General features: G+C 73.4%; 45 protein-coding genes (1 of these 45 cut by a window edge). 18 read left to right on the top strand and 27 right to left on the bottom strand.

Going from position 1 to position 57,368, the window contains the following annotated elements; genetic code table 11:
• Window positions 1–468, bottom strand: the 5' end (the start) of a protein-coding gene (locus ACIQGZ_RS13285; protein ID WP_402601556.1) for a glycosyltransferase family 39 protein. The gene continues 1,041 nt to the left of window position 1, outside the view; only the first 468 of its 1,509 coding nucleotides appear in the window; it begins with the start codon at window positions 466–468; the stop codon falls past the left edge of the window.
• Between the two features lie 283 nt (window positions 469–751).
• Between ACIQGZ_RS13285 and ACIQGZ_RS13280 the strand changes: the two genes are divergently transcribed.
• Window positions 752–2,125, top strand: a complete 1,374-nt coding sequence (locus tag ACIQGZ_RS13280) for an endonuclease/exonuclease/phosphatase family protein (protein WP_402601554.1) — start codon at window positions 752–754, stop codon at window positions 2,123–2,125.
• A 152-nt stretch (window positions 2,126–2,277) separates the two neighbouring features.
• A complete protein-coding gene (locus ACIQGZ_RS13275) occupies window positions 2,278–3,582 on the top strand; it encodes a hypothetical protein (protein WP_402601553.1) in 1,305 nt (434 codons plus the stop codon).
• 81 nt (window positions 3,583–3,663) lie between these two features.
• Here ACIQGZ_RS13275 and ACIQGZ_RS13270 read toward each other — a convergent pair whose 3' ends face one another.
• The 3 genes from ACIQGZ_RS13270 to ACIQGZ_RS13260 form a co-directional block, all read right to left on the bottom strand.
• A complete protein-coding gene (locus ACIQGZ_RS13270) occupies window positions 3,664–6,420 on the bottom strand; it encodes a CDP-glycerol glycerophosphotransferase family protein (RefSeq protein WP_402601552.1) in 2,757 nt (918 codons plus the stop codon).
• Between the two features lie 118 nt (window positions 6,421–6,538).
• Window positions 6,539–8,296, bottom strand: a complete 1,758-nt coding sequence (locus ACIQGZ_RS13265) for a stealth conserved region 3 domain-containing protein (protein ID WP_402601551.1) — start codon at window positions 8,294–8,296, stop codon at window positions 6,539–6,541.
• The gene (locus ACIQGZ_RS13260) at window positions 8,293–10,047 is read right to left on the bottom strand and encodes a stealth conserved region 3 domain-containing protein (protein ID WP_402601549.1); all 1,755 of its coding nucleotides are present in this window, start codon (window positions 10,045–10,047) and stop codon (window positions 8,293–8,295) included. Before ACIQGZ_RS13260 ends, ACIQGZ_RS13265 begins: the two co-directional genes overlap by 4 nt.
• A 635-nt stretch (window positions 10,048–10,682) precedes the next feature.
• Between ACIQGZ_RS13260 and ACIQGZ_RS13255 the strand changes: the two genes are divergently transcribed.
• Together ACIQGZ_RS13255 and ACIQGZ_RS13250 are read left to right on the top strand one after the other, a co-directional pair.
• Complete coding sequence (locus ACIQGZ_RS13255) at window positions 10,683–12,434, top strand: hypothetical protein (RefSeq protein WP_402601547.1); 1,752 nt, start codon at window positions 10,683–10,685, stop codon at window positions 12,432–12,434.
• Complete coding sequence (locus ACIQGZ_RS13250) at window positions 12,392–13,150, top strand: calcium-binding protein (protein ID WP_402601545.1); 759 nt, start codon at window positions 12,392–12,394, stop codon at window positions 13,148–13,150. The genes ACIQGZ_RS13255 and ACIQGZ_RS13250 overlap by 43 nt, the downstream gene beginning before the upstream one ends.
• 9 nt (window positions 13,151–13,159) lie before the next feature.
• Here ACIQGZ_RS13250 and ACIQGZ_RS13245 read toward each other — a convergent pair whose 3' ends face one another.
• The 3 genes from ACIQGZ_RS13245 to ACIQGZ_RS13235 form a co-directional block, all read right to left on the bottom strand.
• Window positions 13,160–14,356 (bottom strand): glycosyltransferase, encoded by a 1,197-nt coding sequence (locus tag ACIQGZ_RS13245; protein WP_402601544.1) that lies wholly within the window; start codon window positions 14,354–14,356, stop codon window positions 13,160–13,162.
• Window positions 14,353–17,259, bottom strand: a complete 2,907-nt coding sequence (locus ACIQGZ_RS13240; RefSeq protein WP_402601542.1) for a CDP-glycerol glycerophosphotransferase family protein — start codon at window positions 17,257–17,259, stop codon at window positions 14,353–14,355. Before ACIQGZ_RS13240 ends, ACIQGZ_RS13245 begins: the two co-directional genes overlap by 4 nt.
• Window positions 17,260–17,411: 152 nt before the next feature.
• Window positions 17,412–19,043: a glycosyltransferase gene (locus ACIQGZ_RS13235; RefSeq protein WP_402601540.1), complete on the bottom strand. Its 1,632-nt coding sequence runs from the start codon at window positions 19,041–19,043 to the stop codon at window positions 17,412–17,414.
• Window positions 19,044–19,286: 243 nt separating this feature from the next.
• Here ACIQGZ_RS13235 and galE point away from each other — a divergent pair, with 243 nt between their 5' ends.
• Complete coding sequence (gene galE, locus ACIQGZ_RS13230) at window positions 19,287–20,276, top strand: UDP-glucose 4-epimerase GalE (protein WP_402601538.1); 990 nt, start codon at window positions 19,287–19,289, stop codon at window positions 20,274–20,276.
• Window positions 20,277–20,366: 90 nt separating this feature from the next.
• Here galE and ACIQGZ_RS13225 read toward each other — a convergent pair whose 3' ends face one another.
• On the bottom strand, window positions 20,367–22,964 hold the full coding sequence (locus ACIQGZ_RS13225; protein WP_402601536.1) for a PQQ-binding-like beta-propeller repeat protein: 2,598 nt from the start codon (window positions 22,962–22,964) through the stop codon (window positions 20,367–20,369).
• Between the two features lie 642 nt (window positions 22,965–23,606).
• Between ACIQGZ_RS13225 and ACIQGZ_RS13220 the strand changes: the two genes are divergently transcribed.
• Window positions 23,607–24,254, top strand: coding sequence for a TetR family transcriptional regulator (locus ACIQGZ_RS13220; RefSeq protein ID WP_402601534.1), 648 nt, complete (start codon window positions 23,607–23,609; stop codon window positions 24,252–24,254).
• 220 nt (window positions 24,255–24,474) lie between these two features.
• Here ACIQGZ_RS13220 and ACIQGZ_RS13215 read toward each other — a convergent pair whose 3' ends face one another.
• The 3 genes from ACIQGZ_RS13215 to ACIQGZ_RS13205 all read right to left on the bottom strand — a co-directional run bounded on the left by ACIQGZ_RS13215 (window position 24,475) and on the right by ACIQGZ_RS13205 (window position 29,031).
• The gene (locus ACIQGZ_RS13215) at window positions 24,475–25,419 is read right to left on the bottom strand and encodes a beta-ketoacyl-ACP synthase III (RefSeq protein ID WP_402601533.1); all 945 of its coding nucleotides are present in this window, start codon (window positions 25,417–25,419) and stop codon (window positions 24,475–24,477) included.
• Window positions 25,420–25,514: 95 nt separating this feature from the next.
• Entirely contained in the window at window positions 25,515–26,480 is a 966-nt protein-coding gene (locus tag ACIQGZ_RS13210; protein ID WP_402601531.1) for a hypothetical protein, read from the bottom strand.
• 1,135 nt (window positions 26,481–27,615) lie between these two features.
• Entirely contained in the window at window positions 27,616–29,031 is a 1,416-nt protein-coding gene (locus tag ACIQGZ_RS13205; RefSeq protein WP_402601529.1) for an MFS transporter, read from the bottom strand.
• A 49-nt stretch (window positions 29,032–29,080) separates the two neighbouring features.
• Between ACIQGZ_RS13205 and ACIQGZ_RS13200 the strand changes: the two genes are divergently transcribed.
• Window positions 29,081–30,073 carry a GlxA family transcriptional regulator gene (locus tag ACIQGZ_RS13200; RefSeq protein ID WP_402601527.1) on the top strand — a complete coding sequence of 331 codons (993 nt, stop codon included), beginning with the start codon at window positions 29,081–29,083 and terminating at the stop codon, window positions 30,071–30,073.
• A 331-nt stretch (window positions 30,074–30,404) separates the two neighbouring features.
• On the opposite strand, the gene ACIQGZ_RS13195 is transcribed toward ACIQGZ_RS13200, so the two are convergent.
• The 3 genes from ACIQGZ_RS13195 to ACIQGZ_RS13185 form a co-directional block, all read right to left on the bottom strand.
• Window positions 30,405–31,487 (bottom strand): GDSL-type esterase/lipase family protein, encoded by a 1,083-nt coding sequence (locus ACIQGZ_RS13195; RefSeq protein ID WP_402601526.1) that lies wholly within the window; start codon window positions 31,485–31,487, stop codon window positions 30,405–30,407.
• Window positions 31,488–31,520: 33 nt separating this feature from the next.
• Window positions 31,521–31,976, bottom strand: a complete 456-nt coding sequence (locus tag ACIQGZ_RS13190; RefSeq protein ID WP_402601525.1) for an ATP-binding protein — start codon at window positions 31,974–31,976, stop codon at window positions 31,521–31,523.
• Between the two features lie 356 nt (window positions 31,977–32,332).
• On the bottom strand, window positions 32,333–32,746 hold the full coding sequence (locus tag ACIQGZ_RS13185; RefSeq protein ID WP_402601524.1) for an STAS domain-containing protein: 414 nt from the start codon (window positions 32,744–32,746) through the stop codon (window positions 32,333–32,335).
• A 481-nt stretch (window positions 32,747–33,227) separates the two neighbouring features.
• Between ACIQGZ_RS13185 and ACIQGZ_RS13180 the strand changes: the two genes are divergently transcribed.
• Both ACIQGZ_RS13180 and ACIQGZ_RS13175 read left to right on the top strand, forming a co-directional pair.
• Window positions 33,228–33,881, top strand: a complete 654-nt coding sequence (locus tag ACIQGZ_RS13180; RefSeq protein WP_402601523.1) for an RNA polymerase sigma factor — start codon at window positions 33,228–33,230, stop codon at window positions 33,879–33,881.
• Window positions 33,878–35,011 (top strand): maleylpyruvate isomerase N-terminal domain-containing protein, encoded by a 1,134-nt coding sequence (locus ACIQGZ_RS13175; RefSeq protein WP_402601522.1) that lies wholly within the window; start codon window positions 33,878–33,880, stop codon window positions 35,009–35,011. Before ACIQGZ_RS13180 ends, ACIQGZ_RS13175 begins: the two co-directional genes overlap by 4 nt.
• A 22-nt stretch (window positions 35,012–35,033) precedes the next feature.
• Here the strand turns inward: ACIQGZ_RS13175 and purU are convergent, their stop codons facing one another.
• The 6 genes from purU to ACIQGZ_RS13145 form a co-directional block, all read right to left on the bottom strand.
• Entirely contained in the window at window positions 35,034–35,924 is an 891-nt protein-coding gene (purU, locus tag ACIQGZ_RS13170; RefSeq protein WP_402601520.1) for a formyltetrahydrofolate deformylase, read from the bottom strand.
• A 200-nt stretch (window positions 35,925–36,124) separates the two neighbouring features.
• Window positions 36,125–36,571: a hypothetical protein gene (locus ACIQGZ_RS13165; RefSeq protein ID WP_402601961.1), complete on the bottom strand. Its 447-nt coding sequence runs from the start codon at window positions 36,569–36,571 to the stop codon at window positions 36,125–36,127.
• A 134-nt stretch (window positions 36,572–36,705) separates the two neighbouring features.
• A complete protein-coding gene (locus ACIQGZ_RS13160; RefSeq protein ID WP_402601518.1) occupies window positions 36,706–37,593 on the bottom strand; it encodes a uroporphyrinogen-III synthase in 888 nt (295 codons plus the stop codon).
• A gap of 240 nt (window positions 37,594–37,833) precedes the next feature.
• Window positions 37,834–39,018, bottom strand: a complete 1,185-nt coding sequence (locus ACIQGZ_RS13155) for a hypothetical protein (RefSeq protein WP_402601516.1) — start codon at window positions 39,016–39,018, stop codon at window positions 37,834–37,836.
• 148 nt (window positions 39,019–39,166) lie between these two features.
• Window positions 39,167–40,552: a transcriptional regulator gene (locus tag ACIQGZ_RS13150; protein ID WP_402601515.1), complete on the bottom strand. Its 1,386-nt coding sequence runs from the start codon at window positions 40,550–40,552 to the stop codon at window positions 39,167–39,169.
• A gap of 758 nt (window positions 40,553–41,310) precedes the next feature.
• Window positions 41,311–42,003 (bottom strand): metal-dependent transcriptional regulator, encoded by a 693-nt coding sequence (locus tag ACIQGZ_RS13145; RefSeq protein ID WP_402601514.1) that lies wholly within the window; start codon window positions 42,001–42,003, stop codon window positions 41,311–41,313.
• Between the two features lie 171 nt (window positions 42,004–42,174).
• Between ACIQGZ_RS13145 and ACIQGZ_RS13140 the strand changes: the two genes are divergently transcribed.
• Entirely contained in the window at window positions 42,175–42,924 is a 750-nt protein-coding gene (locus tag ACIQGZ_RS13140; RefSeq protein WP_402601513.1) for a sugar isomerase domain-containing protein, read from the top strand.
• A gap of 51 nt (window positions 42,925–42,975) precedes the next feature.
• Here the strand turns inward: ACIQGZ_RS13140 and ACIQGZ_RS13135 are convergent, their stop codons facing one another.
• Both ACIQGZ_RS13135 and pdxH read right to left on the bottom strand, forming a co-directional pair.
• The gene (locus ACIQGZ_RS13135; RefSeq protein ID WP_402601511.1) at window positions 42,976–44,346 is read right to left on the bottom strand and encodes a PAS domain-containing protein; all 1,371 of its coding nucleotides are present in this window, start codon (window positions 44,344–44,346) and stop codon (window positions 42,976–42,978) included.
• Window positions 44,347–44,798: 452 nt separating this feature from the next.
• Window positions 44,799–45,431: a pyridoxamine 5'-phosphate oxidase gene (gene pdxH, locus ACIQGZ_RS13130; protein ID WP_402601959.1), complete on the bottom strand. Its 633-nt coding sequence runs from the start codon at window positions 45,429–45,431 to the stop codon at window positions 44,799–44,801.
• Between the two features lie 509 nt (window positions 45,432–45,940).
• Here pdxH and ACIQGZ_RS13125 point away from each other — a divergent pair.
• The 3 genes from ACIQGZ_RS13125 (at window position 45,941) to ACIQGZ_RS13115 (ending at window position 49,764) form a co-directional block, all read left to right on the top strand.
• Complete coding sequence (locus ACIQGZ_RS13125; protein WP_402601509.1) at window positions 45,941–47,041, top strand: citrate synthase 2; 1,101 nt, start codon at window positions 45,941–45,943, stop codon at window positions 47,039–47,041.
• Between the two features lie 136 nt (window positions 47,042–47,177).
• Window positions 47,178–48,296, top strand: a complete 1,119-nt coding sequence (gene serC / locus ACIQGZ_RS13120) for a phosphoserine transaminase (protein WP_402601507.1) — start codon at window positions 47,178–47,180, stop codon at window positions 48,294–48,296.
• A gap of 262 nt (window positions 48,297–48,558) precedes the next feature.
• Window positions 48,559–49,764, top strand: coding sequence for a S8 family peptidase (locus ACIQGZ_RS13115; protein ID WP_402601505.1), 1,206 nt, complete (start codon window positions 48,559–48,561; stop codon window positions 49,762–49,764).
• A 16-nt stretch (window positions 49,765–49,780) separates the two neighbouring features.
• Here the strand turns inward: ACIQGZ_RS13115 and ACIQGZ_RS13110 are convergent, their stop codons facing one another.
• Complete coding sequence (locus tag ACIQGZ_RS13110; protein ID WP_402601504.1) at window positions 49,781–50,830, bottom strand: hypothetical protein; 1,050 nt, start codon at window positions 50,828–50,830, stop codon at window positions 49,781–49,783.
• A 154-nt stretch (window positions 50,831–50,984) separates the two neighbouring features.
• Complete coding sequence (gene thpR, locus ACIQGZ_RS13105) at window positions 50,985–51,578, bottom strand: RNA 2',3'-cyclic phosphodiesterase (RefSeq protein ID WP_402601503.1); 594 nt, start codon at window positions 51,576–51,578, stop codon at window positions 50,985–50,987.
• A gap of 84 nt (window positions 51,579–51,662) precedes the next feature.
• Between thpR and ACIQGZ_RS13100 the strand changes: the two genes are divergently transcribed.
• A complete protein-coding gene (locus tag ACIQGZ_RS13100; RefSeq protein WP_402601502.1) occupies window positions 51,663–52,190 on the top strand; it encodes a GNAT family N-acetyltransferase in 528 nt (175 codons plus the stop codon).
• An 86-nt stretch (window positions 52,191–52,276) separates the two neighbouring features.
• Here ACIQGZ_RS13100 and ACIQGZ_RS13095 read toward each other — a convergent pair whose 3' ends face one another.
• The 3 genes from ACIQGZ_RS13095 to pip all read right to left on the bottom strand — a co-directional run bounded on the left by ACIQGZ_RS13095 (window position 52,277) and on the right by pip (window position 55,443).
• On the bottom strand, window positions 52,277–53,686 hold the full coding sequence (locus ACIQGZ_RS13095) for an MFS transporter (protein ID WP_402601957.1): 1,410 nt from the start codon (window positions 53,684–53,686) through the stop codon (window positions 52,277–52,279).
• A 232-nt stretch (window positions 53,687–53,918) separates the two neighbouring features.
• On the bottom strand, window positions 53,919–54,353 hold the full coding sequence (locus ACIQGZ_RS13090; protein WP_402601500.1) for a MarR family winged helix-turn-helix transcriptional regulator: 435 nt from the start codon (window positions 54,351–54,353) through the stop codon (window positions 53,919–53,921).
• 127 nt (window positions 54,354–54,480) lie between these two features.
• A complete protein-coding gene (gene pip, locus ACIQGZ_RS13085; protein ID WP_402601498.1) occupies window positions 54,481–55,443 on the bottom strand; it encodes a prolyl aminopeptidase in 963 nt (320 codons plus the stop codon).
• 178 nt (window positions 55,444–55,621) lie between these two features.
• On the opposite strand from pip, the gene ACIQGZ_RS13080 reads away from it, so the two are divergent.
• From ACIQGZ_RS13080 to ACIQGZ_RS13065, 4 genes are all read left to right on the top strand, one after another.
• Window positions 55,622–55,996 (top strand): VOC family protein, encoded by a 375-nt coding sequence (locus ACIQGZ_RS13080; RefSeq protein WP_402601496.1) that lies wholly within the window; start codon window positions 55,622–55,624, stop codon window positions 55,994–55,996.
• 138 nt (window positions 55,997–56,134) lie between these two features.
• The gene (locus tag ACIQGZ_RS13075; protein ID WP_402601494.1) at window positions 56,135–56,956 is read left to right on the top strand and encodes a Scr1 family TA system antitoxin-like transcriptional regulator; all 822 of its coding nucleotides are present in this window, start codon (window positions 56,135–56,137) and stop codon (window positions 56,954–56,956) included.
• A complete protein-coding gene (locus ACIQGZ_RS13070; RefSeq protein ID WP_402601493.1) occupies window positions 56,953–57,168 on the top strand; it encodes a DUF397 domain-containing protein in 216 nt (71 codons plus the stop codon). Before ACIQGZ_RS13075 ends, ACIQGZ_RS13070 begins: the two co-directional genes overlap by 4 nt.
• A gap of 13 nt (window positions 57,169–57,181) precedes the next feature.
• Window positions 57,182–57,368, top strand: a 187-nt coding sequence (locus tag ACIQGZ_RS13065; protein WP_402601491.1) for a DUF397 domain-containing protein, incomplete at its 3' end; no start/stop codon positions are given.

Below are 57,368 nucleotides of genomic sequence, written 5' to 3'. Positions count from 1 at the left end.
CGCGCACACCATCGCGTACGAGCGGCCCTCCTGGGCGTAGAAGGTCACCAGCGGCGTCGCGGCGAACAGCAGCCCGGCCACCAGGCCCACCCTCGGCCGCCACAGCCGCGCCCCCAGCGCCGCGACCAGCCCGGCGGCGGCAGCCATCCCCAGCACCGACGGGACCCGCATCCACACCTCGCCGCCGCCCGGCAGCAGCCACAGATGCATGAAGAGGTAGTAGACGGCGTGTACGGCGTCCACATGACGCACCATCGCCAGGATCTGCCGGACACTGCGGTGCGCCACGTCATAGGTGGCGGACTCGTCCCGCCACATCGACCCCCGGTCCAGCCCCCAGAACCCGGCGGCCAGCATCACCGCCACCACGACGGCCACCACCGCCCACGCCCGGCCCCGCCCCCGACCGCCGTCACCGGACCCCACGGCCTCACCCACGGGTCGGCCGAGTACGGCATGCGATGTCATGAGCGTCCTGAGGCTTGGGAGAGCCGACTGGTGTTCAGCAGGTCCGGCGGGGCACCTCGGAGACCGTGTCCCGCCCCGTTGGACAGCCGACCTGGGCGGATGGATGTACCCGGAGCGCGGTGACGCCCGCCACACGACGACCGGCGGCGGATACCTGGCCCAGCAAAATCCGGTCGGTCGAATCGAACGTCCGTGCCTATGATGCCCCGTCAGCCATCGACTCCACCGAGTCGCGGGCCCGGCCGGCCCCACCCACGCCGGCACACCGACAGAGAGGCATCAGATGATCCACTCCCCAATCCGCCGAGCTCCCGTGGTGGTGGCCTTCCTGGCCCTGCTCCTGCTCTTCTCCTTCGGACCGACCGGCGCGGCGGGCACCGCCTCCGCCGCCACGGCCCCCGAGTCACTGCGGGTCATGACCTGGAACATCTGTGGCGAGGCCGGCGGCGCCACCCCGCTCGACCAGGGGTACTGCCCGTACCGCAACGACCCGCAGCACAAGGCGGACACCATCAGCCAGGCCGTGGCGCAGAAGCACATCAACGCGCTGCTGCTGCAGGAGGTCTGCTTCGACGCCGCCCAGCACGACAGCCATCTGGACCTGCTCGCCCAGCAACTGCACGCCGCGAGCCCGCTGTGGGAGTTCGCCTGGACGCCCATGGAGCGCCCCGGCGGCCGTACCGACTGCCGGGGCACCCTGCACGGCACACTCGGGATCGCGGTGGCGGTCAAGGGGCACATCACCGAACAGGTGGCGACCGAACTCGCCCCCTGGACGGCCGACTCCGCGCAGTCGAAGCTGCTCTGCGTCCGGGTCGACGGCTGGCGCAGCCGGGTCTGCGGGCTGCACATGCCCGCGAAGAAGGCCGACCTCAGCGCCGAGGTCTCCAAGGTGCTGACCGTGATCGCGGGCGACTCCGACGTGGTGGTCGGCGGCGACTTCAACTCTTCCTATCCGGCGAGCTCGACGGGCAACCTCAAGCCGCTGTATGCCAGGTTCTCCGAGTGCGACGCCACCTCGTACGCCTCGGGCGACGCCGCCAACGAGCCCACCCACTTCACCCCCAAGCCCACCGGTGCCAACGGCGTCGTCACCTCCATGACCTACGACCCGGGCAAGCTGGACTACATCTTCGGCACCGCCGGCTTCACCCAGTGCGACTCCTGGACGCAGCTGGCCGACCAGGCCAACTACGCGAGCACCACGCAGCCCGCCGGGATCTCCGACCACGCGCCGCTGTACGGCACCACGGCGGGCAGGGCGGTGCCGATGCCCCCGGCCCTGCAGACCACCGTGCCCGCCGCCACCGGCCCCGCCGACCCCGGCTGCGGCTCCAACGGCCCCTACGGCACGGTGAACACCCTGCGGCCGCGGCTCCAGGCCCGGGTGAGCGACACGGACGACCAGAAGCAGGTGGCCGGCCAGTTCTCGATCTGGGACGACACCGACCCCTCGCAGCCCCAGCCCATCGTGCTGGGCGACGCCAACTCCACCAGCGCCCTGGTGACCGGTGACGGCACGGTCTCGGTGCCCATGCCGTCGGCACTCCTCCCGGGCCACCTCTACGGCTGGCGGACCAGGACCATCGACAGCAGCGGCACCACCTCGGCCATCACCGCCAACTGCCACTTCCGCGTGGCGGCCAACGCCTCCTGACCCCCGCCGCCCTCGGACCCGGGCCCGGGTCCGAGGGCGGACCGGGCCTGCGGAGACCCCGGCCCGGTCGCGGCTCAGCGCAGACGCACCATGGGGAACGGGATTTCGGGCTGTGTACGATCCCACGAGTCTCCCGAGCGAAGGATTCCCCTGTGCCGATGTCCACCGTGCCGCCGCGCGAGACGGCCGCCCGTGAGCCCGCCCCCGCAGCCGGTGCCCCCGGAGCGGGCCGGGCCCGGTCACGGGCGCTGCTCCTGGCGCCCTGCCTGGTGGCAGTGCTGTTCAGCCTGCTCCAGGTGGCCGGGTACTCCGGGATGAACTACAGCAATGACTCCTACCGCTACGCACGCGGCGCGCTCCAGATCCTGGGGCACTCCAGGGCGGACGCGCAGGCGGAGTCGGTCAAGGCGTACTGCGCCAACCGGACCGCCCGTGGCCAGCAGACCCTGGACCTGGACCCTGCCACCTACGGCCGGCCGTCGCAGCGGCAGGAGCAGTACCAGGCTTGCGTGCAGCAGCTTCCGAACGGTCTGAGCCCGTCGTCGCCGAGGTTCGACCGGATCTTCGACACCAGGCCCGGCTATCCGCTGGTGGTCGCACCCGCCGTCGCACTGCTGGGCGTGCTGCCCGGAATGTGGGTCACCAATCTGCTGATCACACTGGCGGGTTCGCTGCTGGCGCTGTTCCTGCTACGGGCGATCGGCGCCTCCCCGGCAGCGGCCCTGGGCGGACAGATCTTCTACCTGGCGAGCCCGATCACCTACTGGAGTATGCGGCCGCTCTCCGAGGGGCTGGTCAGCGTGTGCGCGCTCGGGGCGGTGCTGGGCGCCTGGTGGGTGGTCAACGGGCGGCTCCGGGCCGGTGTCGCCACGCTGGTCGGCTCCTTCGCGGTGCTCTCGCTGACCAAGTACTCGACAGCGATGATGCTCGCGGCCGGATTCACCGCAGCCGGGCTCGCCCTGATCGTGCTCCACCGGCGGCGCAGCCGGAACGTCCTGCTCTTCGCCGTGATCTCACTTGGCGTCACCGCTGCCAACGCGGCCGCGATCGCCCTGTGGTCGCTCCCCGGCACCGCTGAGACACTGCAGGACACCTTCACCGACCACTTCGACGGCCCGGCCGTCTCCGATCCATGGCACCGGCTCCTGGAGCTCAACCTCCGGTACTGGCCGCACTGGGTCGTGACGCAGGCACTGAACCCGCTCTTCCTCGCCTGCACCGCGCTGGCCGGCTGGGCGCTGGTCCGCCGGACGGCGCCGGTCGTCGGCTGGCTCTGCCTGGCCATGACGCTGGTGGGCCTGGCCTCCGCCGCGGCGCACCCGGTCGCCTCCGAGGTGGAGCGCCTCTGGCTGCTCGCCTGGATTCCGCCGGTGCTCGGCACCGTGCTCTGGGTCGACGGACTGCGGCGGACCGCCAAGGAGCCGCCGACGGCCGCCGTCTCGCCGACGGCCGGCTGAACGGGCGCTGCCCACGCCACGCGAAGGGGCCGGGAGTCGCCGTTCCGATTCCCGGTCCCTTCGCTGCGCGCGGCTACCGGCTCACGTCCTGGGCGGCTTGGTCTTCCCGCTGGTCAGATCGTTGATCGCCTGGATGACGCGAGCGGAGTTGTTCTGGTCCCGGTGCGGGAAGAACGCCTCCGCACGGGCCGTGTACTCCGCTTCCCGGACGCACCCGCCGTCCAGATAGCGGGCGATGGCGTCGGCGGTCTCCTCCACCGTGGCCGCGACGGGACCGAAGCCCTGCTCCCGGGCGTCGAAGTATCCCTTGCGGTAGTGCCGACCGGACCAGAACTCCTCCGCGTCGAACTGGGCGTAGACCATCGGCGTACCGAGATAGGCGACATCGAACGCCACCGAGGACCAGTCGGTCACAAACAGGTCGCACTGCCGGAGCGCGTCCTGCACGGCAGTGGTGGTCTGGTCCACGAAGCGGAAGCGGCTGTCGCCCTCGGGCAGCATATGCCGGGTGAGCTCGTGCATCTCATAGTGCGGCAGGAACTCGAAGGTGTACCCGTTGCGGGTCAGCGCGTCCCGCAATGTCTCGCTGGCGAACAGCTCCGCCATGAAGGTGTGGAAGGCCGAGCCCTCGAACCGCGCGGCAGCCGCGATCGCCCCCTGGGCGGACGAGGGCGAGGCCAGCCAGGTCCGCCACGTCGGCATGAAGAGCACCTTGCGGTGGCCCCGGTCGGGCACCAGCGCGTCATAGCGGGGCAGTCCGACGGTCTTGACGCCATCCCCGTACTGCAGGTCGTCCGCGATGTAGGCGCGCTCCGGCTCCGCACTGGCCACGAAGAGGTCGTGGTTGGTCCGGGCCCGGTGCAGCACCCCGGACACATCGGTGTGGATCACACCGTGCTGGAGGAAGATGCGGCGCGGCGCGGTACGCCACTTCAGGTGCCGCAGGTACTCCATCCGGTCCCAGCCGCGCGGCAGCATATAGGCATCGATGTCGTACGAGTTGATCAGGGCCGATGCGTGCAGCATCAGGAACTTGTGCCGCAGCGAGCCGTGGTTCACCACATTGCCCAAGCCGTTGAGGCGGGAGCGCTGCTTGCTGCCCTTCTCGATGATGTAGTAGGCGTCCCGCTTGTGGACCACCTTGCGCAGGTGGCGGAACAGGTGCAGCGAGTTGTCCTGTGCGGTGTCGCGCCGCTCACCGACGATCCAGATGTCCTTGTTCCGGACCAGTGGGCGGGTGGCCAGCCGGACCAGCCGGGCCAGCGCGAACGGCTTGCGCTGCAAGGCGTGCTTGAGGTCCTTGCGGGCCAGCTCCCGCTGCCAGCGCTTGGCCGCCTCCGCGCCGCCCGAGCCCTGCCGAACCATCAGCGACGCGCCGCCGCCCTCTCCCCAGAGCACCACCATCCGGCGGTTTCCGGCGGACAGGGTCTTGGCACCGCGCAGCGCGCCGACCGAGATCCGGCACATCCGGGACGTCTGGCCGCTGGGGGTGTCGAAGACCAGGCGGAGGTCGTGTGTACCCTCGCGCAGCTTCTTCAGCGGGACCAGACCGGAGAAGCCGGACCACTGCGGCTCGCCCTCGACCAGCGTCTTGCGGTCGTGCCGCAGCACGCACTCCGCCCGCTCGGTGATGCCGCTGCCGCGCACCCGGACCGAGAGCTGGGTGCCCAGCGGCTTCAGCAGTCGCAGGCCGTTGATCTGGAAGTGGCCCGCGATCTCCACGGCCTTGAGCTCCGGGCGCAGCAGTACCTGCTCGACCGTCGCGGAGGTCCAGTCGACCTTCATCAGCGGACGGATCTCGTCGGGGACCGGGTACTCCAGGTACAACTGGCCGTCGTCCGCGTAGACGGAGCTGATCAGGTCGCCGGGTCGCGCGTACAGCTCGAAGTCGTCCATCAGGATGGCGGCGAAGCCGATCCGGTGCAGGGTGTCCTTCGCCGCCGCCAGGATGTTCTCCACCGCCACATCGCGGTAGGTCTCCCGGCAGATCGCGAACAGCCGCCGCAGCTCCTCCTCCTCGAACCGGGCGCCGGCCCGCATGACGAAGCCCTGGTAGCTGCGGACCATGTAGCGCTCAAGCGCCTCGCGGTTCACCTCGTCCAGCTGGGGCAGCAGCTTGGAGAGCTCCTGCTCCAGGGTGAGGTGGTCCCAGTAGTTCTGGTCCCGGGTGAAGAAGGCGTCCATGATGGAGCCGCCGCCTTCACGCTTGCGGTACAGGTAGACGGTCTTGTCGACCAGCGCCAGCCCGGACGCCTCCAGCAGCGCGGGGATGACGAAGAAGGCGTCCTCGAAGTGCACCCCTTCAGCGAAGCGCAGCCCCTTCTCCCGCACGAAGGCCAGGTCGAACAGCTTGTTGCAGGCGCTGGTGTTGAGGATGAGCTCGGGTACCTCGCCCAGCCCGCTCAGCAGCTTGTCGCCGTCACCGAAGTACTGCCGCCAGCTGCGCGGGGTCTTCCGGGGGAAGGTCTCCATGTAGCCGAAGGAGATCGGCGCGCCGAACTCGACGATGGCCCGCCACAGGCTCTCGATCGCGTCCTCGGGAAGGATGTCGTCCGAGTCGCAGAAGGTGATGTAGCGGCCCTGGGCGAGCCCCATGCCGATATTGCGGGTCGCCCCGAGCCCGTGGTTCTCCTGGACGTGCAGCAGCACATTGCCGTGCTGCTCAGCGAACTGCTTGGCGATCACGCCGGAGCTGTCGGTGCTCCCGTCGTCGACGAGGACGATCTGGCACTTGTCGAAGACGGTCTGTGCGGCAAGGGAGTCCAGACATTCCTGGAGGTAGTCCTCAACGTTGTACACCGGTACAACGATCGTCACTTCGTAGGCGTCGGCGGCCATGGGTGCTCCGAAGGTCAGGATGGTCTCAGCGGCATGGCGATGTCCGCATCGAGTGTCGTTGGCGCAGGCCGTCGCGGGCTGCGGCCCCGGCTGCACGTGTCAAGGAGTGGGCGGGCCGTCAGTGCTTCTCGTACCGCGTCGGAATCGGGAAGTACGCCTGGAGGAAGGGCTCCAGCCGACCGAGCTGGCCTTCGAGGTCCTGCTCGGTCGAGACGGTGTCGTTGAGGCAGAAGGTGTGCCGGTCACGACTGCCCAGCATCTCCGCCAGCCGCTCGCCGGTGTCGACGGCGGAGAGGTCCACATAGGCGTACCGCAGCCGGCCGGGCACGGCGCGGCCGGTGTGGAAGGCGTAGTAGTGGTGCAGCGAGGAGGCGACCGACAGGTCGTCCAGACTGCGGAAGCGGTTGCCCATGGTGGCGCTGTGCCGCTCCGCGAACTCCGACTCGATCTCGTACAGCACGCTGCGCCGCAACGCGTGGGGCACATGCCGCATCTTCTGGGTGAGCACGGTGCCGAACCGGTCCTGGATCAGCGACCGGTTGTTCTTGGCCGCCACCGACACCGGGACATCGTCACCGCCCGGCTCGCCCATCGGCACCAGTGCCGAGGACAGGAAGAACTTGGTCACCCCGTTGGCGTGGAAGAAGTCGCCGGGGACGGTCTCCCGGCCGAGGAAGACATCGTCGTTGAAGTAGAGGAAGTGCTCGGCCAGGCCGTCGATGTGGTGCAGCTGGCTCTCGATGGCGTGCGAGTTGAAGGTCGGCAGCACACTGGGATCGCTGAAGATCTCCTTGTGGCTGACCACCTTCAACCCCGGCACCGAGGTGTCCAGCCAGTGCGGCACCTGGTCGTCCGTCACCAGGTAGATGTTCCGGACCCACGGCGCGTTCATCCGCAGCGAGCGCAGCGAGTACTTCAGCTCGTCACGGTTGAGGTAGCGGGCCGCGTTGGCGGCCTCGGCGTGGTACGCCTCGCCGGCCGCCTGGGCGCGGCGGCGCAGCCACTCGGGATCGGAGCCGTCCACCCAGGTGTAGACCACGTCGATCGGGAAGTCCACATCATCGGGACGGGGACCGGTGAACTCCGCCCGGGTCCGCACCGGCGGCAGCGGGTCCCGCCCCACCGGCGCCAGCCGGGTGAACAGGCTGTCGGACACCTCGACCGCCGGGGCCTCGGCCGGGACCACGTCGGTGACGCGGTTGCGGCGGGGGGCCTTGAGCCGCCCGTCCTGTTCGGCCCAGAACTCGACGTCGCAACCGTAGGGGAGGCCCAGCACCAGCTGCTCACCAGGCTCGGTGTGGTACCAGGTCATCCGCAACGCGACGGCCTGCACCGCCCGGCGCCACACTCCCGGCTCATAGCCGGGCTCGTCATAGCGGGGCTCGCGAGCACTGTTGGAGAGCGCGACCGCGACATAACCGGGCTTCCGGCGGCAGAGCCGCGCCAGGGCACGGATCGCCTGCGGGCGGTCCTTGACCGCTACCGCGACCACGCTGGCGCGATCCGACAGGCCCCGGACGCAGAAGTAGTCGATGCCCTCCTGCTCGAAGGCCCCGGTCACGGCGGCAAGGTTCTCGGCGCGGGCCAGCAGCGGAGTGAGGTCGGCGTGCAGGAAGGCCACTCGCGGGTGGTGCCGGATGGAGAGGGCCGTCCGGTCCGGGCCGGTGAACAGCTCCGGGCGGCGGCGCATGGCGTGCTGCACCCGCATCCGGTCGACCTGCGGGGGGACCGCCGCGATCCCGGCGATCCGCTTCTTGACCTGGTCACGCATTTCCGGCGTGATCCGCTGCGCTATCCGGTAGCGCGTCCGCTGCGGCAGCACCTTGCGGTAGGCCGCGACGACTCGGGAGGCATCGGCATTCCCGGCGGGGCTCATCGTCTGGCCTCTCGCTCGAAGGGGCTGGGCACGGGGAAGTAGGAGTCGAGGAACGGTCCCAGCAGTTCGAGCTGGCTCTCCAGGTCGAACTCCGTGGAGACCGTGTCATTGAGGCAGAAGGTATGCCGGTCGCGGTTGGCCAGCAGTCGGCCGAGCCGCGCCGGGGTGTCGGGCAGCGCCAGATCCACGTACATGTAGCGGACGCTGCCCGGGACCGCCCGGCCGGTGTGGAAGGCGTAGTAGTGGTGCAGCGAGGAGGCGATGGAGAGGTCGTTCAGGCTGCGGAAGCGGTTGCCCATGGTGGCGCTGTGCCGCTCCGCGAACTCCGACTCGATCTCGTACAGCACGCTGCGCCGCAGCGGGTACGGTACATGCTTCATCTTCTGGGTGAGCACGGTGCCGAACCGGTTCTCGATCAGCTCCCGGTTGTTCTTGCCCGCCACCGACACCGGCACATCGTCTTCGGAGATCTCGCCCTGCGGGACGTTCGCCGGGCTGGGGAAGAACTTGGTGAGCCCGCTGGCGTGGAAGAAGTCCTGCGGGGTCACCTCGCGGCCCAGGAACATGTCGTCGTTGAAGTAGAGGAAGTGCTCGGCCAGGCCGTCGATGTGGTGCAGCTGGCTCTCGATGGCGTGCGAGTTGAAGGTCGGCAGCACACTGGGATCGCTGAAGATCTCCTTGTGGCTGACCACCTTCAGCCCCGGCACCGAGGTGTCCAGCCAGCGTGGCACCTGGTCGTCCGTCACCAGGTAGATGTTCCGGACCCACGGCGCGTTCATCCGCAGCGAGCGCAGCGAGTACTTCAGCTCGTCACGGCTGAGGTAGCGGGCCGCGTTGGCGGCCTCGGCGTGGTACGCCTCGCCGGCCGCCTGGGCGCGGCGGCGCAGCCACTCGGGATCGGAGCCGTCCACCCAGGTGTAGACCACGTCGATCGGGAAGTCCACATCATCGGGACGGGGACCGGTGAACTCCGCCCGGGTCCGCACCGGCGGCAGCGGGTCCCGCCCCACCGGCGCCAGCCGGGTGAACAGGCTGTCGGACACCTCGACCGCCGGGGCGTCACCGGCCAGCAGATCGGTGACCCGGTTCGCGCGGGGGGCCTGGAGCCAGCCGTCCTGCTCGGCCCAGAACTCGACGTCGCAACCGTAGGGGAGACCCAGCACCAGGCGCCTGCTCGGATCGGTGTGGTACCAGCTGAGCCGCAGCACGGGCGCTTCGGCGGCCTTCCGCCAGACGGCCGACTCAAAGCCGGGCTCGTCGAACAGCGTCTCCTGACTGTCGCGGGGGAACAGTCCGACATAGCCGGCCGTTCGCTCACAGAGCTCGATCAGCGCGCGGATCGCCTCCCGGCGGTCGCTCTCAGCGATCGCAACCGTGCTGGCACGGTCGTGGAGGCCGCGGACGCAGAAGTAGTCGACACCAGCGTCTTCCAGTGCCTGGACCACCGCGTCGAGGTTCTCCCGGCGGGCGAGCAGCGGGGTGAGGTCGTCGTGGACGACGGCTGCGCGCGCCTGGTGACGGTAGGTGACGGCCACCCGGTCACCGGTGAAGAGGGCCGGATGGCGGCGCACGGCCCGCTGCACGCGTATCCGATCCATCTGCTGCGGGACCACCGCGACCTTGGCGATCTTCTTCTTCACCTGATCGCGGACTTCGGGTGCGACACGCTGCGATATCCGGTAGCGGGTACGCTCGGGCAGCACCTTGCGGTAGACAGCGACGATCCGCGACGCCTCAGGGTTGCCGATCATGACTTCGCCCACCTTCCGGCAGCCGAGCCGTCGAAGTCGTCAGCCTTCAATCCGACTTCAGCGGCCTCAGCACACATGTTCCACCGTCTCCAACGCCCCTAAGACAACGGCCTCTGGGAAAAGGTTGCCCCGATCCGCGCTCCGGTTTCGCATCCAGTTGCCCGCCGGAGGCGCACGCGGGCGCCCCTCAGCCCACACGCCGGGTTTACCTAGTCTTCATACTAATGGCCGTTGCAGACCCGTCCAGATCGTTCTCCCGCCGGTCCGGGTCGCCTTCCGGCGCATCCGAACTTCCTCTTGTATCACAAGGGATCGCCCTCGAACGAAGGCCGCCGGAGGCCCGCTGCGGTCGGCGGTGGCGGCACGGCCGGCGGGTCGGGGCCGGCCCGGCGTGCCGCGGGCTTCGGGGCACAGCGTGGTGGGGCACCTCCAGCGGCTGACCGAATCAGAACGGTATCGCCCGCTTTTGACGTCTCCTGCGATCCTCCACAGCATCCACACCGACTCACTGCGGTCAGTCATCGCCAAGCGGCGAGGCACCGGGGGACACCTGGGTAGCCTGCTGCCAGGCCGGGTGGATAAGTCGGACCTGGCCTGATGAAACGGGGCATCATGACCAGTCAGACGGCCGACGCATGAAACGGACGGCCCCCACCCACCCGGCGTCAACCCACCCGGCGCCCACCCACCCGGCGCCCACCCAGCCGACGCCCACACAGCCGCCGTCCGCCTCGGGCACACCCGCCGCGCCCGCCGCACCCGGACCGAGGCGGCCGACGGCCGTCCGGCCACCCGGACCGCAGACCGCGCTGGCCGTGCTGTTCCTGCTGGCCCTGGTGCCGCTCTGCCTGCGGCTGCCCTGGGCCGGGGACCAGGGTCTGCACACCGCCGTCATCGGGCGATTAGCCGCCCACCTCACCGACCCGGGCAACCCGCTGGTCCGCGAGAACACCCCCAGCCCGTACTACTCCCCCTGGATGCTGCTGCTCGCGGCGGTCCGGCGGCTGACCGGGCTGCCCCCGCGCGGCGTGCTGTCGCTGGCGGCGATCACCGGCTGCACGCTGCTGGTCAGCGGCGTGTACCGGTTCGTCCGTACGCTCACCGAGCAGCGCTGGGCGCCGGTGCTGGCCCTGCCGCTGGTGGTGCTGCTCTGGGGCTGGCAGGTGTTCACCTGGAGCGGCTGGGTCGAGCTGACCTCGCTGACCCTCACCCTCTGCTACCCCAGCACCCTGGCGCTCGGCCTGGCCCTCCACCTGTGGGCCTGGCTGCAACGCGAGGCCCGCGCCGGCTGGCGGCCGCTGCCCACCCTGGCACTGGGCGCGCTGGGCGCGCTGGTGCTGCTGGTGCACCAGTTCACCGGGGCGGTCGGGCTGCTCGGCGCCGCCGCCGTGGTCATGGCGGCACCGAGCAGCCGGTCGGCCCGCGCGCTGCTCCGGCTGGCGGTCGCGGTGGCCGTCCTGGCGGCGCTGCTCGCCGCCTGGCCGTACTACGACTTCTGGAAGCTGCTCTCCGTCGGCGACCTGGAGTCCATCCACCGCAACCTCTACCGCGACCTGCTGCCCCGCTACGGCCTGGCGCTGCTGGCGCTGCCCGCCCTGGTCGCGCGGGCCCGCCGCCACCGGCTGCGCGACCCGCTGGTGCTGCTGCCACTGCTCGGCGCCGCCGTGTTCACGGCGGGCGGCCTCACCGGCCACTGGTCATGGGGCCGGGTCTGGCCCGCGGTGATGCTGCCAGCCCAGCTGGCCCTGGCGGTCGAGGTCACCGGCCTGGCGGCCGGCCGGTGGCGGCGGGCGGCCGGTGCCGTCGTGGCCACCGCGCTCGCGGTCGGTGCCTGGACCCAGCTGGGGGTGGCGGGCTATCTGCTGCCCGGCCATGAGGCCGCGTTCGCCCGAGCGGAGGTGGACCGCATCCCGGCCTGGGGCGACGACTCCTGGGCCGCCCCGTACGTCCACCCCGGCGAGACCGTGCTCACCCGGGACTACTACGCACTGCGGATGATCCCCGCGCTGGGCGCGTACACGGTGGCCCCGGCCTACCCGGACCCCTTCCTGCCGGACGAGCAGCAGCGCCGGCGGGACACCTACGCCTTCTTCGACCGCGACACCCCGGCCGGCTGCGGCAAGGCGATCCTGCTCCGCTACCACGTCGGCTGGATCATCAAGTCCCCCGACGAGGGACCCGTCCCGGCCGACCCGCTGTACGCCACCGTGGCCACCGGTCCGCACGGCGAGCGGCTGGTCCGGGTCCGGCTGCCGGCCCCGCTGGCGGCACCCGACCCGCAACACGACGCCCCCTCCCCCCGGGAGACACCGGGCCCTTCCCTCCGGGAGATACTGAGAAGACCATGCGCAGAAGACCAGCCGTCATCCTCGTCGTCGCCGGACTAGCCACCGCTGCCGCCGCACTGCCGTCGATCGCCACCAGCGCCTCGCAGGGCGACACCCGGATCACCTCGGTGGTGGTGAACGACGGCAGGACGGTGGTGCTCGGCGTCGGCGGCCCGGTGACCTTCCCGGTGGCGATCACCGCCACCGACGACTCCGGGATCAGGTCGGTCGGCCCGATCGGGGTGTGGGGACCCAAGTACGGCATCCTCAAGGTCTCCCCGGCGACCTGCGAGAAGCTCTCCGCCACCACCTCCACCTGCACCGGCGTCGCCACGGTGGACACCTCGCGGCACCAGGTGTGGAACGACGAGGCGGGCAGCTGGTACGTGGACGCCCAGGTCACCGCGAACGACGGCGACCACCTCCGCAACGCCGACCTCGGCGGCTTCTCGCTCAAGCGGGAGAGCCGGCTGCGGGGCTACAACGTGCCCACGCACGGCAAGGCCGGGGCGCGGGCCGAGATCCAGGGCTGGCTCTCCCGGGCCTGGTGGGACAACGGGGAGTACCACGGCAGCCCGGACGACCAGGTACGGCTGATGTTCCGGCCGGACGGCGGCGACACCTGGACGGCCGTCAGCACCCGGGTCACCAACAGCCTGGGCCAGGTGACCGCCACCGTCGAGCTGACCCGGTCCGGCTGGTACCAGTGGACCTTCGCCGGCAGCAAGTGGACCGGCCCGGCGCGCTCCGAGCCACGCCACGTCGACGTCGGCTGACCGCCGACCTCACCGCTCCAGCAGCGTGAACAGGTCCTCCCAGCGGCCCAGCACCGCCTCCGGCGCGTACCGGGCGATGTTCGCCCTGGCCCGCTCCCCCATGGCGTCCCGCAGCTCCTGATCGTCCATCAGCCTGCCGAGCTGCCGGGCCAGCGCGCTGGTGTGGCCCACCGGCGCCAGCAGCCCGTCCTCGCCGTGCCGCACGATCTCCCGCACCCCCGGCGCGCAGTCGAACGCCACACAGGGGACGCCGCACTCCATCGCCTCCATCAGCGACAGCGGGAAGCCCTCCCCCCGGGAGGCCAGCGCGAACACCGACGCACGGGCCAGCGCCCCGGGCACATCGTCGGTCGGCCCGGCGAACTCCACCGAGCCGTCCAACCCCAGTGCGGTGCACTGCCGGCGCAGCTGCTCCTCGTCCGGACCGCCGCCGTGGATGCGCAGCGTCCACTCCGCGCGGCCCTGGGACGCCTCGGCCCAGGCGTCGAGCAGCAGGTCGTAGCCCTTCTCCTCGGACAGCCGGCCGATGCTCAGCACAGTCTTCGCGGTACGCGGCGAGGGCTGCGCGGTCTCGAAGGGCAGCGGGTTGGGGATGCTGGAGGTGCTGTTGAGCCCCTCCCTGATCCAGCGGTCGGCGTCCTCCGGGGTCAGCACGACCAGCCGGTCCACGCCCCCGTAGTAGCGCTTCACCCGGGCGAACCGGGAGGACGCCTGGCAGGTGCCGAAGGACTCATGGCTCATCCCGATCACCCGCAGCCCGGTCAGATCGGCCCTGGCCACCCACTCCATCGCCCACACCTGGGTGACGATCACCACGGCGCCCGGCCCGGCCGCCCGGAACAGCTCGGTCAGCCGGTCGGCGGCCGCCTGCGCCGCCGCCTCCCTGGCGGCCTGCCGCAGCCTGGCCGCCACATTGAGCCGCTGCCAGGGGCGGCGCGGCGTCCACGGCTGCGGCGGGTGCTCCCGGTAGAGGGTGGTGGTGTCGTACGGCGCCTGCGCGTCGCGGGCCTGCCGGATGTCCTCCGGCACCGGTACCACGCCGATCAGGTGCAGCCGGTGGCCGCGCTCCGCGAGCAGCCCGCCCATCCGGTGCGCCCAGCTGGACACCCCGCCCATCTCGTCCACGCTGTTGGAGACGATGAAGATGTCGCGGGTGCGCACGGCGGTCGCCCGCTCGGCCGCCGGGGCGGTGGCAACGTGGGTCATCGACTGCTCCCGTTCGGTCCGAAGAACCTGTCGGCGATCTTCGCGGCGGCGTCGCCCTGGTCGTACTCGCCGAACTCCTTGACGAAGCGGCGCCGGTCGTCCGCGAAGCGCGCGCCCACGCCCTCCAGGTCGTCCAGGGCCGCGTACAGCGACTCGGCGTCCCGGAGCACCGGGCCGGGCGCCTTCAGCTCCAGGTCGAAGTAGGTGCCCCGGGCGTCCTGGCTGTACTCCTCCAGGTCGTGGGCGAAGAACAGCATCGGCCGGTCCAGCAGCGCATAGTCGAACATCACCGAGGAGTAGTCGGTGATCAGCGCGTCCGCCAGCACATAGAGCGGCGTCACATCGGGCACGGCCGAGACGTCGATGACCTTGCCGGCCACCGACGGCGGCAGCACCACCGAGTTGAGGTAGTGGCAGCGCACCAGCAGGGTGTAGCGGTCCCCGAAGCGCGCCACGAAGTCCTCAAGGTCGAAGGGCGGCTCGAAGCCGCGCACCTGCCCGGCGGCGTTGGCCCGGAAGGTCGGCGCGTACAGCAGCACCGGCCGGTCCGGGTCGATGCCCAGCCGCTTCATCAGCGCCTCGTCACGGACCGGGGCGTTCAGCAGGACGTCATTGCGGGGGTAGCCGATCCGCAGCAGCCGCTCCTCCCCGATCCGGTAGGCCCGCGCCAGGGTGCGGACGTCGTGCTCCCCCCGGATCAGGAAGTGGTCGAAGCGGTCCAGCGCCCGCTGGTAGTCCTGCTGCGCCGCCCGGCCCATCTTCTTGTAGACGGGCAGGTCGAAGCCCATCTTCTTCAGCGCCGAGCCGTGCCAGGTCTGGATGTAGGTGGTCTCCGGGCGCTTGCTCAGCCTCAGCGGGAAGCCCTGGTTGTCGATCCAGAACTCCGCCTGGGCCAGCGCCCGCAGATACGGCCAGGACCAGCGCTTGACCAGCTGCGCGTCGGCGGGAAAGCCCGCCGGGCTGTCGGCGTACACCCAGACCGGCTTGATCGGGACGCCCCGGCGGCGCAGCTCCTCGTAGATCGCCCGGGGGCTGTCGCTGTACTGCTTGCCGAGGTGGCTCTCGAAGACGACCTGGCCCTTGATCACCGGGAGCTTCAGCAGCAGCCGGTGGTAGGCCCTGGTCTTCACCCGGCCGTCGTCCAGGCTGCGGCGCAGCTTGCGGGCCTTGCGCAGGCCCGACTTGGCGCGGCGGGCGGCGCTCCGGGCGAGGGTGCCGGTGTCGCCGCGCAGGGTGCGGTCCAGCAGTTCGGCGGTGCGGCGGGTGGCCGGGCTCTCGGCGGCCAGTTGGAAGGCCAGGTGGCCACGGGCGGTCACGGCGGGCTCCAGCCGGTCCGCGACCAGCCGGGTGAGCCGTGGCCGGACCGGGAGGCTGTCGGCGTCCTCCAGGCAGTGGTCTCCGACCGTGATCCGGGTGGTGGTGCGGTGGCCGTCGGCGGTGAGCACCAGCCGGATGTCCCAGACGTTGTCGATGATGCCGAGCGGGCGCAGCCGCCGGGCGAGGTCGGCGGTGGCCTCCCAGGCGATCTCGGCGCCCTCGTGCCGTACCGTCCCCACCGGGAAGGAGAAGGATTGCAGGCTGCGGCGGCGGGCGGTGAGGTCCAGCCGGGCGGTCAGCTTGGCCCCCGGCGCGACCAGGCCCAGCGGGTTGACGATCCGGCCGGTGAGCCGCAGCCCCTCCGGGGTCGGCCGGTAGCCGGTGAGCCGGTTGCGCAGGAACAGCTTCTCCAGCGGCTTGCCGTGGTAGCCGGCCTCGGTGACGTCCAGCACCCGGCGGCCCTCGGGGTCGTCCAGGTGCTCGGCGCACCAGTGGACGCGGCCCTGGTGCTCGACGAGCGGCGCGGAGAGCTTGTCCCGGTTGATCAGGGTGTCGATGGCCGGGAGCAGATTGGCCCAGTCGTCGTGGGCGAGCAGATAGGCGCAGATCCGCTGGATATGCGGGACCTGCTCGTATGCCGCCGGGGAGAGGCTGTCCAGGTACTCCCTGGCGTGCCCGGCGAACTCGTGCTGGAACTCCACCGGCAGGAACGGCAGGTCGCGCAGGTGGAGCACCAGGTCGTGCTTGAGGAACTTCGCGTCCTTGCGGACCCGCAGCTCGGTCAGTCCGCGCTCCGCGAGCAGCCGGTCGATCCGGCGGTGGATCTCCAGCCGGTCGGTGAAGTTGGAGATCTCATGGCGGCGGTTGCTGAGCGACTTGGTGTCGGTCTTCGACACCACGTTCCACCAGTAGACCCGGTTGGGGATGAGCGCGATGCGGTCGGCGGCCAGGTACGCCCGAGCGGAGAAGAGCAGGTCCTCGTAGAGGATGCCGACCGGGAACTCCAGCCCGGCGCGGAGCAGGAAGTCCCGGCGGTAGCACTTGTTGGTGGAGAGGGTGTCCCAGACCATCAGGTCGGGCAGCTCCTCGATGGAGTCCAGCGCCCGGGTGCGGCTGTAGAGCCAGGGGTACCACTCGACGGTCTTGCCGTGCCGGTTGTCCAGGTGACGGCGGACGCTGAGCCCGGAGACCAGCTCGGCGCCGAAGCGCTCGCCCGCCTCGAACATGTTGCGGCAGGCGTGCGGGTCCAGCTCGTCGTCGCTGTCCAGGAACATCACGTACCGGCCGCGTGCCTGGGCCACCCCGTGGTTGCGCGGCGCCCCGCAGCCGCCGCTGTTCTCCGCCAGCCGCAGCGCGCGGACCCGGCCGGGGTGGAGCGCGGCGAGCCGCTGGGCCACCTCGTGGCTGCCGTCCTGGCTGCAGTCGTCCACGATCAGGATCTCGGTGTTGCGCAGCGACTGCCCCAGCACCGAGTGCACCGCCCTGGGCAGCCGCGCGGCGTCGTTGTACACGATCACGACGACGCTGACGTCCGGCGGCGGCGCGGCTGCCTCGGAGGCTTCCGGGGCTACCTGGGTGGGAGACATCGGGAGGATTCCTTCTCGGCAGTTCTGCGGGAGGCGGCAGCCGTCCGCGCGAGGTCTCTTCTCACGGCAGCCGCCCGCTCCGTTTCATCGTGCCACGCGACCGCAGTGGCGGCGTGACACTGCGTGCGTGTCCCGGCCGGCCGTGGTAATGGTCAGTGCTGGAGCCTCGCCAGCAGTCGGCTGATCCGGCCGGCGGCCACCTCGCGGACGCCGGAGAGGCCGCCCGCGATCCGCAGTGCCAGGCCGCCGGAGCTGGTGGCGTACGCCTGGACCAGGGCAAACGCGGTCGGCGGGCGATAGGCGAAGGAACGTCGGGAGCCGACGCCGGGGGCGCGGACGGCGGTGACCAGGGTGCGGCCGCCCGCGAAGCGGATGTTGGCCCAGAGCGTCCAGGCGGTCATCGGGGCGGCGGCGCGGCCCGCCCGGACGAGCTCGAAGACATCCACCTTGAGAGCGGCGGTCCAGCGGTCGCCCGAGTTGACGAGCGGTGCCGGGTGGCGCAGCGCGACGGGGGCGGCGCCGGAGCGGGAGCGCAGTTCCAGCGAGACCGAGACCGGCCCGGCCGCCGCCAGCCGCCCGTACAGCTCGTGCAACCGCAGCCGGATCTCGCAGCGGCGGCCGATGCGCACCGCGCCGTCCACCGCGACCGGCAGCCGGCCCAGGGAGAGCTTCTCCAGGCCGTCCAGCGGGATGGCCGCCGCGCCGCCGCCGAGCAGCGGCCGGCCCCGCTCGTCGGCGGCGTAGGGCGGCACCAGCCGGGCGGGGCCGGCGGCCAGTTCGGTGAGCCGGGCGACCTCGACCGGTTCCTCGGAGGCCAGGATCGCGGCGCTGATCCAGCGGGCGGCGTGGTGGGCGGCGGCCAGCACGGAGGGGGCGAAGCCGCGCAGGTGGTCGCGGGTGATGTGCCACCACTCCGCCTGGTAGGCGGCGGATCTGGTGGCCAGCTCGCGAACGTACATCCGCAGGTCGTAGTCGAGGAACTTGGTGCCGGCGGCGGCGGCGAGCGACTTCTCGCCGGAGTTCTCCAGCACGGTGACCGTCTCGGCGTGGGCCTCGACCCGGTCGCGCCAGTTGCGGATCTCGTCGCGGCGCAGCGAGATCGACTGGCGGCCCGCCGCCCGCCGGACGTGCCAGGTGTAGACGGCGTCGGGGATGGCGACCAGCCGCGGCCGGGCCGCGTACACCATGGCGGTGAAGACGAAGTCCTCGTAGTGCACATCGCCGTCGGCGAACCGGACGCCGTTGCGCTCCAGGAAGGAGCGGTCGTAGAGCTTGCCGGCGGAGAGGGTGTCGCGCAGGAAGCCGGGGCGGGCGCCGATGCCCTCGGCGTACAGCACCGGCGGGCAGCCGGCCGGCGGGTACAGCTCGCGCTGCCACTCGGTGTCGGCGCGGGCGGGCAGTTCGCGGCGGACGGCGACGCCGGCCACCACGTCGGCGCGGTGCTCGACGGCGGCGGAGAGCAGGATGCGGGCGGCGCCGGGCGGCAGGACGTCGTCGCTGTCCAGCAGCATCACATAGCGCTCGCCGGCGGCGGCGATGCCCTCGTTGCGCGGGGTGCCGCAGCCGCCGCTGTTGACGGTGCGGGTGAGCACCCGGAGCCGGGGGTGGTCGGCCGCCAGGCGGCTGAGGATGCCGGGGGTGGCGTCGGTCGACGCGTCGTCCACCACCAGGACCTCGCCGACCGCTTCCCCCTGGTCGAGCGCTGAGTGCACCGCCTCGGCGATCCGGGCCGCGTCGTTGAAGACGCTCACGACGACGCTGACCCGCGGCTCGCCACCCGACATGCGCGCCTGCTCCCTCTTACACGGCTCGGCGAGGCGGGCGCCCGACGCGCCGCCGTACGCCGAGCGACTGCCGTCCACCCTGCCCGGATCCGGGACCGGCCGAGTCTGGCGACCGGGGCCGTGCATGTTCCTTCTGACCGGTTTAATCCTCCGGCCATAATAACGGACCGTATCGGGCCTGCCCTCGGGAGTACCGGATGAGGCCACCATAAAAGGCAAAGTCCCAGGCCCTATGATCCGGGTATGACCTGGTTGATCACCGGCGGAGCCGGATACATCGGCGGACATGTGGTAAAGGCCATGCTCGAAGCGGGCCGACAGGTGGCCGTTTTCGACGATCTCAGCTCGGGCCGGGCCGAACGGCTGCCGGAGGGGGTGCCGCTGATCCGGGGGTCCGTCCTCGACCGGGCGGCGGTGGACCGCGCGCTGCGGGAGCACGGGGTGACCGGCGTGCTGCACACCGCGGCGAAGAAGCAGGTCGGGGAGTCGGTGGAGCAGCCGTTCCACTACTACCGGGAGAACCTCCAGGGTCTCCAGACGGTGCTGGAGGCGACTGCGGAGGCGGGGGTCCGGCGCTTTCTCTTCTCCTCCTCGGCGGCGGTCTACGGCATGCCCGATGTCGATCTGGTGACCGAGGCCACACCGTGCGCTCCGCTGAGTCCGTACGGTGAAACCAAACTCGCGGGCGAATGGCTGGTGAAGGCCGCCGGAGTCGCACACGGAATCTCCACAGTCTCTCTTCGCTATTTCAACGTGGCGGGTGCCGCCGATCCGGCGCTTTCCGACGACGGCGTCCTCAACCTGGTCCCGATGGTCTTCCAACGGCTGACGGCCGGCGAAGCTCCCCGGGTCTTCGGCGCCGACTACCCGACGCCGGACGGCACCTGCGTCCGCGACTACATCCATGTCTCCGACATCGCCTCCGCCCATGTCGCGGCGGTGGAGCGGCTGACCGCCGATCCGGCGGGCGAGACCTCGCTGACCCTCAACATCGGGCGCGGTGAGGGCGTGTCGGTACGGGAGATGCTCGATGTGATCGGCCGGGTGACCGGGTACGACACCACCGGCGAGGTCGGCCCCCGGCGGGCCGGCGACCCCGCCCGGGTGGTGGCCTCCGCCGAGCTGATCCGCAAGGAGCTGGGCTGGGGCGCCCGGTACGGCGTCGAGGAGATGGTGGCCTCCGCGTGGGACGGCTGGTGCGCGCGCCACCCGGGAGCCCGCCGGGCGGGCTGACCCGGCGCCGCCTGGGCCGCTGTCGCCTGGGCCGCTGTCCTCTGGACCGCTGTCGTCCGGGCCGCCGCACCGCGCTGCGGGGCGGCGGCCTCAGCGCTGTTCACCGGGGATCGCGGTGCCGTAGACCGAGTCCAGCGCATAGACGCAGCGGTCCTTGCTGCCGACGAAGACCCGGCCGTCGACCGCCACCGGGGAGCCGGTGATCTCACCCTTGGTGCCCAGCTCCCAGCGCAGCCGTCCGGTGGCCAGGTCCAGGGTGTGCAGCGACTGGTCGCGGCTGCCGACGTGCACCAGGCCGCCGGCCACCGCCGGGGAGCCGACCACCTCGCCCCGGGCCGCGTACCGCCACAGCTCGCGGCCGGACGCCGTGTCGAAGGCGAACAGCGTCTCGCCCCCGGCGAGCAGCGCCGAGCCGCCGGTCACCACCACCGGCTCCGCGCCCTGCCGGCTGGCGGTGCGGCCCTGCCAGCGCGGGCGGCCGGTGGTGGCGTCCAGCGCGTACAGGGTGCCGAGGTAGTCGGCGACATACACACCGGGGGCGGTCCTGGTGCCGCCGGTGCCACCGCCGTCGGCCGGGCCCAGCGCGGGCGGGGTGAAGAGGACCACCGGCGCCTCGAAGCGCCAGTGTTCGGTGCCGGTGGCCGCGTCCAGCGCGAAGACCCGGGGCCCGGCGGTGACGTACAGGGTGCCGTCGCGCTCGACCGGGCGGGCCGGGACGTCCTCGCCCACCGCGAAGGTCCAGCGGAGCCGGCCGGTGCGCAGATCGGCCGCCCGCAGCCGGCCGCCGCCGTAGTAGTAGACGGAGTCACCGACCAGCGCCGGACCCGACTGCGTGGTCTCGTAGTCCTGCTGGGCGTCGCGGGCCCGCCACAGCTCGGTGCCGTCCGCCGCCGAGCGGACCTGCACCCCGCCGCCCCGGGTGCCGACGCAGACCGTACCGGCGGCGGCGCTCAGCGAGTAGACCCAGCCGTCCAGCACGACCCGCCAGCGCTCGGCGCCGCCCACCGCGTCCAGGGTGTGCAGATTGAGACCGTCGGCGGCGTGCACCAGGCCGTCGGCCACCGCCGTGGCCCAGGCCACGCCACGGGTCTTGAAGCGGCGCTGGCCGGTGGCGATGTCCAGCGCGTGCACCTCGAAGCTGGACACGAACAGGGTGCCGTCCGCGACCACCGGGGTGCCCCAGACGTCATTGGACATCCGGAACCGCCACGGCCGCCAGGGCGGCGCGGGGGGCGGGGTGGGGGCGACCGGGGCGGGTGCGGGTGCCGGGGCCGCCTGGACGGGGACGGGCTGGACGGGGACAGGGAGAACGGGGGCGGGCTGGACGGGGGCGGCCGGGGGGCGGACCCAGTCGGTGGCGGGCGGGGGCGGGAGGGCCGGCACGGCGCTGGTCTCGGCCCGGGGGCCGGGGCCGATCCGCACCGAGGCACCGGCCAGCCGGACGGCCTCGCCGTCCTCCTCCGGGGCCGGTCCGCCCCGGTGCCGGGGCCCGTGGACCATCCGCTCGGTGACCGGGGTGTCGTCGGGCCGGGGGGCGGCGGTGCGCGGGTCGGCCGTCCTCGGGTCCGGATTGCCCGGCCGGGCCGGCGACACGGGCGCGGGGGCGGGTACGGGAGCCGGCGCCGGTACGGGTAGCGCGGGCGGCATCAGCGGCATGGGGGGCGCCGCCGGCTGCGACATCGGCTGCGACACCGGCTGGGGCGACACCGGGTGGGGCGACACCGGCTGGGGAACCGGCGGCATGGGCTGCGGCATCGCCGGCCGGGGCGGCGGCGGGACCGGCAGCGCCGGACGCCGGCCGCGCTTGCGCTCGATCAGGTCGATGCCCGCCTGCGGCAGCCACTCCCCCGCGTCCCCGTCGCCGCCGGTGTCGCCCCGGGCGAAGAGGTGCGGCGCCAGCTCGGCCTGGATCTCGGCCGGCGTGGGCCGCCGCTCCGGCGCCGACCGCATGCAGGCCCGGACCAGCGGCGCCAGCTCCTCCGGCAGGCCGGACAGGTCGGGCTCCTCCCGCAGCAGCATGAAGACCGTCTCCACCGGGCTCACCCCCCGGTACGGCGGGTGGCCGGTGGCCGTGTAGACCAGCAGCGAGCCCAGCGAGAAGACATCGCTGGCCCCGGTGACGCTGCGGCTGTCCCGGGCCTGCTCGGGCGACATGTACGCGGGCGTGCCGACCGCCACATTGGTCATGGTCAGCCGGGTGTTGGAGACCCCGGCCGCGATGCCGAAGTCGATGACCCGGGGGCCGTCCTCCACCACCAGCACATTGGACGGCTTGAGGTCGCGGTGGACCAGCCCGGCGGCGTGGATGGACTGGAGCGCCTCCGCGATGCCCGCCACCAGCCAGCGCACCGCCTCCACCGGCAGCGGCCCGCACTCGCCGACCAGGTCCTCCAGCGAGGGCGCCGGGACGTACGCGGTGGCCAGCCAGGGAACCGGCGCGTCGGCGTCGGCGTCGACCACGGCCGCCGTGTAGAACCCGCTGACCGTCTTGGCGGCGGAGATCTCGCGGCTGAAGCGGACCCGGAAGAGCTCGTCCTCGGCGAGTTCGGCGCGCACGGTCTTGATGGCCACCCGCCGCCCGGACGCGGACCGCGCCAGGTAGACGAGCCCCATACCGCCCGCGCCGAGGCGTCCCAGCACCTCGAAGGGCCCGATCCGCCTCGGATCGTGCACCATCAGCTGGTCCACTCCTCCGCACCTCCCCGTTCCGCCGCCCCGCGGTGCACCACCGCGGGGGGTCGTCCGATTCTCCATTGCCGACCCGCCCGACGGCCAACCAGCGTCCCCGGTGCGGCGGCGCCCGTGCCGGGGCGGGCACTCGGGCATCCCGCCGTGAACGTCCAGGCGTGAACCCGTGCCGCCGTGAACCCGTCCCGCCATGAACCCGTGCCGCCGTGAACCCGTGCCGCCGTGAACCCGTCCCGCCATGAACACTGACGTACGACGCGCCCCACTGGTTCGCCGCCCCACCCGGTTGCCGACGCACGCTGTGTAACCGGCGGACTCCGCGATCCCCGATCGGCCGCTCGAAAGGCTGATTGCCCCTAACGGAGCAGTCACAACTGCATTACAGACCGGGGTCCGGATTGGAAGCCGCCGACGAATGCGGGGCCACCGGCCCGATCCGCTTCCCCCCGAATTGCCCGTCAGTGCTCCGCCCTTGAAGTCCCGATGCCGGTCCTAAAGCGGGCGGTAACGGAACTTCCGGCACTCTGACCAGGGCATGACCGGTGTTTCCACACACCGTCCGGCGCCGCTGCGCCACCCCCGGTCGGAGTATTCGTCACATTGCCGAATCGCGCCCTGATCTTACGCAGGTAAACTGACGGCATGACAGGACAAGTTCGCACCGTCGACGGTCGCGTCGCCGGGCGACGCGGGCAGGCGACGCGGCAGAAGCTGCTCGACTGCCTTCGCGAGATGCTCAGCACGTCGCCGTACCGGGACGTCAAGGTCATCGACGTCGCCCGGATGGCGGGTACCTCCCCCGCAACGTTCTACCAGTACTTCCCGGATGTCGAGGGCGCTGTCCTTGAGATCGCGGAAGAAATGGCCAAGGACAGCCTCGGGCTCAAGGAGCTCGTGGCCGACAAATCCTGGGCGGGAAAGACCGGCTGGACCACCGCAGAGGAGCTGGTCGATGGCTTCCTCGGCTTCTGGCGCAAGAACGACGCCATCCTGCGCGTGGTCACTCTGGGTGCGGCAGAAGGGGACAAGCGGTTCTTCAAGATCCGTATGAAGGTCCTCAACGCCGTAGCCGGCCCGCTCACCGACACCCTCAAGGACATGCAGGCGAAGAACCGGTTCGACAAGTCGGCCAATGCCGGCGCCGTCGCCGGATCACTGATCACCCTGCTGGCCGCCTCGGCCGAGCACCAGAAGGCATTCGACTCCTGGGGCGCCAAGGCCAAGGATCTCAAGCCCAATCTGACGTCGCTGGTCTACCTCGGGGTGACCGGCAAGAAGCCGCCGAAGTAGGGCTGACCGCACCACCGCACGACCCCGCACCGCATCCACCGTGCGCGCATCCTCCCGGTCTCCTGTCCGGACCGGGGCGGACGGAGGACACCGGACGTGCCTCGGGGGAGGTACACCGGACGTCCGAAGCGCGCTCGCACCGGGGCGGTCCCGGCACCACCGGGGCCGCCCCGTCCCATGTCCCGTCCCATGAGCTGCCCCCGGCCTGACCCGGCCGGGCTCAGGGGCAGCGGACGACCTGCCCGGCGTACGCGAGGCCGCCGCCGAAGCCGAAGAGCAGCACCGGCGCGCCCGAGGCCAGCTCGCCGCGCTCCACCAGCTTGCTGAGCGCCAGCGGGATGGAGGCGGCGGAGGTGTTGCCGGACACCACGACATCCCGGGCGATCACGGCCTGCGGCGCGCCCAGCTTGGCGGCGATGGCGTCGATGATGCGCAGATTGGCCTGGTGCGCCACAAAGCCGGCCAGCTCCGACGGCGCCACCCCGGCCCGCTCGCACGCCTCCCTGGCGATCGGCGCCAGCTTGGTGGTCGCCCAGCGGAAGACGGTCTGGCCCTGCTGGCTGATCCTCGGCTCCCAGCCGCTGATCACCACCGCGTCGCCCTTGTCCGGCTCCGAGCCCCACACCACCGGGCCGATGCCCGGCTGCCCGCCGTCCGGGACCCGCTCGACGATCGCCGCGCCCGCGCCGTCGCCGAAGATCACGCAGGTGGAGCGGTCGGTCCAGTCGATCGTGTCCGACATCCGCTCGGCGCCGATCACCAGTGCGCGGGTGGCCGCACCGGCCCGCAGCGCGTGGTCGGCGGTGGCCAGCGCGTAGGAGAAGCCGGAGCAGGCGGTGTTGATGTCGTACGCCGCCGGGGAGGGGATGCCCAGCCGGGCCGCGACCGAGGCGGCGGTGCTGGGGCTGCGGTCGACGGCGGTGCAGGTGGCCACCGCGACCAGGTCGATCCCGTCGGGTGCCAGGCCGCTGCTGGCCAGTGCCTTCTGGGCGGCCTGCTCGGCGAGGTCGACCAGGGTCTCGTCCTCGGCGATGTGCCGGGTCCGGATGCCCACCCGGGAGCGGATCCACTCGTCGTCGGTGTCGACCAGGCGGGAGAGGTCGTCGTTGGTCAGCACCTTGGGCGGCTGATAGTGGCCGAGGGCCACGATCCGGGATCCGGTCATGGCTACCACTCAACCCGGTTACCCACCGGTCAGCGTGTGACGCGCTGATACAGGATCGGACTGCGGAAGCTGTAGGGCCCCGACAACGGACCAGGTCAGGCGGCCAGTGAGGCCCGGTCACCCATGACGATCACCGGGTGGGCGGCCGGGTCCAGGCTGCGCAGCAGCGTGACCATGTCGCGCTGGGCGAGCGAGACGCAGGCGTGGGTGGGACCGCCGTGGTCGACGTGCACCCAGATGCCGCCGCCCTTGGCCGCGCCGAGCGGCTTGCTGCCGTCCAGCGGTGAGGTGCCGGCCACCCGGTTGTAGTCGATGGCCACCACGTAGTCGAACGAGCCCTCCAGGTCGTCGCCCTCGAAGCCCCGGCCGCTGACGGTGAAGTTGGCGTCCCGGTGGTACGGGAGCTTGGAGCCCGGGTCGGCCTTGAGGCCCCCGGCGTCGCTGAGCCCGAAGACGCCGATCGGGCTGCGCAGGTCGTCGAGGTGGTGGTCGGCCGTCCAGCCCTTGAGGGCGTTGTGGGCGGGCCAGGGGGTGCCGGGCTTCCAGCGGCCGTCGGCGGTACGGGTCCACAGGGTGGCGGTGGCCCGCGAGGAGTTCCGGCCCTTGCCGGTGACCAGCAGCACCTGGGTGCTGCGGGCGGGGATCTTGGCCCGGAAGGCGGCGCTCAGCCCCGGCAGCCGGGTGACGGTGTCGTCGGTACGGGCGGAGGTGGCCCCGGCGGTGGCGGCCGATCCGGCGGCTGACCCGTCACCACCCGCCCGGTCGGTGTCGGCCCGGTCGGCCGCCGGTGAGCCGGTGTGGCCGGAATCCAGCGCCCCGGAGTCGACGCGGGCCGCCGCGGTGCCGTCCTCGGAGCGGTCGGTGGCGGAGGCCGCGACGCTGCTGAGCGCGCCCTGCGGGCCGAACGCCAACCAGCCGCCGGCGGCGGCGACCAGCAGTGCGGCGGTACCGGCGGTGGCGATCCGGGCGCGGCTCCGGCGCGGCCTGCGCCGCCGCCGCCCGCCGCGGCCGGGCTTGGGCTGCGGGTCGGGCAGATCGGCGGTGCGCTCGGAACGGGACATGGCTGCGATCCTCCCAAAAGATCGGGGCCCTCCCCGTACCGGGGTGCGGGTTGCCGTGGTGAGCCTACGCACACCAGGGGGCGGAGGTTCAAATCCGGGGTCGCTCCAAGCAACAAAAGATCGGACTTCCGCTACAGTCGGTCAACTCGTGGCCCCGCCCAGTCGTCCCGAGCCACTGCGGAATCAGCGCGGCGGTTCCAGCAGCTCCACGGCGTAGCCGTCGCCGCCGCCCGCCACGGCCGTCAACCCGCCGGCGGACGGCTGCCCGTCCGCCGTCTCCCGGCGGGTCAGCGTGTACGGCACGGCCCCGGCCTCGACCGGCGCGGCGGTGAGCCGCCACTGCGGCCCGTGCGCCCCCGGCGGCTCCAGCCGCAGCCGGACCGCGTACCGGCCGCACCACCGGGCACCGGTACGGCGAACTCCGCGTACGGGACGCCCTCGGCGTCGTGGTGCAACTCCCAGCTGCCGCCGGGCCCGCCGATGCCGGAGAGCAGGCCGGCCGGGGCGCGGTGGGCGTCGAGGCGGCCGGTGGCGGAGAGGACGGACTCGGCGCCGTCCGGGCCGCTCCAGCTGCCGGGCGGTTCGGCGGCGATCGGGTCGGCGCCGGTCGTCGGTCGCGCAGCACCCAGAGCAGGGCCGCGACCGCCGGCCGGGCGGCCCGCAGCACCTGCGCCGCGTACGCGAGGACCTCGGACCGGCCGGTCGGCGGCGTGGGCACGCCGAAGTGGGTGGAGCGGACCTGGTGGACCAACTGCGCGACGGCCCGGCCGGCGAGGACGCAGAGCAGCAGCCGCACGGCCGCCCCGGCGGCGGTCCCCACCTCCCGAGAGCCGCGCCGCCGCACGGCGCGGCCGCCGGCTCCGGCTCCGGCTCCGGCTCCGGCTCCGGCAGCACGGTGACCCACCCGAAGCCCTCGCACACGCTCCGCCCGATGTCGGGCAACCGGTACTGCCACAGTTGCAGGGCGGTCCGGAGGCAGCCGAGACCCGGCTCCGCCAGTGCCGTACCGACGGCCACCCCGCACCATCGCTGCCAGGACGTCATGGCCCACCCCAGTCGTCACCCGCGCGGTCGAGGGGCCACCCGACGCGACGGGACGCGGGGCACGGCAGTGGTCGACCGGGGTGCGATGCCGTCAGGCGGGGGCGGCGGTGCGGGCGGGCCGCAGTCCGAGGCAGAGCAGCACCGCGACGGCGCAGAGTCCACCGGCCGCGTACCAGGCGGCGTCGTAGTCGCCCAGGTGGTCGCGGGCGACACCGGCGGCATAGGCGACCAGGGCGGCGCCGATCTGGTGGCAGGCGAGCACCCAGCCGAAGACCACCGGGGCGTCCGCGCCGAACCACTGGCGGCACAGCGCGATGGTGGGCGGCACGGTGGCGACCCAGTCCAGGCCGTAGAAGATGACGAAGGCGAGGATGCCGGGGTGCAGGCTGCCCGCGAACAGCCCGGGGAGCAGCAGCAGCGAGGCGCCGCGCAGCCCGTAGTAGGTGACGAGCAGCCACCGGGAGTCGAAACGGTCGGTGAACCAGCCGGACGCGATGGTGCCGACCACATCGAAGACGCCGACCAGCGAGAGCAGCCCCGCCGCCGTGGTGGCGGGCATGCCGTGGTCGTGGGCGGCGGGGACGAAGTGGGTGCCGACCAGGCCGGCTGTGGTGGCGCCGCAGATGGCGAAGGTGGTGGCCAGCAGCCAGAACGGGCGGGTGCGGACGGCGACGGCGAGCACCCGCAGCGCCCGGGTCAGCGCGGCGCCGCTGTCGGCGGGCGGCGGGGGCGCGGTCTGGGCGCCGTACGGCAGCAGCCCGACATCGGCGGGGTGCTCGCGCATCAGCAGCAGGACCGGTACGGCCACCACGGTGGCGCAGAGCGAGACGACCACGGCGGCGGAGCGCCAGCCGTGCTGCTCGACCAGCCAGGCGAGCAGCGGCAGGAAGACCAGGTTCCCGGCGGCGCCGCCCGCGGTGAGGACGCCGGTGACCAGCCCCTGGCGGGCGCTGAACCACCGGCCGCTGACGGTGGTGGCGAAGGCGCCGGCCATGCTGCCGCTGCCGAGGCCCACCAGCACGCCCCAGCAGAGCACCAGTTGCCAGCCGGCCGTCATGAAGACGGTCAGCCCGCTGCCGGCGGCGATCATCAGCAGCGCGTTGGTGACGACCAGCCGCATGCCGAACCGGTCCATCAGGGCGGCGGCGAAGGGCGCGGTGAGCCCGTAGAGGGCCAGGTTGACGGAGACGGCGCTGGAGATGAGGCCGTGCGACCAGCCGAACTCGTGGTGCAGCGACTCCATCATCAGGCCGGGGGTGGAGCGGAAGCCGGCCGCGCCGACCAGCACCAGCAGGGCCACGCCGGCGACGACCCAGGCGTAGTGCGGGCGGCGGGGCTGCGGCTTTCGGGCCGGCTGGGGCTTTTGGGCCTGCTGCGGCTGCTGCGGCTGCGGGGGCTGCTGGGGTTGGCCGTTGGGCTCGTCGGGCAGGTCGGTCAGATCGGTCGGGGCGCTCACCGGACCAGTGTCCGCAGGGTGCATGCTGGGAACGAGTGGCCCGATGGCCATCTTGCGCAAGGTTCGGGCCAGCGGCCCGACTGGAGAGAGGGGGGCGGCCATGGCAGGACCGCACCGGGTGGCGGTGCTGGCGCTGGAGGGGGTGGTCGCCTTCGAGCTGTCCATCCCGTCCCGGATCATGGGCAGCGCCCGCGCCCCGGACGGCGTCCCGCTGTACGAGGTGGCGACCTGCACCGTGAGCGGCGGTCCGGTCGCCACCAGCGCCGACTTCCGGATCTCGGTGGCGCACGGGCCCGAGCTGCTGGAGACGGCCGACACGGTGATCATCCCGGCCATGTACGACGACGGGCCCTGGTTCACCGAGGGCCGGCTCTCACCGCCGGTGGCGGCGGCCCTCGCCCGGGTCAGGCCGGGCACTCGGCTGGTGTCCATCTGCACCGGCGCGTTCGTGCTGGCCGCCGCCGGGCTGCTGACGGGCCGCCCGGCCACCACCCACTGGCGCTACACCGAGCAGTTCCGGCGGCTCTACCCCCGGGTGCGGCTCGACCCGGATGTGCTGTTCACCGACGACGGCGACCTGCTCACCTCCGGCGGGGTGGCCGCCGGGGTGGACCTCTGCCTGCACCTGGTGCGGCGCGACCACGGCAGCACGGTGGCCAACGGGGTCGCCCGGACCTGCGTGGTACCGCCGTGGCGGGACGGTGGCCAGGCGCAGTACATGGAGCTGCCGATGCCGCCGGTCGGCACCGGGGAGCGGGGCTCCACCGCCGCCGCCCGGGTCTGGGCGCTGGACCGGCTGGCGGAGCCGCTGGGGCTGCGGGTGTGGGCGGCGCAGGCGGGGATGAGCGTACGGACCTTCACCCGGCGCTTCCGGGAGGAGGTCGGCACCAGCCCGGTGCAGTGGCTGCTGCTACAGCGGACCGAGCGGGCCCGGCTGCTGCTGGAGTCCACCGACCTGACGGTCGAGCAGGTGGCGCGGGAGGCGGGCTTCGGCACGGCGGCGTCGCTGCGCCAGCATCTGGGGGAGCTGCTGGGGGTGTCACCGAGCGGCTACCGGCGGACCTTCCGCGCCGGCGCGGCCGGTGGGCGCTGACCGGGCCCCGCCCGCCGATACGACCGCCGATACGACCGGGAGCACGACCGGGGACACGACCGGGTGGTGGCGCGCCGTACGCACAGCGGGGCACGGCGCCCGCCACCCGACCGCGACACCCGGGCCCTGGCCGGTGCCGCGTGAATCCGCACTCGCCAAGGAGACTCCGGCTGGGCTGGACACCGGGTTGCCGCCTCGGCGTCCCCTCGCAACGGACCCCTTCGTCCAAGGGTGATCAGGCCGACACGTGGCGTCAATGGCTTGTCCGAAATTCGGAAGGGTTGCCGTGCTTATCAGACATCATGACCCCAGCACGCTGGCCGGAAAGCGTCTATCGCCGCGCACCGGCGTACGCGGCCCAGCGCTGCCCGATCAGCCGCTGACCTGCGGCGTCGGGGTGCAGACCGTCCGGCATCCGGCCGGCGGCGGCGTCCTCGGCGGCGAGGAGTCCGCACCCGTCCAAATAAGCCAGTGCGGCGTCCCCGCGCCGCCTCCGCAGCGCCACCACCCCCGCCAGCACCTCCCGTATCTGCGGCAGCGTCATGTCCCCGGTGACCCGCTGCGGGCCGCTGCCGGGCACCTCGAACCAGCTGTCGGCGCTGGTCTCGCGCAGCTCGCCGCCGTACAGCGGGGAGACCACCGTGACCGGCACCGCCGGCCGCCGGTCCCGGATCACGGCCAGGAAGCCGTGCAGCGCCGAGGCCAGGGTGCGGGCCCGCAGCGCCGCCGAGTTGTGGACATTGATGCCGACCTCCAGGGTGATCCGGTCGGCGGGCAGCGCCGCGACCACCCGGGCGACCAGCGGTTCCAGCAGGCAGGAGCCGCTGTAGCCGAGGTTGGTCGGCCGCAGCCCCAGCAGCCGGGCGGCGACGGCCGGCCAACTCCCGGTCGGCGGCACCCCGTGGCCCTGGGTGATGCTGCTGCCGTACACGGTCCAGCGGGGGCGCCGGTCCGGCGCCGGCGGGCGGATCGGGCGGCCGTCGACCGCCCGCAGCGCGCGGATGCGTACGCCGGGCAGCGGCGGCAACCAGATCTCGACCTGCTTCTCACCCGGCGGCAGGTCGGGCAGGTCGACCACGGCGTCGGTGAGCGGCCGCCCGGGGGCGGGCACCTCGCGGACCGGCACGCCGTCCAGCACCAGGCCGTACGGGGGCGGGCCGGCCCCGGCCGCCGGGTCACCGAAGTCGGGCGGCGCCACCGGCCGGACGTCCAGCGCCAGATGGCGGGAGTCGGTGGTGCAGCGCAGCCGTACGCCGGCCGGGCCCAGCGCGGCGACGGTCAGCAGTGGGTCGTACAGCTCCAGATCGGCGTACGGCAGCCGCCAGGGCTGCACCCAGCCGTCACCGCGCTCCAGGTCGACCGCGCCGTCGACGGCGGTGACCCCGTCCGGCAGGACGAAGCCGTCCACGTCCATCCGGCCTCCTCCCGCTGGGCCGCCCGGGGCGAGTCAGACCGCCAGGGCCCGGGGCTGCTGCGCCGGGACGGCCGGTCCGGCGGCCGGCTCCCGGTCGATCTCGCACCAGACACGCTTCCCCGCTCCCTCGGGGTACCAACCCCAGCGGTCACAGAGGCAGTCGACCAGTTCGAGGCCCCGGCCGCCCACCGCGTCGCCCTCCGCGTGCCGGGGCTGCGGCGGGACGTCGCTGGCGTCCGCGACCTCGATCCGGACCGCCACCACCTCGGGCGCCGGATCGAGCGGGAAGAGCAGCCGCAGCACCGCCGCGCGGCCGGTGTGCACCACGGCGTTGGTCACCAGCTCGGAGACCACCAGGACCAGGGTCTCCGCGAGCGGCGCGTCCGGATCGAGGCCGCAGCCCCGCAAACGCGTCCTCACCCATCTGCGGGCGCGGCCGACCTCCGCCGGATCCGGCTGCACCGCCGTCTGCACCTGAAGCACCTGCACCGCTCACACCACCCGTAGTCGCGGGCCGATACGCTCTCCTCGGCACGGTTCGCCCCAGAATGATCCGACGGAACGGCGAGCAGCAAGCGCTTCGGGCATATTCCGACGGCCACGGCACGGGACGGTGCATACTGCCCTCGCGCAGGTCCCGGGACGGTTCGTGGACCCTCCGACGAGGGTAACGAACCGACCGTCCCCCCAGCCCGAACCGGCAGCAGGCCCCGCCCGCGCCCCAGGCCCGACCGTGCTTCAGGCCCGACCGTGCTTCAGGCACCGATCGGGCATCTGGTCCCGATCGGGTGTCAGGACCCGCCCGGATGTCAGGACCCGGCCAGGCGCCGGGACCCGCCCGCGGATCAGGCCGAGAGCGGTACCTCGCCGCCCCCGGCGCTCGGGCCGCCGTGCCGGGCCGGTGCGGTGGCCACCGCCGAGGCGAGGTCCGGGTGGATGTCGAAGAGCCGGCGCACGCCAAGCGCGTTGAAGACCCGCTGCACCCGGCTCTCCTGGCCGTCCTGGTGGTGGCCGGGGATCACCAGCCGCAGCTCACCGGCGCAGGAGCGCATCAGCCGGCGGGCGGCGATCAGCACCCCGACCCCGCTGGAGTCGCAGAAGCGCACCTCGGCGAGGTCCAGCACCAGCTTGCGGCGGCCCTCCGCGACCGCCTCGTGGATGCGCAGGCGCACCGTGGCCCCGGAGACGAGGTCGATCTCCCCCGCCACGCGGAGCACCGTCCAGCCGCCGTGCTCCTCCGAGGTCACTGCCAGCACCACGGGCCCCTGTCCCTTCCATGCCGGGCGAGGCAGTCCGGGCGGTTTCCCGGGCAGCGCTCCGGCCGCCGACGACCCTATGCGGTCTTTGCGCCGGTTGGACAGGGTGCGGGGTCACACAGCCGTAACGTTGCGGACGAAACATCAGTTTTCGAGCCCTCCGGAGCCGTTGCCACCCCGCCCGCCGGGGTTCCGGAGGACCGTCGCCGCCCCCGGCGCATGGAAGCACCGGCCCCGGCGCGTGTCGCACCCGCCGCGCCCGCGCGCGCCCGGCGCTTACCGCCCCCTGAACCGGCGGTCACAAGCAGACTCGCGCTCTTCGCGCAATCCCGAGCAATCCGGCTTGCGGCTCGGCTACCTTGGGTGGTCCGAGCGCCGCGCGAGCCCCTCCCCCTGGGCGGACGAAGCGTCAGGACAGTACGTCGGGACCGCCAGGGGAGACCGGTCCGGAACCGACGGTGCTCCCAGGGAAGGGGGGGTGTGCATGGCGACTGCCGTCCCCGTCCGGTGGGACCACCGCATCCGGGAACGCCTCGCCCTCGGTGAGGAGGCGGCCCTCGGCGAGCTGTACGACCAGTTCGCCCCGCTGGTGCACGGCCTGGCCAACCGGGTGCTCGACAGCCAGGAGGACGCCGAGCAGATCACCCGCGAGGTCTTCGGCCACATCTGGGAGCACCCCGAGGAGTTCGACCCCGCCCAGGGTTCGCTGCGCTCCTGGATCGGCACCCTCACCCACCGCCGGGCCGTCGACCGGCTGCGCCGCCACAGCGGCCTGCCGCCGGTCGGGGACCGTACGGCGGCCGACCCCGCCGTGACCGCCGATCCCGACGCCACCGACCCCGACGCCACCGACCCCGACGCCACCGACGCTGCCGACCCCTGTACGGCCGACACCGCACCGGAGCCGTACGGCGTGGAGGCGCGGGTGCTCGCCGCCGCCACCGCCGCCCGCGTCCAGTACGTGCTCACCTCGCTGCCGCACCCGCTGCGCGAAACGCTCACCCTCACCTACTTCGGCGGCCGCAGCTACCCGCAGGCCGCCCGGGAGCTGGGCGTCAGCGAGGCCACCGCCAAGCACCGGATGCGGCTCGGGCTGCAACTGCTGGCCACCGCGCTGGCCATGGAGGGCGGCCGGTGACCGCGCCCGCCCCGGCCGCCGCACTGCCGGCCGTCGAGCACGAGGCGCTGCGCGGGCTGCTCGGCGCCTGGGCGCTGGACGCCTGCCCGCCGGAGGAGGCCGCGCTGCTGGAGCGGCATCTGCCCGGGTGCGGGCCGTGCGCGGTGGAGGCCGCCCGGCTGCGCGACGCGGCGGGCCGGCTCTCCGCCGACGAGCCGCTGGACCCGGCGCCGGAGCTGCGCGGCCAGGTGCTGGAGAGCTGCCTGGCCCGGCGCGCGCCGCGCATCCGGGTGCCGCGCTGGGTCGCGCCGTACTCGGCCGAGACCGCCAGGCTGGACGCGCTGCTGCGCGACCTGGGCGCCGGTGAGTGGCTGGAGCAGGCCGAGCTGCCCTGGCACGGCGGCGCGCAGCGGTGGCAGCCGGCCGAGGTGCTGTGCCATCTGGCGGCGGTGGACGGTTTCGTCGGCCGGGCGTACGGGCTGGCCGATCCGGTGCCCGGCGGGCAGGCCCCGGCCGCCGGGCCGGCCCCGTGGACCGCCGTGGCCGACCGCACCGAGCGGCTGATCGGCGTACACCGCCGGTCGGCGCCGGAGGTGGTCCGCGCACTCTGGCGCGACCAGAGCCGGGAGCTGGTGCGCACCGCCTCGCTGGCCGGGCCGGACGGCGGCGCGGTCGAGGTGGACTACGGCGCGTTCCGGCTGCCGGCCCGCGATGCCTTCGTGGACCGCGCCTTCGAGTGCTGGATTCACGGCGACGACGTGGCCCGCGCGGTGGACTACCCGTACGGGCCGCCCGCGCCGCAGCACCTGCGGCTGATGGTCGACCTGGCGGCCCGGATGCTGCCCGCCGCGATCGGCGGCCTGCGCGCCGCCACCGGCACCGCCGACACCGATGCCGGTACCGACACCGGCCGGGCGCTGCGGCTGGTGATCGAGGGCCCGGCGGCCGGGGAGTGGCTGATCCCGTTGGACGCGGCGACGGCCCCGCCGCCGGGCGCCGCGCCGGTGGCCTCGGTGGTCATCGACGGGCTGGAGTTCTGCTACCTGGCCGCCGCCCACCGGGACCCGGACCGGCTGCCGGTCGGCCAGGACGGCGACCCGGCCGCCGTCCGCGAGGTGCTGCGCGCCCTGCCGCTGCTCTCCCGGCCCTGACCCCGGGGCCGCCGGGCGGGGCTCAGGCGAAGACCACCGTACGGGTGCCGTTGAGCAGCACCCGGTGCTCGCTGTGCCACTTCACCGCGCGGGCCAGCGCCTGGCACTCCACGTCGCGGCCGACGGCGACCAGCTGGTCGGCGGTGACGTCATGGGTGACCCGCTCGACCTCCTGCTCGATGATCGGCCCCTCGTCCAGCGCGGCGGTGACGTAGTGCGCGGTGGCGCCGATCAGCTTCACGCCCCGGGCGTGCGCCTGGTGGTAGGGCTTGGCGCCCTTGAAGCTCGGCAGGAAGGAGTGGTGGATGTTGATGATCCGCCCCGGCAGTGCCCGGCACAGGTCGTCGGAGAGCACCTGCATGTAGCGGGCCAGCACCACCAGGTCGACGCTCTCCTTCTCCACCAGCTGGAGCAGCCGCGCCTCGGCGTCCGCCTTGGTGTCGCGGGTGACCGGGATGAGGTGGAAGGGCACGTTGTAGGACTGCGCCAGGCCCTCGAAGTCGGTGTGGTTGGAGACCACGGCGGCGATCTCCACCGGCAGCGCACCGATGCTGGTACGGAACAGCAGGTCGTTGAGGCAGTGCCCGAACCGGCTGACCATCAGCAGCACGCGCATCTTCTCGTCGGACGGGTGGATGCGCCAGTCCATGTGGAAGGAGGCGCCGACGGCGGCGAAGCTGGCCCGCAGCTTGTCGGCGGTGACCGGGTCCTGGGCCGAGAAGTGCACCCGCATGAAGAACAGGCCGGTGTCCTGGTCCCCGAACTGCTGGCTGTCGACGATGTTGCAGCCGGTCATGAAGAGGTAGCTGGACACGGCGTGCACGATGCCCTGCTTGTCCGGGCAGGACAGGGTGAGGACGTACTGGCGCGACCGACCGGTCTGGCCGTCCGCTGCTTCGTTCTGCTCTGCCACGGTCGTCGCCGTCCTCTCCCAACACCGGTAGCGGCCTCGCGGGCCCTGGGGGTCAAGCCTGGCACAGACCGGCCCGCCCGTCCGGCGTTGCCCGCACTGCGGAACGGGGATCTGCGTCAGGCGGTGGCGGGTGTCAGGAGGTGGCGGGTGTCAGGAGGTGGCGGGTGTCAGGAGGTGGCGGGTGTCAGGCGGTGCGGGTGTCAGGCGGTGCGGGTGAGGATCGCCAGTACGTCGAGCGAGCGCGGCGGGGCGTCCGGGTCCTCGCCGTCGTTCCCGGCCAGCCGCAGATGGGCCTCGCGGGCGGCCCGGACCGCCTCCGGCCAGCCGTGGTGTCCCAGGTACGCGGTGGCGGGGGCGTCGGCGCCGACCTGGTGCAGGATGCGCAGCACCCGCAGCACGGCCACGTCGACCAGGGCGGCCTCGCCGGAGTCGCGGAAGATGGTGCCCACGTACTTCTCGGCGGACCACTGGTCCAGCCAGGTGTCCTCGACCAGGCGGTAGACGGCGTCGGTCACGTCCCCGAAGCCCTCCCGGCCGTTCACCCAGCAGTCCTGCTGGAAGGCCGGGTCGGAGAGCATGTGCAGCGCGGAGCGGACCCGGGCCCGCCAGCGCCACCACGGCAAGTCGTTGAGCGGCATGCCGCCCATCGTGCTGGAGCGGGACCGTGCGCGGAAAGAGTTCGAGGAGACCGACATAAGAATCCGATAGTACGTTCTTCGCGAGGCTGACATACCGGCGCCCTGATGGGCCGCACGCCCCCCGCGCGCCCCTCTGCGCCGACTCAACCGCGCCGGGGCAACTCCTGCTCCAGCAGCCGTACCAGCGAGCCCAGCCGACCCCGCTCGGGGTGGACCGACGGCACCCCGGCGGCGTCCAGCGGCCGGGCGCACACCTCCCCGATCGCGGCGGCGAGCACCCGTCCGTCGCGCAGCGCCGCCACCAGCTCCTCGTACCGGCCGAGCTGCCGCGCCTGGTCGAACAGCCCCTGCACGGCGGGCTGACTGGTGAAGGTCACCACCTGCACCTCACCCGCCACCGCCGCCGCCACCAGCTCCCGCAGCGGCCCCGGGTCGGCGGGCGGCCCCCAGCGGTAGACGGGCACCGGCAGCACCTCGGCCCCGGCGGCGCGCAGCGCGGCGCAGAACTCCGGCATCGGCGCCCCGTGCTCCTGCACCGCGACCCGGCGGCCCGCCAGCTCTTGGTCGAGCAGCCAGCCGAGCAGTTCGTCATTGGACTCGCCCGGTGACGCGTACGCCTCGCGCAGCCCGAAGCCGCGCACCGCGCCGGTGGCCTTGGGCCCCCGGCAGGCCACGGCGGACCGGGCGAGCGCGGCGGTCAGCTCGTCACCGGTGCCCCAGGAGCGGGCGGCCCCCAGCCAGCCCCGGAAGCCGACGCCGGTGGTGACGGCCACATAGTCTGGCGCGGCGGCGACGCAGGCGGCCACGGCGGCCCGCAGCTCCTCGTCGTCCTCCAGCGGCAGGGTGGACATCGCCGGTGCCTCCACCACCCGGGCCCCACGGCGCCGCAGCAGGCCGACCAGGTCCTCCCGCCGCCGGTCGGCGGTGACGGCCACGGTCCAGCCCGCCAGCGGTCCGGGCCCGGACTCCGGCTCGGGCTTGGGCTCGGGGTCAGCGGTGGCAGGGTCATTGGGGTACGGCGGCTCCGACATGCCGCCCAGCATGCCGCACCCCGGCCGCCCCGGCCCAGCCACCCCGGGCCGCCGAGCCGGGCCGCCCGCCGGACCCGCCCACCCCCGCCCGCAGCAGCCCGCGCCACCGCACGAGCCGACCCGACCGGACACCCCCGCCGAGCCGGACCACCACACCGCACACCGACCCACCGCCGAAGACGCCGGAACCGCCGGACGGCCGCGCCGCCCGGCGGGCCGGGTCAGAGCCGGGTGCCCGGGTCAGAGCTGGGTGAAGGAGCGGGCCGGGAGGCCGGTCTGCTTGGCGATGGGGTTCCAGAGCGCCGACGCCTGCTTCTTGGCAGCGGTGGCGACCCCGCTGGAGACGTCGCCCTTGGCGCGGTGGCCGCCGCTCGCCGGGCCGTGGTGCCGCCGGCAGGAGCGGTTGGAGTCCCGCGCCCAGGCCGCGTACTCCTCGTCGGCGCTGGCCGACGCCTGCCAGGCCGCGCGGAGCTGGGCGGCGAGGCGGTCGCCGCCCGGCAACTTGTCGACCTGGAGCCCGGCCAAGTTGGCCACCAGCTGCCGCCGCTGGCCCGCCGCCGCCAGGAGCTTCTGCCGGGCGTCGCCCACGTTCTGGCAGCTGCCGATCGCACCCACCGCCGCGACGACCGAATCGCGGCTGCTGCTGGCCGAGCCGAGCAGCCCGTACAGCGCCTGGGCCTGCGCCTTGAGGGCCGGGTCCACGGTGGTTGCCTTGGACGCGGCGGTGGAGGGGGCCGGGGCGGCGGGGGCAGCCGACTGCGAGGCGGCGGCGCTGGTGTCGGCCTGGGCGGAGGCGGCCGTGTTCTTGACGTCGTCGCCGCCGCTGCCGCCGCTGAGCAGCGCGCCGCCGAGGATGCCGACCAGCGCGCAGGCGCCGACCACGACTCCGGCGATCACCTTGCCGGAGGGTCTGCGGCCGCCGGACGACCGCCGGGGCGCGCGCTCCTCCCGCATCTGCTGCTGGAGGTACCCGCCGCCCTGCCCGCCGCCACCCCCGTACGGCGTGGGTGCGGGCGCGGGCCCGCCGCCGTACCCGGGCTGCGGCGGCTGCCCGGGGAAACCGGGGTCGCCGGCCGGGTACGGCGGCAGGTACTGCGTCGCCGGGGCCGCGTCATGCCCACCCGCCGCCGGGTCACCGGCCGGGTACGGCGGCAGGTACTGCGTCGCCGGAGCGGCGTCATGCCCACCCGCCGCCGGGTCGCCCGCCGGGTACGGCGGCAGGTACTGCGTGGCCGCCGCGTCCTGACCGGCCCCCTGGTCCGGCGCGCCCCAGCCGCCGGGCCCGGGGGCCAGGTACTCCGGCTGCCCCTGCGGACCCGGGTAGCCGTAGCCGCCACCCTCCTGCGGGTAGCCGGGCTGGGCGGGCTCGGGCCGGAAGAGGTCATCCGGGTTCAGTTCACGGGAGTTCGGGCGGCGCTGGTTCAACGCGATTCCTCAACTGTGCGCGGTGCCGGGCGGCAGCAGGCGGCCCGGCCCCCCACGGTCCACCTCTTCGGAACGTCGCCCCACGCTACCCGTTCACCGCAACGGGTGACTACGCGCCCATGACCACCGGCACCTGACGGCCCGTCCGTCAGGCCGCCGCCGCCTCCGTCTCCTCGGCCCGCTGGTGGAACTCCCGTACCGCCCGCTGCTCCCGGTACGGCTCCAGCCGCCGCCGGAAGTCGTCCAGGTACTCCTCACCCCGGTGGGAGCGCAGCCCGGACAGCATCCCCACCGCCCGCGCGCCGGTGTCGCACGCCTGCTCAAGGTCGCGCTGCTGGAGCTGGGCGGTGGCCAGCAGCACCAGATCCACCGCGCGCCGGCGCACCCGGGTCTCCGGGTGCCGCTCCAGCGCCGCGCGCGCCTGGCGCTCGGCCGGCCGGCCCTGCTCCAGGTCGCGGTGGCAGTGGGCCAACTCGTCGGCGAGGTAGGCGTCGTCGAAGTGGGCGATCCAGTCCGGGTCCTCCTCCGGCCGGCTGTGCTCCATGGCGTCCACCGCACGGGCCGCCACCAGCCGACAGGCCCGGTCGTCGCCCATCAGGGCGTGCCCGCGCGCCTCGGCGGCGTGGAACATGGCCATCGCGGTGGGCGTGGCGGCGCCCCGCGCGCCCTCCTGCGCGGCCCGCGCCAGCTGGGCGATCTCCCGGGGGTTGCCGAGCGACGCCGCCAGATGGCTCATCGAGGAGGCGAGCACATACCCGCCGTACGCCCGGTCCCCCGCCGCCTGGGCCAGTCGCAGCGCCTGGATGTAGTACCGCTGGGCCAGCCCCGGCTGCCCGGTGTCCACGGCCATGTACCCGGCCAGCTCGGTCAGCCGGGCCACCGCCGCGAACAACCGGCGCCCGGTCTCCTCGCGGTACGAGCCGCCGAGCAGCCCGGCGGCGACGCTGTTGAGGTAGTGCACCACCACCGGCCGGACATGCCCGCTGCCGAACCGGTGGTCCAGGTCGACCAGCATCGCGGTGGTGGCCCGGACGGCGGCCACGTCGGCGGCGCCCACCCGGGGTCCCGAGGAGCGGGCGACGGCCGGATCGGGCGGGGTGATCAGCCAGTCGCGGCTGGGCTCCACCAGCGCCGAGGCGGCCACCGAGGCGCCGGTGAGGAAGTCGCGCCGGCCCACGTCGCTGCGCCACAGCTCGCAGGCCTGCTCCACCGCGCCGGCCAGGGTCGGCGCGAACTGGAGGCCGATCCCGCTGGAGAGGTTCTTGCCGTCGGCCATGCCGATCTCGTCGACGCTCACCGACCGGCCGAGCTTGCGGCCCAGCGCCTCCGCGATCACGGTGGGCGCCTGGCCCCGGGGCTGCTGGCCGCGCAGCCAGCGGGCGACGGAGGTCTTGTCGTATCTGAGGTCGTAGCCGTGCTCCGCCCCGCAGAGGTTGACCCGGCGGGCGAGGCCCGCGTTGGAGCAGCCCGCCTCCTGGATCAGCGACTGCAACCGTTCGTTGGGCTGTCGTGCGACCAGCGGTCTGGCGGCCATGGTCTTTCGCCTCCCCAGCGCCCACCGGCACCCCGGCGGGCGACCTCTGCTTCCCGGCTCCGCCGGACCGCCCCGGCCCCGCGCTCCGGCCCGGGGTCACCGTTCCGCACGCATTCCCGACATCGGCGCGGCCAGGGGTGGTCCAGCGTAGCGATGTACGCCACCCCCTGGAGTACCCACGGCGGACGCGCCGACCCCTCAGCGCCCCCGGTGGTGCATCCGTGCGCCCCACCACGCGCCACCATGACCTACCGCTGAGCAGCAGACTGATTGCGCATCAGCCGTCACTCCCGCCCGCCCCTCCTCACCGTCACGGGTGATGGACCGGCGTCCCGCCGGGGGCAAGGTGCGGATAAGAACCGGATGTACCCGCCCTCGGTCCGGACAACCCGCCCGTACGAGGGACAGGGCGCCAGGGTTGGCGGCGGCAGCCAGGGGGAGAAAAACGGTCGGGAGGGATCAGAAAGGGACGGACCCGACAGGGTCCGATCAGGAAAGGAGAAACTCCGCAAGCGGAGGTGCCGCCCGGACGGGGAAGCCGGGTCGAGGACCTCGGGGGAGGAAAGGGTCGGGGGAAACCGGGGAGGGAAACCGGGGAGGGAAAGGGTCGGGGGATCGAGGGAGGGGGACGTCGCCCGGTGCGCTCGGGGTTCCGGGAGACGGCTGGACAGCGGAGGGCTTCGGCGCACGGGGAGCGCTGGGGCCCTCCGCCGTGCATACCGGCCGCCGGCCGCGGCAGTGCCGTGGCCGGCGCCCGATCATGCCCTGGCGACGAAGACGTGCGAGGCGATCTCGCTGTTCAGCTCGGCGGCCTCACCGCCGCTGCCGACCAGCACCCCGCCGGCCGCCTCGGTGACATGCACCACCGCGCCCGGCTGGACCCCGGCCCGGCGCAGCGTCTGCATCAGCTGCGCGTCCGTCTGGATCGGCTCACCGATCCGGCGGATCACCACGTTCTTCCCGTCAGTGCCCGGGTCGAGCGTGCCCAGGGTCAGCAGCCCGGCGTCGAAGCCCTCACCCACCGCCGGGGCATCGCCCAGTTCCTCCAGACCGGGAATGGGATTCCCGTACGGAGACTCGGTGGGGTGGCCGAGCATCTCCAGCACCCGGCGCTCCACCGCCTCGCTCATCACATGCTCCCAGCGACACGCCTCGGCGTGCACCTGCTCCCACTCCAGGCCGATCACATCGACCAGCAGGCATTCGGCGAGCCGGTGCTTGCGCATCACCCGGACCGCCAGCCGGCGACCCTCCTCGGTCAGCTCCAGGTGCCGGTCACCGGCCACCCGCAGCAGCCCGTCCCGCTCCATCCGGGCGACGGTCTGGCTGACCGTGGGCCCGCTCTGCTCCAGGCGCTCCGCGATCCGCGCGCGCATGGGGACGATGCCTTCCTCCTCCAGTTCCAGGATGGTCCGGAGGTACATCTCCGTTGTGTCGATCAGTCCACTCACGGCCGTCGGCTCCGTTCCTAGGATTCCTCGTCCAATTCTGTCGCATCGCTACGACAACCGAGCCACGCTGTTGACAGCGGACTCCGCCAGGCCCCACCGTGCTCGCCGGGACCGCTGCGGTCCAGACCACTCCGACTCCCGCCGGGCGACCGGAGAGAGAGCAGGCAGAGCATGAGCGACCTGGCAGGGCAGTACTTCGACGCGGCCCTCTCCCTGCTGCGGCGGGCCCGCGACGAGGAGGCGGCGCAGGTGGACCGCGCCGCCGAGGTACTGGCCCGTACGGTGGCGGACGGCGGCCGGGTCTTCGCCTTCGGCGCCGGCCACTCCTCGCTGCCCGCCCAGGACGTGGTCTACCGGGCCGGCGGCCTGGTGCTGATGAACCTGCTCTCCGTCCCCGGGGTCACCGGTGTGGACGTGATGCCCGCGCCGCTGGGCAGCGCCCTGGAACGGGTCTCCGGCCTGGCCACCGCGACGCTGGACGCCAGCCCGGCCCGGCGCGGCGACCTGCTCTTCGTGATCTCGCTCTCCGGCCGCAACATGATGCCGGTGGAGCTGGCCGCGCACGCCAGGGAGCGCGGGCTGACCGTGGTCGGGCTGACCTCGCTGGCGTACCCGGCGGCGGTCTCCTCCCGGCACCCGTCGGGGACGTACCTCAAGGACCACTGCGACATCGTGCTGGACACCAAGATCGCCGTGGGCGACGGCGAGCTGCGGATCGAGGGCGCGCCGACCACCTTCGGCCCGGTCTCCACCATCGTGACGGTGGCCCTGATGCAGGCCGTGATCGCCACGGCGGTGGGCCGGCTCACCGAGATGGGGGTGACCCCGCCGCTGTTCCGCTCCGGCAACATCGACGGCGGTACGGAGTGGAACGCGCAGCTGCTCGCCGAGCAGGCCGACCGGGTCTTCTACACCTTCTGAACCTCCCGCCGCCCGAACCTCCCGCTGCCCGAACCTCCCGCTGCGGCCCCGCTACCGGGGCCCCCGCCCGGCCAGGTCCACCGCGGCGGCCACCCGGGAGGCGATGTCCTCCGCGTACGCCAGATCCGGGCGGTCGAAGCGGCGGCGGCCCGGACCGCGCAGGAAGGTGAGCACCCCGACCGTACGGCCCCGGCTGCGCAGCACCGTGCAGAGCCCGTGCACCGTGCCGGCCGGCCAGCGCCGCTCCACCGCCCACGCCGGGTCGCCGCCGCCGGTGACGCAGACCGCGCCGCCGCGCTCCAGCGCCCGCAGCGCCGGGTGCAGCTCGCCGTAGCGGACGGGGATGCCGGACGGCTCCGGGCCCGGGTCCTGCGGCGCGACCGGACCGCCGGCCGGCGAGGCCGCCACGCGCAGCAGGCCGCCCCGGTCGCCGTCGGCGGCCAGGTCGAGATAGGCGTGGTCCGCGAAGCCCGCCAGGACGAAGTCCAGATAGCCGACCGCGCCCTCCATCGGGTCCTCGCACTCGGCGGCGGCGAGCCCGGCGCGCCGCAGCTGGGTGGCGCGGAAGCGCAGCACGGTGCCCTCCTGCTCGGCCCGCTCGTGCCGGGTCACGTCCTCGAACAGCCAGGCCACCCCGAGCGGCACCGGCTCCTCCCCGAGCGGCGAGCCCAGCCGGACGAACTCGCTGCGCAGGCAGCGGCGGCGCGGCTCCTCCTCGCCGCTCAGGGTCACCCAGAGCTTCACCCCACCCAGCGGCTCGCCGGTGGTCAGCACCTGCTGGAGCGCCGACTCCAGCTCCTCCAGGCCCTCCCGCAGCACCTCGCCCAGCGGGTGCCCCAGCAGGGCGCCGCGCTCGACCCGCAGGGTGCGCGCGGCGGAGGCGCCGGCGGCGGCCGGCCGCAGGTCGGCGTCGACCAGCAGCACGCCGAGCGGCGCCTCCTGGAACAGCGCCTCGGACAGGCCGAGCGCCCGCTCCAGGTCCACCTGGGCGCGGGCCTCGGAGAAGGCGAAGTACAGCCCGTCCCCGGCGCCGGCGCCGGCCACCGCCCCGGCCTGGGCCCGGACCAGCACCCGGCGGCCGTCCCGGGTGAGCAGCGCGAACTCCTGCACCCGGCGGCGCCCCTCGGCGGCGGCGCCGCGCAGCAGGCCGGTGACCGCGTCGGCGTCCGCCTCGCGCACCGCCCAGCCGGCCAGGCCGGGCCGGCCGACGGCCTCGGCGGCGGACCAGCCGAGCAGCCGCTCGGCCTCGCGGTTCCAGTGGGTGACGGCGCCGTCGGCGGCCAGGGCGCAGAGCCCGACCTCCATCGACTCCATCAGCGCGAGCAGCAGCCCGTGGTCGGGAGGCGGCGGTGCGACGCCCGCCTTGCGGAGCCGCGAGCCGGGCTCCGCCGGTACTGGTGCCGTCGGTCGCTGTGCGGTCATGGTGCCCACCTCCCCCACGTGCACGTTCATTCAACCTGCGGGAAGACAGCTGTACACCTCTTTCCACAAAACCGGCCGCCGAATCGACCCGTCCGGGTGGCCGCACTCCGGCGGCGCCGGGCGCTCGGACCACCCGAAAAAACCGTTGCCGCCACGGCCGGGGCGTGCCTATCGTGGCGGCACACCGGAAAGGAGGTGATCCTGAGTTGAGTACTCCCAGGACGCGTGAGGTGGCTGCTTCCTAGCCGCCGGCCCGGCTGCCGAGTCGGCGGCGGGCTAATCCACAGCAGACACCCGACCCGCAGGCCCACCGGGATCGTCCCCCGGTGCCGAGTCGGCGGTCCCCCAGGGGCCTCCGGCTGGGAACAGCCTGCGGGTTGTCTGCTGTCCGGGGCCGGGCGGCGGCCGGACGACGACGGCGGACGGCCGACCGGTGGCGGCCGGAGCGGACGCTACGGGCAGAGCCGCTCGATCGCCCAGCCGGTGGGGGCGGTGGGGTCGGCGCGGTAGCGCAGCCGGTCGTGCAGGCGGTTCTGCCGGCCCTGCCAGAACTCCACGGCTTCCGGGTGCACCCGGAAGCCGCCCCAGAACGGCGGCACGGGCACCCCCTCGCCCTCCGGGTAGCGGTCGGCCAGCTCGGCGTAGCGCTGCTCCAGCAGCCGGCGGGAGGCGACCACCCGGGACTGCTCGCTGGCCCAGGCGCCCAGCCGGGAGCCGTGCGGCCGGGTGCGGAAGTAGGCGGCGGTCTCATCGCGGCCGACCCGCTCCACACTGCCGGTGACGATCACCTGGCGGGCCACCGGGTGCCAGGGGAACAGCAGCGAGGCGTACGGGTTGGCCGCCAGCTCGGTGCCCTTGCGGGAGCCGTAGTTGGTGTAGAAGACGAAGCCGCGCCCGTCGTAGCCCTTGAGCAGCACGGTGCGCGAGCTGGGCCGGCCGGCCGCGTCGGCGGTGGAGAGCACCATCGCGTTGGGCTCGTGGACGCCGGCCGCCTCCGCCTCGGCGAACCAGCGGCCGAACTGCGTCATCGGGTCGTGCGCCAGTTCGTGTTCGGCGAGCCCGGCGGCGCTGTACTGGCGGCGCATCGAGGCGGGGTCGGGCCCGGGTCCGGCCGCCGCGCCGCCGGGGGCGGGCGGGGTGGCGGGCGGTTCGGAGGCGGGGTGGCGGAGGGGCGCGGAGCGGGCGCGTTCCGGGAGATGCACGTCCATATCATCCAGTACGGGGTGGCGGCGGCGCGGCCGGCCTCCTGGCCGCCGACTGTGGTCTGGCTCACGCCGGGCGTGCACCACCCGCCCGCACTCCCCGCCGCCGGGCTCGCGCGCCCGCGCCCGTATCCGCACGTCGGCGCCATCGCCGCCGACCGGCCCACCGGGTGCCCCGGGCGGGTGACAGCGCCGCCGCGCGGCGGTCCGTCCGGGGGTGCGGCCTGGCGGTCTGCACCCGGTGCCTGTCAATCTGGCACTGCGTGCCATGCAGGCGTACGCTGCGCATCACCCCGTACAGCAGTGCCCCGCACGGCAGAGCCCTGCCACCCCCAGCCAGACCCCAGGCGTACCAAAGCCAGCAGGTCGACCACATCATGAGGAGCCGCCTGATGTCCGACTTCGTACCCGGACTCGAAGGTGTCGTCGCGTTCGAGACCGAGATCGCCGAGCCCGACAAGGAGGGCGGCTCCCTGCGGTACCGGGGAGTCGACATCGAGGACCTGGTCGGCAACGTCTCGTTCGGGCACGTCTGGGGCCTGCTGGTGGACGGCAAGTTCAACCCCGGGCTGCCGCCCGCCGAGCCGTTCCCGATCCCGGTGCACTCCGGTGACATCCGGGTCGACGTGCAGTCGGCGCTCGCCATGCTCGCCCCGGTGTGGGGCCTCAAACCGCTGCTGGACATCGACGCCGAGCAGGCCCGCGACAACCTGGCCCGCGCCGCGGTGATGGCCCTGTCGTACGTCGCCCAGTCGGCGCGCGGCCAGGGGCTGCCGATGGTCCCGCAGAGCGAGATCGACAAGGCCGAGACCGTGGTCGAGCGGTTCATGATCCGCTGGCGCGGCGAGCCCGACCCCAAGCACGTCAAGGCCGTCGACGCCTACTGGACCTCCGCCGCCGAGCACGGCATGAACGCCTCCACCTTCACCGCCCGCGTCATCGCCTCCACCGGCGCCGACGTCGCCGCCGCGCTGTCCGGCGCGGTGGGCGCCATGTCGGGCCCGCTGCACGGCGGCGCGCCCTCCCGGGTGCTCGGCATGATCGAGGAGATCGAGCGCACCGGCGACGCGGTCGGCTATGTGAAGAAGGCGCTGGACAAGGGCGAGCGTCTGATGGGCTTCGGCCACCGGGTCTACCGCGCCGAGGACCCGCGCGCCCGGGTGCTGCGCCGTACGGCCAAGGAGCTGGACGCGCCGCGCTACGAGGTCGCGGAGGCGCTGGAGAAGGCCGCGCTGGACGAGCTGCACAACCGCCGCCCGGACCGGGTGCTCGCCACCAATGTGGAGTTCTGGGCGGCGATCATGCTGGACTTCGCCGAGGTGCCCGCGCACATGTTCACCTCGATGTTCACCTGCGCCCGTACCGCCGGCTGGTCGGCGCACATCCTGGAGCAGAAGCGCACCGGCCGCCTGGTGCGCCCCTCCGCGCGCTATGTCGGCCCCGGCCCGCGCGACCCCCGCGAGGTCGAGGGCTACAGCGAGACCGCCCGCTGACCCGCACCGCCCCCGCCGGGTGACCCGGCACCGGCCCGGCCCCCTCCCCAGGGGGCCGGGCCCGCCCGTCCGACGCGACGTCTCAGCCGCTGGACGGAAGCAGCGCGGGCGCGACGGCAACCGATAGGCTGCGCGCGTGGCTCAGATCCAGATCCCCGCTGATATCAAGCCCGCCGACGGCCGCTTCGGCGCCGGCCCGTCCAAGGTGCGCCCCGAGGCACTGAGTGCCCTCGCCGCCACCGGTACCTCGCTTCTCGGCACCTCCCACCGCCAGGCCCCGGTCAAGAACCTGGTGCGGCGGGTGCGCGACGGCGTCAGCAGCCTGTTCTCCCTCCCCGAGGGGTACCAGGTCGTGCTGGGCAACGGCGGTTCCACCGCCTTCTGGGACATCGCCGCCTTCGGCCTGGTCCGGGAGAAGTCCCAGCACCTGCACTTCGGTGAGTTCTCGTCCAAGTTCGCCGCGGCCACCAAGGCCGCGCCGTGGCTGGCCGACCCGAGTGTCGTCAAGTCCGACCCGGGCACCCACCCGCTGCCGGTCGCCGAGGCGGGGGTGGACGTCTACGCGCTCACCCACAACGAGACCTCCACCGGCGTCGCCATGCCGATCCGCCGGGTCGAGGGCGCCGACGCGGGCTCGCTGGTGCTGGTGGACGCCACCTCCGGGGCCGGCGGCCTGCCGGTGGACATCACCCAGAGCGACGTCTACTACTTCGCCCCGCAGAAGAACTTCGCCTCCGACGGCGGCCTGTGGATCGGCGTCTTCTCCCCGGCCGCCCTGGAGCGCGCCGCCGAGATCGCCGGCTCCGGCCGGTACATCCCGACCTTCTTCGACCTGCCGACCGCGATCGACAACTCGTCGAAGGACCAGACGTACAACACCCCGGCGCTGGCCACCCTCTTCCTGCTGGCCGACCAGCTGGATTGGCTGGGCGGTCAGGGCGGTCTGGACTGGGCGGTCTCCCGTACGGCGGACTCCTCCTCGCGGCTCTACACCTGGGCCGAGAAGTCCTCGTACGCCACGCCGTTCGTCACCGACCCGGCGCAGCGCTCCCAGGTGATCGGCACCATCGACTTCGCGGAGGGCATCGACGCCGCCGCCATCGCCAAGGTGCTGCGCGCCAACGGCATCGTGGACACCGAGCCGTACCGCAAGCTGGGCCGCAACCAGCTGCGGGTGGCCATGTTCCCGGCGGTGGAGCCGTCCGACGTCGAGGCGCTGACGGCCTGCATCGACTACGTGGTCGAGCAGCTCTGACCCTCCGTACCCCCGCAGTACGCCCCGAGGCCGCGACCGGCACCCGCCGGTCGCGGCCTCGCCGCGTTCCCGGCGCCGGCATCGCGTCTCCGGCGGCATCCGGCGTCTCCGGCGGCGGCATCGGCCGTCCGTGTCCGATCGCTGGGCCGACCGGTGGCTTTCCGGCGCGGCCGCACGACATCCGGGCGGTCGCGGGCGACGTTTCTCCCCAGCGGCGCGGACCGCCCACCGCGCCGGGGTACCGAGACGGAGAGACCTCGCGATGGCAGTGAAGCGCTTCCTCCCCGGCGGCCTGCTGGCCGCCTCCCTGCTGGCCGCCGCCGCAGCCCTGCCCGCCACCGCCACCGCCGAGCGGCCCGGTCCGGGGTCCCGGGCGCACGGGCTGGTAGCGGGCAGTTGGATCGTCACCCTCAAGGGAGCGCTGCACGCTGACGCCGCCTCGGGTGCTCGGGCCGCCGACCAGGCGAGCCGCAGCCTGGCCGGCCGGTACGGCGGCACGGTGACCCATGTCTACGGCGCCGCCCTCAACGGCTTCTCGCTGCGGCTCGGGGACGCCCAGGCCAAGCGGCTGGCGGCCGACCCGGAGGTCAGCTCGGTACGGCAGGACGTCACCGTACGGATCGACGCCACCCAGACCGACCCGCCGTCCTGGGGCCTGGACCGGATCGACCAGCCGGCCCTACCGCTCGACGGCGCCTACCACTACCCGGACAGCGCCGGCGCGGGCGTCACCGCGTATGTGATCGACACCGGCGTCCGGATCACCCACCAGGACTTCGGCGGCCGGGCCTCCTACGGCCATGACTTCGTGGACGGCGACGACACCGCCCAGGACGGCAACGGCCATGGCACCCATGTCGCCGGGACCATCGCGGGCGCCGCGCACGGCGTCGCCAAGAAGGCGTCGGTGGTCGCCGTACGGGTGCTCGGGGACTCCGGGTCCGGCGCCGCCTCGGACGTCATCGCCGGCATCGACTGGGTGACCGCGCACGCCAGGAGGCCGGCCGTCGCCAATATGAGCATCGGCGGCGAAGCCGACCCCGACATCGACGCCGCCGTGCGCAACTCCATCGCCGCCGGGATCACCTACACGGTCGCGGCGGGCAACGACGGCGCCGACGCCTCCGGCAGCTCCCCCGGCCGGGTGGCGGAAGCGCTCACCGTGGGCGCCTCCACCCGTACCGACGAGCGGGCCGAGTACTCCAACTTCGGCCCAGCGCTGGACCTCTTCGCGCCCGGCTCGGACATCACCTCGGACTGGCGGACCGGCGACACCGCCACCAGCACCATCTCCGGGACGTCGATGGCCGCACCGCATGTCGCGGGCGCGGCGGCGGTCTACCTGGCCGGGCACCCCGGCGCCACCCCGGCGCAGGTGGGCCAGGCCCTCACCGCGGCGGCGGCGACCGGGCGGCTGACCGGGATCGGCAGCGGCAGCCCGAACCGGCTGCTCCAGATCACCGGCTGAGGCGGGCCCGCCCGGCTCAGCCGCGCTTGCGGCGCAGCCGGCTGCCGCCCAGCACCACGGCGCCGACCAGCACCAGCAGCAGCACCGACCGGCCGGACAGCCCGCCGGGGGAGCCGTCGCCGGCCGCCGCGCTCGACGAGGCGGTCGGTGACGGCTTGGCGGCGGGGGTGCGGCCGGGGGTGCGGCCGGGGGTGGCGGTGGGCTTGGCGGTCCGCGCCGAGTCGGGCAGCTCGTCGCCGGTCAGCGGCTCGCGCCAGATCGCGGACCCCTTGCCCTCGCTGCCGTACAGCAGCGACCTGCCGTCCGGGGTGAAGGTCACCGACTCGCCCTGGAGCTGGAGCGGCACGGTCAGCGGGCCGATCGGCTTGGGCGCGCCGGACGCCCACCGGTAGGCGGTGGCCGAGAAGTAGCCGCGCAGCACCAGCCGGGTGCCGTCCGGGGAGAACGCCCCATCGGTGACAGTGGCGGGGGCGTCCGCGATCCGGTGGAAGACGTTGACACCGGACGGCGAGAGCCGCTGGGGCCCGGCGTACAGGCCGCCGCCGCTCTTCTCCTTGCTGGCGATGTAGACCCGGCCGGTGCCGGGGTGCACCATCAGCGCCTCGGCGTTGCGCGGGCCGTCGGCGTACCGCACGGTGTAGCGGGTGACCTGGACGGTGGTGTCGTGCAGCTTCCCGGTCGGCTCGGTGAAGCGGTAGAGCCAGACCTCGGGCCAGGTGCCGCCCAGGTTGTCACCGATGTCCGCGAGGTAGAGGGCGGGGCGGCCCTGCTCGTCGCGGCCGAGCGAGATCGCCTCGGTGTCGCGCGGGTCGATGCCGGCCAGGGTGACGGTGGCGAGGGTGCGGCCGGTCTTCTCGTCCACGGCGAAGACCCGGCCGGTGTCACCGCTGTCGTTGTGCGTCCAGACCACTCCGGGGTGCTGGGCGCTCGCCGCGAGCCCGCTGGACTCGGTGATCCGGTCGTCCCGGAGGGTGCTGAGCACCCTGCCGCCCTGCGCCGCCCCGGCCGGTCCGGCCGTCGCCGCTCCCAGCACCAGTACGGCCGCCGTCAGCGCCGCAGCCCGCATCCCGCTCCCCCTCGCCGACCCCGCCGTTCGCTATCCGTTGTATGCCCCGGGACCCGGCTCAGCGCACCAGCGCCCCCACCACCACGGCCAGCAGAAGCAGCAGCAGGGCGCCGGTCACGACACGGGTACGGGTCTTGGGGTCCACGCCCCGAGACTACTCCGGCGGTGCGGGCGGGCCGTCCGCCGGGCCGGACCGGGCCAGCGGCCAGGCGTCGAGGGTGCTGTGCCACGGCGGCCCGGCGCCCAGCACGCTGCGGACCAACCGGATCTCGGCGGCCTGCCACTCCCGCCCCCGGAACTCCGCCAGCACCGCCGCCGCGCCGCGCAGGTCCGGCCCCCGGCCGCCGCCGGCGCTGCGGGCCAGCGTGAGGTGCGCCCGGTACGGACGCCGCTCGTCCACCGCCAGGCCGGTGCGCCGCGCCGCCGCCTGCACCGACTCGGCCAGCCTGCGCAGCGCCAGGGTCTCCCCGCCCACCCCGGCCCAGAGCGTGCGGTCCCCGAACCGGCCGCCGCCCGCCAGCCGCAGCCGGTGCGCCGGGTGGCGGTGCGCGGCGCGGGCGAGGCGCCGGGTCAGCTCGGGCAGCGCCGCCTCGTCCACCTCGCCGAGGAAGGCCAGGGTGAGGTGCCAGTGCTCGGGGGCGGTCCAGCGCAGCCGTCCGGCCTGCGGCAGCGCGTGCAGCGGGCGCAGGGCGGCGGCCAGCTCCGCGCGGGCGTCCGGTGGCGGCTCCACGGCGACGAAGAGTCTCATACCGTCCCATCCTTCCCGGTGGAGCGGCCCGGCCCGGCCTGCGGGCCTGGCGCGGCCGGGCCCGCAACCGGTAGGAACGGTTCCATGAAGATACGAACCGGCGGGCCCGACGACGCGCCCGCCCTCCTCGCACTGCTGGACGGCGCTGTGGCCTGGCTGGTCTCCCGGGGCCGTACCGGGCAGTGGGGCACCGAGCCGTGGTCCACCCGGCCCGCCGCCGTGGAGCGGATCGGGCGCTACACCACCGACTACCTGGTCCGGGTCGCGGAGTCGGCGGACGGGCAGCCGGTCGGCGTCTGCGTGCTGGCCGAGGAGCCGCCGTCGTACGCGACCCCGGTGGCCGAACGGGAGCTGTACGTCCGGCTGCTGGTGACCGACCGCAGCCGGTCCGGGAGCGGCATCGGCGCCGCGCTGATCGAGGACGCGCGGGCCGAGACGCGGCGCCGGGGCATCTCGCTGCTGCGGGTGGACTGCTTCGGCGGGGACGACCGCCGGCTGGTGGGCCGGTACGAGGCGCTGGGCTTCACCGCCACCGACGCCTTCACCGTCGACCAGCCGAACGGCGGCGGGCCGTGGCCGGGCCAGATCCTGGAGCAGCGGCTCACCCTCTGATGTGTCACCTGCCGGGTACGCCACCGCCGCCGGACCGTGCGGGGTCCGGCGGCGGTGGGTGCCGCAGGGGTCGGCGGGCGGCGGGGTCAGCAGGCGGCGGCCAGCTCCTCGCGGTTGGCGGAGCGGCGCGGCACCACCGAGATCAGCCGATGGCCGCGCCCCGGCCGCAGGTCGACCCGGACCCGCAGCCCGGTGGAGCGGGCCAGCACCGCCGCGACCACGCCGGCGGCCGCCGCCGAGACCAGGCCGCAGGCCAGCAGGCCCACCCGGGGCCCGTACTGCTCGGTGACCCAGCCGACGATCGGGCTGCCGATCGGCGTACCACCGGCGAAGACCAGCATGAACAGGCCCATCACCCGGCCGCGCATCACCGGGTCGGTGGCCAGCTGCACACTGGCGTTGGCCGTGGTGTTGAAGGTCAGGCCGACCATGCCGACCAGGGTCAGCAGCGCCGCGAACAGCCAGAAGCCGGGCGCGAAGGCGGTGACCGACTCCAGCAGGCCGAAGCCCAGCGCCGCCCCGACCAGCATCCGCAGCCGGGAGCTGCGACGGCGGGCGGCCAGCAGCGCACCGGCCAGCGAACCGACCGCCATCGCGCTGCTGAGCAGGCCGTACTGTCCGGCGCCGACATGGAAGACGTCGTACGCGAAGCCGGAGAGCAGCGTCGGGAAGTTGAAGCCGAAGGTGCCGATGAAGCCGACCAGCACAATCGGCCAGATCAGCTCGGGTCGCTCCCGGACGTAGTGCAGGCCCTCCCGCAGCTGGCCCTTCTCGCGCGGCCGGACCGGGGTGGGGTGCAGTTCGCTGGTCCGCATGGCGAGCAGGCCGCCGATCACCGCGGCGAAGGAGAGCGCGTTGAGCCCGAAGGCCCAGCCGCTGCCGACGGCGGCGATCAGCAGACCGGCCACGGCCGGGCCGATCAGCCGGGCGGTCTGGAAGTTGGCGGCGTTCAGGCTGACCGCGTTGCGCAGCGCGTGCGGGCCGACCATCTCGGTGACGAAGGTCTGCCGGGTCGGGTTGTCGACCACGGTGACCAGGCCGAGCAGGAACGCGAAGACGTACACGTGGTAGACCGTGACCACCCCGGCCAGGGTGAGCACCGCCAGCCCGGCGGCGAGCAGGCCCATCACGCCCTGGGTCATCATCAGCAGCCGCCGCTTGGGGTAGCGGTCCGCGAGCACGCCGCCGAAGAGGCCGAACAGCAGCATGGGCAGGAACTGCATCGCGGTGGTGATGCCGACGGCGAAGGGGCTGCCGGTGAGGCTGAGGACCAGCCAGTCCTGGGCGACGCGCTGCATCCAGGTGCCGGTGTTGGAGACGACCTGGCCGAGGAAGAAGTAGCGGTAGTTGCGGACCCGCAGCGAGGAGAACATCCCCCCGGCGGCCGAGTCGGGTGCGGCGGGGGCCGCCGCGGTGCGTATCTCGGGGTCGTCGTCGCCGGTGCCGGCGGTCCCGGCCGGGGCGGCTGCGGGGGCGGCGCCCCGGTCCGCTTCCACGGCGGCCGCCAGGACGGTCTCGGCGGGCTCCGTCGGGGCGGCCTTGGCGGCGGCCGGCGGTGTCACAGTGCTCTCCCCTCGTGGCGCGACGACGGTCACGCGGCTGGTGCTTTCGATGGTGTCCCTCGTGGTGCGGCGCTCCTTCTGGGCGGTGCCGGTTGCGGTCGTCGTCCTCACGTCCTCGTCCCCTCCTCGTCCCGGTGCCGGGAGGGTGGCGCGCCCGCCCTGCGGGTCACAGGTGCGCCAGCTTCTCCAGCACCGGGGCCGCGTTGCGTACTGCGGCCCACTCCTCCTCGGTCAGCCCTGATGCCAGCTCGGCCAGCCAGGCGTTGCGGCGGCGCCGGCTCTCGCCGAGGATCGCCTCGGCCTGCTCGGTGCTGCTCACCACCACCTGGCGGCGGTCGTCCGGGTGCGGCTGCCGCTGCACCAGGCCCTTCTCCTCGAGCATCGCGATGATCCTGGTCATCGACGGCGGCTGGACATGCTCCTTGCGCGCCAGCTCGCCGGGGGTCGCACTGCCGCACCGGGCGAGGGTCCCCAGCACCGACATCTCGGTGGGGCTGAGCGACTCCTCGACCCGCTGGTGCCGCAGGCGGCGGGAGAGGCGCATCACGGACGACCGCAGCATGCTTACGGCGGCCAGGTCGTCCTCGGACATCTCGGGCATGTCCTTAGTCTAGGTCATTACTCTCGCTAATGAAAGTTGATAACCCCCCACCCACCCCCAACGTGACCGACCCCACGCCCAGGTGCTTCCGGCCCCCGGCGGATAGGTGGCGCAGGAGTGGGAGCGGTCAGCGGGCGGCGAAGGCGTCGAGGGCTGCCATGATCCGGGCGCCCATGGTGGTGCTGCCCTTCTGGCCGGAGTCCGCGATGACGTGCAGTTCGGCGTCGGGCCAGGCGCGGGCGAGCTCCCAGGCGGTGTCGAGCGGGCAGCTCAGGTCCAGGCGGCCGTGGATCAGTACGCCGGGGATGCCGGCCAGCCGCCCGGCGTCGCGCAGCAGGGCGCCCTCCTCCAGCCAGGCGCCGCGCGAGAAGTAGTGCGCGCAGATCCGGACCAGGGCCAGCCGGGCGTCCGAGGGGCGGCCGCCATACGGGTTGGGGCTGCCGTTGGGCTCCAGGGAGACCACCGCGTCCTCCCAGGTGCACCAGTCGGCCGCCGCCTTGGCCCGCACCCCGGGATCGGGGTGCTCCATCAGCCGGGCGTAGGCCGCGACCAGGTCGCCGTCCCGGTCGGCCTCGGGGAGCCCGGCCCGGAACGCCGCCCACTCCGCCGGGAAGAACCGCCCCACGCCCCGGTACAGCCAGTCGATCTCGGAGCGCCGGGTCGTGGTGACGCCGGGGATGACGATCTCGGAGACCCGTTCCGGGTGGCGCTCGGCGTACGCCAGGATCAGCGTGGACCCCCAGGAGCCGCCGTACAGCAGCCAGCGTTCGACGCCCAGCAGCTCGCGCAGTTGCTCCATGTCGCGCAGCAGGTGCTCGGTGGTGTTGCGGCTCATGTCGGCCGCCGGGTCACTGGCGTGCGGTGTGCTGCGCCCGCAGCCGCGCTGATCGAACGAGATCACCCGGTAGCGATCAGGGTCGAAGACCGACTTGCGGGCGACCGCCGGGCTGCCCGACCCCGGGCCGCCGTGGACCACCAGCGCGGGCTTGCCGTCCGGGTTGCCGCACACCTCCCAGTGGACGAGGTTGCCGTCGCCGGTGTCCAGCATCCCCTGGTCATACGGCTCGGTCGCCGGGTGGAACTCGGTCATCTCGCGCTTCCCCTCCGGTGCGGACACAGCAACCCTCCGGTGCGGACACAGCAACACTGTCGCACCGACGCCCGCCCTGGGGCACCGAGGCAGCAGCACATACCTGACAGAAGATGTCAGGTACGGCCGCGAAGCTGATCGGGCACGCGAAGCACTCCCCGAAAGGCCGTGATCAGTGATGTCCGGATTCGCCGACCTCGCCATGGTGACCATCGACTGCGACGACCCGCAGGCGCTCGCCAGGTTCTGGAGCGAGGTACTGGGCCGCGAGGTGTCCCACAGCGAGGAGTATTACGCCATGGTCGACGGGGCGGGCGGCGCGCCGCTGGGCTTCGGGCGGGTGGAGGGCTACCGGCCGCCGCAGTGGCCCAACCCGGACGGCACCAAGCAGTACCACCTCGACCTGTACGTGGACGACATCGACAAGGCGGCCGAACGCTGCCTGGCACTGGGCGCCACCCGCCCCGCCTTCCAGCCCGGCGACACCTGGACCGTCCTGCTCGACCCCTCCGGCCACCCCTTCTGCCTCTGCCGCCGCAGCGGCGAGCAGTAGCCACCGCCGCCCCGTCGGTACGGGCCGCCCCGGGAGTCCCGCACCGGGATTACTCTCTGTGCCTCAACTGTCGCTCTTTGGCACTAGGATTCCCGGGCGGGACGTCGGTCCCGCCTACCGGCAAGCAAGGGGGCACGTGTGGCATACGCCGATGACCTTGACCCGTCGTCGTCGATCCTGGCTTTCTACGCCAGCGATCTGCGGAGACACCGTGAGCGGGTGAACCTGTCCCAGCGGGCGTTGGCTGCCAAGGCGCACATCACCCCATCCCTCCTCAACAAGATCGAGGCGACGAAGCGGCTGCCCAGTCGGGAGCTGTCGGTGCTCGCGGACGAACTGTTCGGGACGGGTGACCACTTCCAGCGGCTCTGGCCGCTGGTGATCAAGTACGCCTATCCGGCGTGGTTCCGGCCGTTCATCGACCTGGAGGAGGCGGCTGCCGCAATCCGGTCGTTTCAGGTACAGGTCGTCCCGGGGCTCCTCCAGACGGAGGAGTACGCAAGGGCGGTGCTCGACGCCCGGCGGCTGGACCGGGACGTGGTGGACGAGAAGGTCGCCGCCCGGCTGGAGCGCCAGCGCATCCTGAACCGGGCGAAGCCGCCGGAGCTGTGGGTCGTGATGGACGAGCACGTCCTATGCCGTCCGTTCGGCGGCCCCCGGGTCATGCGGGCGCAGCTCGAACGGGTCATCCAGGCTGCGGAGTCGCCGCGCACGGTGATTCAGGTGATCCCGTTCAGCGGTGGCGGCCACCCTGGTGTCGGCGGACCGTTCTCCGCCCTGACGTTGGACGAGGGGCCGGGCGTGGTCTCAGTGGACGGATTCCTACAGGGGCAACTTCTGGCTGACCCGGAGCATGTCAAGGCAGCCCTGCGCGCCTATGATCTGCTTCAGGCTGTCGCCTTGTCACCCAGTGCGTCGATTGACCTGATCGCCGCCGCTATGAAGGGCATGGACACATGATCATCAGTGCTAGCAGCCTGCCTAACCCGGCGTGGCGCAAGAGCAGCTACAGCAACGACAACGGCGACTGCGTCGAGGTCGCGGACGGCTACCCCGCAGGCATCCCGGTCCGCGACAGCAAGGACCCCGACGGCCCCGCACTCGTCTTCGACCGCGCCGCGTGGCAGGCATTCACCACCGCCGCCGCCAACGGCGAGTTCCCCACCGCCTGAGGACGGCGAACACGTGATCAGCAGTGCCAGCAGCCTGCCCAACGCGGCGTGGCGCAAGAGCAGCTACAGCGACGACAACGGCGACTGCGTCGAGGTCGCGAGCGGCTACCCCGCAGGCATCCCGGTCCGCGACAGCAAGGACCCCGACGGCCCCGCACTCGTCTTCGACCGCGCCGCGTGGCAGGCATTCACCACCGCCG

Origin of the sequence: Streptomyces sp. NPDC092296, from assembly GCF_044755465.1 — a bacterium.
In the GTDB taxonomy this organism is placed as follows: domain Bacteria; phylum Actinomycetota; class Actinomycetes; order Streptomycetales; family Streptomycetaceae; genus Peterkaempfera.
The sequence above is the reverse complement of the archived record's forward strand: the minus strand, read 5'-3'. Positions and strand labels throughout refer to the sequence as shown.

Bases quoted from the DNA above. Each gene is read 5' to 3' on its own strand.
- ACIQGZ_RS13250 (WP_402601545.1), top strand. From the start codon at position 12,392: ATGCGCAGAAGACCAGCCGTCATCCTCGTCGTCGCCGGACTAGCCACC.
- ACIQGZ_RS13220 (WP_402601534.1), top strand. From the start codon at position 23,607: ATGACAGGACAAGTTCGCACCGTCGACGGTCGCGTCGCCGGGCGACGC.
- ACIQGZ_RS13135 (WP_402601511.1), bottom strand. From the start codon at position 44,346: ATGACCGCACAGCGACCGACGGCACCAGTACCGGCGGAGCCCGGCTCG.
- ACIQGZ_RS13205 (WP_402601529.1), bottom strand. From the start codon at position 29,031: ATGGCCATCGGGCCACTCGTTCCCAGCATGCACCCTGCGGACACTGGT.
- ACIQGZ_RS13070 (WP_402601493.1), top strand. From the start codon at position 56,953: ATGATCATCAGTGCTAGCAGCCTGCCTAACCCGGCGTGGCGCAAGAGC.
- pip (WP_402601498.1), bottom strand. From the start codon at position 55,443: ATGACCGAGTTCCACCCGGCGACCGAGCCGTATGACCAGGGGATGCTG.
- ACIQGZ_RS13240 (WP_402601542.1), bottom strand. From the start codon at position 17,259: ATGTCTCCCACCCAGGTAGCCCCGGAAGCCTCCGAGGCAGCCGCGCCG.
- ACIQGZ_RS13150 (WP_402601515.1), bottom strand. From the start codon at position 40,552: ATGGCCGCCAGACCGCTGGTCGCACGACAGCCCAACGAACGGTTGCAG.
- ACIQGZ_RS13245 (WP_402601544.1), bottom strand. From the start codon at position 14,356: ATGACCCACGTTGCCACCGCCCCGGCGGCCGAGCGGGCGACCGCCGTG.
- ACIQGZ_RS13210 (WP_402601531.1), bottom strand. From the start codon at position 26,480: ATGTCCCGTTCCGAGCGCACCGCCGATCTGCCCGACCCGCAGCCCAAG.
- ACIQGZ_RS13260 (WP_402601549.1), bottom strand. From the start codon at position 10,047: ATGATCGGCAACCCTGAGGCGTCGCGGATCGTCGCTGTCTACCGCAAG.
- ACIQGZ_RS13160 (WP_402601518.1), bottom strand. From the start codon at position 37,593: ATGTCGGAGCCGCCGTACCCCAATGACCCTGCCACCGCTGACCCCGAG.
- ACIQGZ_RS13265 (WP_402601551.1), bottom strand. From the start codon at position 8,296: ATGAGCCCCGCCGGGAATGCCGATGCCTCCCGAGTCGTCGCGGCCTAC.
- galE (WP_402601538.1), top strand. From the start codon at position 19,287: ATGACCTGGTTGATCACCGGCGGAGCCGGATACATCGGCGGACATGTG.
- ACIQGZ_RS13280 (WP_402601554.1), top strand. From the start codon at position 752: ATGATCCACTCCCCAATCCGCCGAGCTCCCGTGGTGGTGGCCTTCCTG.
- ACIQGZ_RS13215 (WP_402601533.1), bottom strand. From the start codon at position 25,419: ATGACCGGATCCCGGATCGTGGCCCTCGGCCACTATCAGCCGCCCAAG.
- ACIQGZ_RS13115 (WP_402601505.1), top strand. From the start codon at position 48,559: ATGGCAGTGAAGCGCTTCCTCCCCGGCGGCCTGCTGGCCGCCTCCCTG.
- ACIQGZ_RS13255 (WP_402601547.1), top strand. From the start codon at position 10,683: ATGAAACGGACGGCCCCCACCCACCCGGCGTCAACCCACCCGGCGCCC.
- ACIQGZ_RS13090 (WP_402601500.1), bottom strand. From the start codon at position 54,353: ATGCCCGAGATGTCCGAGGACGACCTGGCCGCCGTAAGCATGCTGCGG.
- ACIQGZ_RS13180 (WP_402601523.1), top strand. From the start codon at position 33,228: ATGGCGACTGCCGTCCCCGTCCGGTGGGACCACCGCATCCGGGAACGC.
- ACIQGZ_RS13200 (WP_402601527.1), top strand. From the start codon at position 29,081: ATGGCAGGACCGCACCGGGTGGCGGTGCTGGCGCTGGAGGGGGTGGTC.
- ACIQGZ_RS13195 (WP_402601526.1), bottom strand. From the start codon at position 31,487: ATGGACGTGGACGGCTTCGTCCTGCCGGACGGGGTCACCGCCGTCGAC.
- ACIQGZ_RS13165 (WP_402601961.1), bottom strand. From the start codon at position 36,571: ATGGGCGGCATGCCGCTCAACGACTTGCCGTGGTGGCGCTGGCGGGCC.
- ACIQGZ_RS13270 (WP_402601552.1), bottom strand. From the start codon at position 6,420: ATGGCCGCCGACGCCTACGAAGTGACGATCGTTGTACCGGTGTACAAC.
- ACIQGZ_RS13110 (WP_402601504.1), bottom strand. From the start codon at position 50,830: ATGCGGGCTGCGGCGCTGACGGCGGCCGTACTGGTGCTGGGAGCGGCG.
- ACIQGZ_RS13080 (WP_402601496.1), top strand. From the start codon at position 55,622: ATGTCCGGATTCGCCGACCTCGCCATGGTGACCATCGACTGCGACGAC.
- ACIQGZ_RS13125 (WP_402601509.1), top strand. From the start codon at position 45,941: ATGTCCGACTTCGTACCCGGACTCGAAGGTGTCGTCGCGTTCGAGACC.
- ACIQGZ_RS13100 (WP_402601502.1), top strand. From the start codon at position 51,663: ATGAAGATACGAACCGGCGGGCCCGACGACGCGCCCGCCCTCCTCGCA.
- ACIQGZ_RS13140 (WP_402601513.1), top strand. From the start codon at position 42,175: ATGAGCGACCTGGCAGGGCAGTACTTCGACGCGGCCCTCTCCCTGCTG.
- pdxH (WP_402601959.1), bottom strand. From the start codon at position 45,431: ATGCGCCGCCAGTACAGCGCCGCCGGGCTCGCCGAACACGAACTGGCG.
- thpR (WP_402601503.1), bottom strand. From the start codon at position 51,578: ATGAGACTCTTCGTCGCCGTGGAGCCGCCACCGGACGCCCGCGCGGAG.
- ACIQGZ_RS13235 (WP_402601540.1), bottom strand. From the start codon at position 19,043: ATGTCGGGTGGCGAGCCGCGGGTCAGCGTCGTCGTGAGCGTCTTCAAC.